This is a genomic window from Pseudomonas spirodelae, assembly GCF_034653255.1.
GTDB classification, from domain to species: domain Bacteria; phylum Pseudomonadota; class Gammaproteobacteria; order Pseudomonadales; family Pseudomonadaceae; genus Aquipseudomonas; species Aquipseudomonas spirodelae.
Window position 1 is genome coordinate 115,344 of sequence record NZ_JAYEET010000001.1, and the last position, 57,671, is coordinate 173,014.

The window sequence follows — 57,671 nt, forward strand, 5'->3', positions numbered from 1 at the left end:
TGGCCGGGCTGAGCGACGTTAGCGCGGCCGTCAGCCAATTTGCGGATACGCACATGCTCGGTGTGGCGGCGTCTAACAACTGGGCGTTTACCCCTCAGCGCACGCGCAGCGGCAAAAGTTTGCTGGCCAACGACACCCACTTGCCATTGTCGATGCCATCCGTGTGGAATTTCGTGCAAATTCGCTCGCCCAAATACCAGGCCGCCGGCGTCTCGATTGCTGGGGTGCCCGCTGTCGTGGCGGGCTTCAACGGCAAGCTGGGCTGGGGCATGACCATGGTCATGGGCGACAACCAGGATTTATTCCTTGAGCAAGTCAAACGTCAGAATGGCCGCCTGCATTATTTGGCAGACGGTAAATGGTTACCCGCCCAAGAACGCCAAGAGACCTTCTTCATCAAAGGGCAACGCCCCATCCGCGAAACCATTTTTGAAACCCGCCACGGCCCACTGCTGAATTCGGTGCTCGGCGAGCGTAAACACGCACTACAACCCATGCAACTGAGCAGCGGCTATGGCCTGGCGCTGAAAACCACCCAATTCGAATCGGATCAGACGCTCGATGCGTTTTTCGACCTGTCGCGCGCTCAGTCAGTCGAGCAGGCCTTTGAGGCCACCCGTGAAGTCCGTGCCATGCCGCTGAATATCGTCTTCGCCGATGCGCAGCATATTGGCTGGCAGGTCACCGGGCGCTTCCCCAATCGCCGTGCAGGCCTGGGGCTGATGCCCTCCCCCGGCTGGGACAGCCAGTACGACTGGGATGGGTTTGCCGACCCAATGCTGCACCCCTACGATCAGGACCCAGCCAACGGCTGGCTGGGCACCGCCAACCATCGCACGGTACCGCGCGGCTATGGCATGCAGCTTTCCAACTCCTGGTTTTACCCCGAGCGCGCCGAGCGTATCGCCGCACTTGCAGCAACGGGCAAGCATGACACCCAGAGCATGATTGCCATGCAGTACGACCAGACCTCGCCCTTCGTTGCCAAACTGCAGAATATGTTCAGCGCACCCGGCATGGCAGAAAGCCTGCAAGCCGCCATCGATGCCTTACCGGCAACAGAACGCGATAACGCCCGCGAAGCGCACAGTCGGCTGATGAAGTTCGACGGCAAAATGACCGCAACCTCGGCAGACGCCGCGCTGTACAGCGCCTTTCTCCACCAAAGCGCCCGGGAGACCTTTCTCGACGAGTTGGGCCCAGAAAGCACTCCAGCTTGGAAGGCTCTGGTCGAAACCGCCAACAGCTCCTACTCCGCCCAGGCCGACCACTTGCTGGGCCGTGAAGACAGCCCCTTCTGGAATGACCGCCGCACCGCACAGCAAGAAGACAAACCAACCATCCTCGCGCGCAGCCTCGCCGGCGCAGTGACGCTGCTGGAAAACAAACTAGGCCGTGACCGTAGCACCTGGCAGTGGGGCAAGTTGCACACCTACAACTGGACCACCGAGACCAGCCAACTGGCGCCCTACATGAGTGCCAGCCAGCGCAGCAGCATCAACGCCATTAAGGGCTACCTGGACCGCGGCCCCTACCCGGCCGGCGGCGATCACAGCACGCTGAATGTGGCGGCCTATATCTGGGGCGAGAACTTTGACACCTGGTTGATCCCAGCAATGCGCATCGTCGTCGATTTCGGCCGCGAAGAGCCGCTAATCGGCCTCAACAGTTCCGGCCAATCCGGCAACCCCGCCAGCAAACACTACGCCGACGGCATCGACGCCTGGCTCAAAGGCGGCTATATGAGCTTCCCGTTCCAGTCGCAAAACCTCGACAAAGTGTATGGCAGCAAGCGCCTGCTACTGATGCCGACAAACTGAAGCGCAGCAGCGACTGACCGTTCGTCGGCAACCACTGAACTAATTCAGCGGTCACTGTTCAGACAAAGTGGACTTACTCCACAGATCATCGTTTTAGGGCGCTTTTTAGCGCCCTTTCTTTTGCCTGCGATTCAGCCCCCCTCCGACGTGCAGCTCTAGCGTGCACTTTGCCGCTGGTTCAACGTAAGCTTTGCACTTTATCTTAACGCTTGATGCTGACAGCCGGGTAGTTGTGCCGCGCGACCGCATAAGCCATGTTTTCTGCTTCCCGTGAGGACTTTGAAATGAGCAACCGCCAAGCTGAAATTGCCGCTGCCCTGGATGTGATACCGCCTTTTTCTGACGAAGCCGCGCTGGCTGCCGAAGTCGAACGACGCAAGACCTTTATCAAGCACTGTCTGCGCAATTCGGGCCTGAAGGTACTGGTGCTGGGCATCAGCGGCGGTGTCGACTCATTGACCGCTGGACGCCTGGCACAGCTGTCAATTGAAGAGTTGCGTGAAGAAACCGGCGACTCGGCCTATCGCTTTATCGCCGTACGCCTGCCCCATGGCACCCAGCACGACGAACATGACGCCCAAGCCTCGCTGCAATTTATCCGCGCGGATGAAGAAGACACCGTCAATATCGCAGACAGCGTAACGGGTCTCGGCGAGCAGGTGACTCACCTGCAGACGCTTAGCGACGCCCGCCGCGACTTTGTTATGGGTAACGTCAAGGCACGCATCCGCATGGTCGCCCAGTTCGCCATCGCTAACGCCAACAACGGCCTGGTCATCGGCACTGACCACGCCGCCGAAGCAGTCATGGGTTTCTTCACCAAATTTGGTGACGGTGCTTGCGACCTTGCCCCGCTCTCCGGCCTGGTCAAAGCCCAAGTACGTGCAATCGCCAAGCACTTGGGCGCGCCTGATAACTTAGCGTTCAAAGTGCCCACCGCCGACCTGGAAGAACTGCGCCCCGGCAAACCGGATGAGGAAGCTCACGGTGTTAGCTATGCCGAAATAGACGCCTTCCTGCACGGCCAACCGGTGCGCGAAGAAGCCTACGCCATTATCGTGCGCACCTTTGACGCCACCCGCCACAAGCGCGAACAGCCATTAGCACCATGAAGACCGCACGGTATTCGCAAAGGATGGCACCCCATAAAAAGTACGGACAATAAAAAGCCGGGTATCGCCCGGCTTTTTATTGGATCGACCACTCAGGCCCTTGGCAGGGTCACGCCCAGCTGACCTTGATACTTGCCGCCCCGGTCCTTGTAGGACACTTCACAGGCCTCATCAGACTGCAGGAAGAGCATCTGCGCGACGCCTTCGTTGGCGTAGATTTTCGCCGGCAATGTAGTGGTGTTAGAGAATTCCAGGGTCACGTGGCCTTCCCATTCCGGCTCCAGCGGCGTGACGTTGACGATAATACCGCAGCGCGCATAGGTGCTTTTGCCCAGGCAGATGGTCAACACATCACGGGGAATACGGAAGAACTCCACAGTGCGCGCCAGCGCAAAAGAGTTCGGTGGAATGATGCACACATCGCTTTTCACATCGACAAAGCTCTTCTCATCGAAGTTCTTTGGGTCGACAGTCGCCGAGTTGATGTTGGTGAACACCTTGAATTCATCAGCGCAACGCACGTCGTAACCGTAGCTGGAAACGCCATATGAAATCAGTGGCTGCGCACCCTCGACACGTACCTGACGCTCGACAAACGGCTCAATCATGCCGTGCTCTTGAGCCATGCGGCGAATCCACTTATCCGATTTGATGCTCATGGCGACTGTCCTGCTATAGCGAAGGGTGAAAAGTGCACGCATCTTACCGGGCCGCGCGACTGGGTTCAAAGGCTCTGAAAACAGCCGTAGAGCAAATCGCCAAGAGCAGCCCATCGCTAAATAACAGAAAGATGCACAGAGCATTCGCGCTTAGCGCTAAAAGCGGGTATCGTGTGTCCCACTGTGCTGCATGTGTCACCGCGAATCGCTTCATGATGCCTAGATTTCGATCCAAACATCGTCCGACTCCTAGTACTCGTTGCACTCAGTCCCGGCCTGGGCTTTTCCAGGGCTGTTAATAAAATCTTTAGGAGACATAACATGTCGAATCGTCAAAATGGCACCGTTAAGTGGTTCAACGATGAGAAAGGCTACGGCTTCATCACCCCACAGTCCGGTGACGACCTGTTCGTACACTTCAAAGCTATCCAGAGCGATGGCTTCAAGAGCCTGAAAGAAGGCCAGGCAGTGACTTTCGTCGCTACCCGTGGTCAGAAAGGCATGCAGGCTGAGGAAGTTCAGGTTGTATAACCTGATCTAACTCGCTTGATAAAAAGCCCCGCCTAGTGCGGGGCTTTTTTATGGGCGCGTATTCATCTGCGAGCAAGATGTGGCGCACCTGCGTGCGCCACTGCCAAATCAATCTTCACTGATCACAATGCTCGGCATCGCCTGCTGCGCGCCACCTTGAGCAATACGCGCACCCACATTGCGCGCAGTTTCCTGATAGATCATCGCGATCTGGCTTTCCGGATCGGCAATAGTGGTTGGCTTGCCACCATCGGACTGCATACGAATGGCCATCGACAGTGGCAGGGATGCCAGCAGATCGACGCCAAACTGCGCCGCCAGCTTCTCACCACCGCCTTCACCGAACAGATGCTCGGCATGACCGCAGTTCGAGCAGATATGTACGGCCATGTTTTCTACAACGCCAAGCACCGGAATGTTCACTTTACGGAACATCTCCACGCCCTTCTTAGCATCCAACAGAGCCAAATCCTGAGGCGTGGTGACGATGACTGCGCCTGCAACTGGCACCTTTTGCGCCAGGGTCAGCTGGATATCACCAGTGCCCGGCGGCATGTCCACCACTAGGTAATCCAGATCATTCCAGGCGGTCTGGGTGATCAACTGCAGCAGCGCACCGGAGACCATCGGCCCGCGCCAGACCACCGGGGTGTTCTCGTCGGTGAGAAAGGCCATGGACATGACTTCCACGCCATGCGCCTTGAGCGGCACAAACCACTTCTGGTCTTTCACCTCTGGCCGCGTGCCTTCGGAGATACCAAACATGATGCCCTGGCTCGGCCCATAGATATCGGCATCCAGAATGCCAACCTTGGCACCCTCGCGGGCCAGCGCCAACGCCAGATTGGCGGCAGTGGTGGATTTACCCACCCCGCCTTTGCCGGATGCCACGGCAATCACGTTTTTCACATTCGCCAGCGCCGGCACCTGATCCTGCGCCTTGTGCGCCTCAATCACGCAATCGACCTGCACCAGCGCACGCTCGACGCCATCGAGCGCCTCCAGTGCCATCTGCAGCATCTGCGCCCAGCCAGCCTTGAATAACCCGGCGGCATAGCCCAACTGCAGGCGCACCTTGACTTGACCACCCTGAATCTCCACCTCACGCACGCAGCCGGCGCTGACCGGGTCCTGATTTAGGTGGGGGTCGGTGTATTGGGACAGCGCGGCTTCAACCGCTGCACGGGTAACGACACTCATGGAAGACTCCGAAAGACTGAGTAAAGCAGGCGGACATCCTACCCGAGCGCGCTTGCTGGCGCATGCCCATAGCCCGGCGCAGCGCTCATGGATGAAAAATATCCGCTGCACCTATATAGTTACCGGCTTCTCTGAGTTACCAGTGCAGCCAATCCCCATGAGCCAAGCCCGCAAAATTCTCGTCACCAGCGCCCTGCCCTACGCCAACGGTTCGATCCACCTCGGCCATATGCTCGAGTACATCCAGACCGACATGTGGGTGCGTTTCCAGAAGCTGCGCGGCAACCAGGCTATTTATGTGTGCGCCGACGATGCGCATGGCTCAGCAATCATGTTGCGCGCCGAGAAAGAAGGCATCACCCCAGAGCAATTGATCGCCAATGTACAGGCCGAGCACACCGCCGACTTCGCGGGTTTCGGGGTGAACTTCGACAACTACCACTCGACCCACTCAGATGAAAACCGTGAGCTGTCGGAGGCCATCTACCTGAAGCTGCGTGACGCCGGGCATATCGCCACGCGCTCGGTCACGCAGTACTTCGACCCTGAAAAAGGCATGTTCCTCGCCGACCGTTTCATCAAGGGCACCTGCCCGAAATGCGCGACCGAAGATCAGTACGGCGACAACTGTGAGAAATGCGGTGCCACCTACGAGCCAACCGAGCTGAAGAACCCGCGTTCGGCCATCTCCGGCGCGGTGCCGGTACTGCGCGACTCCAAGCACTTCTTCTTCAAGCTGCCAGACTTCGAGGCCATGCTGAAAAGTTGGACCCGCAGTGGCGCATTGCAGGATGCGGTCGCCAATAAGATCGCCGAGTGGCTGGATTCCGGGCTGCAAGAGTGGGACATTTCTCGCGATGCGCCCTACTTCGGCTTCGAGATTCCCGACGAGCCAGGCAAGTACTTTTACGTCTGGCTGGATGCGCCCATCGGCTACATGGCCAGCTTTAAAAACCTCTGCGCACGCACCCCAGAATTAGACTTCGACGAATTCTGGGGTAAGAGCTCCAGCGCCGAGCTGTATCACTTTATCGGCAAGGACATCGTCAATTTCCACACGCTGTTCTGGCCAGCCATGCTCGAAGGTGCCGGCTACCGCAAACCAACCGCAGTCGCCGTGCACGGCTACCTGACTGTCAACGGGCAGAAGATGTCCAAGTCACGCGGCACCTTTATCAAGGCCCGCACCTACCTGGACCACCTGAACCCCGAGTACCTGCGCTACTACTATGCGGCCAAGCTGGGCCGTGGCGTGGATGACCTCGACCTCAACCTCGAAGACTTTATCCAGAAGGTCAATTCCGATCTGGTTGGCAAAGTGGTCAACATCGCCAGCCGCTGCGCCGGCTTTATCCACAAAGGCAACAATGGTCTGCTCTTGGCGGGCAACATTGCCCCCGAGCTGACCGATGCCTTTACGGCGGCCACGCCTTCTATTGCTGAAGCCTATGAAGCACGTGATTTCGCCCGTGCCATGCGCGAAATCATGGCCCTGGCCGACCGCGCCAATGCCTGGATTGCCGACAAAGCCCCTTGGGCGCTGAATAAGCAGGAAGGTAAGGAAGCCGAGGTGCAGGCCATCTGCGCCCTGGGCGTGAACCTGTTCCGCCAGTTGGTGATTTTCTTAAAGCCGGTGCTGCCGCAACTGGCCAAAGACGCCGAAGCCTTCCTCAATGTCGCGCCACTGACCTGGGACGACCACCGCTATTTGCTGGCCGATCATCAACTCAACCCGTTCAGCGCCCTGCTAACCCGTATCGAACCGGCGAAAGTCGATGCCATGATCGAAGCCTCCAAAGAAGACCTGGCAGCCAGCGAAGCCGCTCCGGCAGCCGCCGGTAACGGCGAGTTGACGAAAGACCCACTGGCTGCCGAGATCGCCTTTGATGCCTTCGCCGCCGTCGACCTGCGTATTGCCCTGATCGAGAAGTGCGAATTCGTTGAGGGCGCCGACAAGCTGCTGCGCCTGACCCTGGATATCGGCGACGCCAAGCGCAACGTGTTCAGCGGCATCAAGAGCGCCTACCCGGACCCAAGCAAACTGGAAGGCCGCCTGACTCTCTACGTTGCCAACCTAGCCGCACGCAAGATGAAGTTCGGCGTCAGCGAAGGCATGGTGCTGGCTGCGGGCCCTGGCGGTGAAGAAATCTACCTGCTCAGCCCGGACAGCGGTGCCAAGCCGGGTCAGCGGGTTAAGTAAACTCTGCGACGGATCAGCGCAGTCAGGACTCTCTGCCTGCGCTAGCCTTATGCCCACACCTCAGGAACGCTGATCCAGCTTGTATGGCCGCATCGGCTTACCGATAATAGCCACCCCTTTCCTGCGGCCTTTGCCCGTCCATCAATGGAACCCGCAATGACCGAACTTGCCTTGATCATGGTCAGCGCCATCCTGGTCAACAACTTTGTGTTGGTCCAGTTCCTCGGCCTGTGCCCGTTCATGGGCGTCTCGAAGAAAATCGAGACCGCCATCGGCCTGTCCCTGGCCACCACCTTCGTGCTGACCCTAGCCGCCATGTGCAGCTATCTGGTGCAGCAGTACGTGCTCAAACCGCTGGATATCGAATACCTGCGCACCATCAGTTTTATCCTGGTGATTGCAGTGGTGGTGCAGTTCACCGAGATGGTGGTGAACAAGACCAGTCCACTGCTGTACCGCGTGCTGGGGATCTTCCTGCCGCTGATCACCACCAACTGCATCGTCCTCGGCGTGGCCCTGCTCAACGCCAACAAGGCCGAATTCACCTTTATCACCGCCACCGCCAACGGCTTTGCCGCCGGACTGGGCTTCTCGCTGGTGCTGGTGTTGTTCGCCGCCATGCGTGAGCGTATTGCCATTGCCGACGTACCCAAATCCTTCCAGGGCGCGGCCATCGGCATGATCACCGCAGGGCTGATGTCTCTGGCGTTTATGGGCTTTACCGGGCTAATCAAGCTATGAGCCTGGTGCTGATTGCAGTACTTGCCTTGCTCGCACTGTGCCTGGTGGCCGGCGCCATCCTCGGTTTCGCGGCTGTACGTTTTAAGGTCGAAGGCAACCCGATTGCCGAGCAGATCAACGCCCTGCTGCCACAAACCCAGTGCGGCCAGTGCGGCTATCCGGGCTGTAAGCCCTACGCAGAGGCAATTGCCGGCGGCGACAAGATCAACAAATGCCCACCGGGCGGCGAATCGACCATTCAAGCGCTGGCTGACCTACTCGACGTAGAGGCCGAACCGCTGGACGCCGTGGAAGGCGAAAAGCCGCAGATGGTCGCCTACATCCGCGAGGCCGAATGTATTGGCTGCACCAAGTGCATCCAGGCCTGCCCGGTGGACGCCATTGTCGGCGCGGCCAAGCAGATGCACACCGTGATCGTCAGCGAATGCACCGGCTGCGACCTGTGCGTTGAGCCCTGCCCGGTGGATTGCATCGACATGCTCGAAGTAGGCAGCAGCGTACAAAGCTGGAAATGGGAAAAACCCCTGCCCCCCGGCCAACTGATTGCCAGTGACCGGGAGCAAGCAGCATGACCGCACAACAACGTATCTGGGACATCCCCGGCGGCATTCACCCGGCCGAGCGCAAGGAGCTGTCCAACCGCACGCCGATCCAGCAAGCACCGCTGGCCAAGCGCCTGACACTGCCGCTTAACCAGCATATCGGCGCGCCGGCCGAGCCGGTTGTCGCCGTCGGTGAGCGCGTACTGAAAGGTCAGCTGATTGCCGCTGCCAATGGTTTTGTCAGCGTGCCCGTGCATGCGCCCACCTCTGGCACAGTGAGCTTTATCGGCCCGCAGCCTTACCCGCACGTATCCGGCATGCTCGCCCCGGCCATCGTGATCGACAGTGACGGCCTGGAGCAGTGGTGCGAACTGACGCCTTGCCCGGACTATCGTCACTTGGAACACAGCGCCCTGGTTGAGTTGATTCGCCAGGCCGGTATCAGCGGCCTCGGTGGCGCGGGTTTTCCTACGGCCGTCAAAGTCAATGCGCGGCCAACGCAGAAAATCCACACGCTGATTATCAACGGCACCGAGTGCGAGCCCTATATCACCGCCGATGACCTGTTGATGCGCGAACGCGCCAACGAGTTGGTCTCTGGGATCGACATTCTGGTACAGCTGATCAACCCAGATGAGGTGCTGATCGGCATTGAGGACAACAAGCCCGAGGCCATCGCCGCCATGCGCGATGCGTTGGCCGAGCGCAGCTATCAGCTCAAGGTATTCCCGACCAAGTACCCCTCGGGCGGCGAGAAGCAACTGATCCAGATCCTCACCGGCGTGGAAGTACCCAGCGGCGGCCTGCCGGCGGATATCGGCATGCTCTGCCAGAACGTCGGCACCTGTGTGGCGATCCATGACGCGGTGATGCACGGCAAACCGCTGATCTCGCGCATCACCACTCTTACCGGTGAAGCACTGGCGCGACCGATGAACGTCGAGGTGCTGCTCGGCACCCCCGTCGATGAACTGCTGACGTTTGCCGGGCTGGACAAAGCCAAGCTGAACCGCCTGATCATGGGCGGACCGATGATGGGTTTTACCCTGCCCGACTTCGCCGTACCCGTGATCAAAACCACCAACTGCCTGTTGGCCTCGACCACCGCCGAGCTGCCGCCACCGCCGCCGGCCATGCCGTGCATCCGTTGCGGTGAATGCGCCGAAGCCTGCCCGGCCAGCTTGCTGCCGCAGCAGCTGCACTTCTTCGCCATCGGTCAGGAACACGAGCAGCTCAAGGCACATAACCTGTTCGACTGCATCGAATGCGGTGCTTGCGCCTATGTCTGTCCGTCGAGCATCCCCCTAGTGCAGTACTACCGCGCCGCCAAAGGCGAAATCCGCGACCTTGAGCAGAAACAGCTGAAGGCCGAACAGTCCAAGCAGCGTTTCGAGTTGCGCCAAGAGCGCCTGCGCCGCGCCGAAGAGCAAAAAGAAGCCGACCGCCAGGCCCGCGCCGCTAAAGCCGCGCAAGCCAAGGCCGCCCAGGCTCAAGCTGCCCCTGCGGCAGGCAGCGATGCATCTGCCACCAAACCAGCGGGCCTGAGCGACGAACAGAAGAAACTGAAGATCGAAGCCAGCATGGCGCAGGTGGCGCTGAAGAAAGCCGAAAAGCAGCTGGCCACCCATGCCACAAGCGAATTGCAAACCCAGGTCGACGCGCTACGCAGCGCTGCCGCCGCCGCACAACTGGCCCTGGATACCGCGCTGGCAGCCAACCCGCCAGCGCCTGTAGCGGCCGCAGCCGACGACAGTGCACTGAAAAAAGCCAAGATCGACGCCGCCATGCTCCGCGCCCAGGTGCGCAAGCTGGAAAAACTCGAAGCGCCAAGCGACGAGCAACAGGCCGAACTGCAACAACTGCGCAGCCAGCTAGACGCCGCGCAAACATTGCTGGCTAGCCTGCAAGCCGAGGCACCAGCGCCTGCCGCGCCCACTACACAAGCCGCAACCGACGATGGCGCACTCAAGAAAGCCAAGATCGACGCCGCCATGCTCCGCGCTCAGGTGCGCAAACTGGAAAAACTCGAAGCGCCGAGCGACGAGCAACAGGCCGAACTGCAACAACTGCGCAGCCAGCTCGACGCTGCGCAAACGCTGCTGGCGGGCCTTGAAGCCCAAGCTACTGCTGCCCCCGCTAAAAACACAGAAGCCACAACCGTCGACCCGCTGAAAAAGGCCAAAGTCGAATTGGCCATGAAACGCGCGGAGCTAAAGAAAGCTGAGAAAGCCGAGCGCGACGAGGCCACCCTCAACAGTTTGCGCGAAGCATTGACCCAGGCGGAGCAAGCGCTGCACGCAGCTGAAGCGGCGTCCGGCAAGCCGGCACCGGAATTAGTGCGTACCGACAAAAAGCCGATTGACGAAGCCACCCGTGCACTGAAAACCGAAGTCGCCTTTGCCCGCGCCGACCTGCGCAAACTGGAGCGTGACGACAACAGCGCAGCGGATGTGCTCGCCGCGGCCCGGCAGCGTTTGGCGGATGCCGAACAACAATTGCTGAAACAGCAAACACCATAAATTCGTAGGGTGGGTTAGCCCCAGGCGTAACCCACCAAAGGCAGCCAGGCTGCCATAACCGCTGACCACGCGGCCAGTCGGTGAGTTAGGTCGCTACACGGCTAACCCACCCTACAACAGCTTGTTCAACCGGAGCACTCATGGCCCTGCCCCGCATCACCTCGCCCCACGCTAAGGGCAACAACCGCACCCAGCAAGTGATGCTGCAGGTGCTGCTGGCTGCCGTACCGGGCATCCTGGTCATGACCTGGCTGTTTGGTATCGGCACCTTGATTAACCTGCTGTGGGCCAGCCTGAGCGCTCTGGGCTTCGAGGCGGCCATCCTGGCCTTGCGCAAACGCCCAGTGGTGTTCTTCCTCAAGGACTACAGCGTACTGGTCACGGCCGTGCTGCTGGCCCTAGCGCTGCCGCCTTACTCCCCTTGGTGGCTAACCCTGGTGGCCACCGGCTTTGCGGTGATTTTAGGCAAGCAGCTGTATGGCGGCCTTGGGCAAAACCCCTTCAACCCGGCCATGCTCGGCTACGTCGTAGTTCTGGTGTCCTTCCCAGTAGAAATGACCAGCTGGCCAGCCCCCCATGCGGTAGGCATGCTCGAAGGCCTGCAACAGATTCTCGGCATCGCCAATCTACCCGATGGCTGGGCCCAAGCCACTGCGCTGGACGCCTTGAAGATCAATAAAAGCCTGACCATAGACGAGCTGTGGACGCAGAACCCGGCGTTCGGCCGATTTGGCGGCGCAGGCAGCGAAGCGGTTAACTTAGCCTTCCTTGCGGGCGGCCTGTATCTGCTGCACAAACGCCTGTTCACCTGGCATGCCCCCGTCGGCATGCTCGCTGCTCTAGCGCTGATGAGCCTGCTGTTTTGGAACGGCTCAGGCTCCGACTCGCACGGTTCACCGCTGTTTCACCTGCTCACCGGCGCGACCATGCTCGGCGCCTTCTTTATCGTCACCGACCCCGTCAGCGGCGCCACCAGTAACCTCGGCCGCTTGATTTTCGGCATAGGTGTCGGCGTGTTGGTGTATGTGATTCGCGCCTGGGGCGGCTACCCGGACGCGATCGCCTTTGCCGTGTTACTGATGAATTTGGCCGCCCCGACCATCGACTACTACACACGGCCGCGTACCTACGGCCACCGCAAGCCGACACGCGGCTTCAAGCTGGGAGAGTGACCATGGCCCTGCCTGAAATTAGCCGTTCGATGCTGAAAAACAGCCTGGTGCTGGGGCTTTTTGCCATTGCCACCGTGGGGCTGGTAGCGGTATTGCAGCAAGCCACTGCCGGGCGCATCGCCAACGCCGAGCGCGAAGCGCAGGTGCGCGCCCTGAGTGAAATCCTGCCCCAGGGCAGCTATGACAATCATTTGCTCGACAACAGTATTCAGCTGCACGACCCGTTACTCGGCAGCAAGTCGCCACAAACCGCCTACATCGCCATGAAAGACGGTAAACCCAGCGCCATCATCCTCCGCGCGACCGCGCCAGACGGCTACAGTGGCGGGATCCAACTGCTGATTGGCATTCAGGCGGATGGCCGCCTGGCCGGCGTGCGCGTGCTCAATCACCGGGAAACTCCAGGGCTTGGCGACAAAATAGAGCTAGCCAAGAGCAACTGGATACGCAGCTTTGATGGCAGATCATTGAGCAACCCCGCAGAGGATGGCTGGGCAGTGAAGAAAGATCGCGGCGCATTCGACCAGTTTGCCGGCGCCACTATCACTCCGCGCGCCGTGGTCAAAGCCGTGCACAAAGCCCTGCAGTATTTCGATGCCAATCAGCAACAGCTGTTCGCAGCCCAGGTGAAGTCCAATGGCTAGTCCCAGCTATCGCGAGATCACACTCAACGGCCTGTGGAAGAACAACCCGGCCCTGGTGCAACTGCTCGGCCTCTGCCCGCTGCTAGGGGTGAGCAACTCGGCGGTCAACGCCCTAGGCCTGGCACTGGCAAGCGCCCTGGTGCTGATTTGTTCAGGCACAGCGGTTTCACTGGTGCGCGGCGTGGTCAATACCGCCGTGCGTCTGCCGGCCTTTGTGATGATCATCGCGGCCCTGACCACCTGCATTGAGCTGCTGATGCAGGCCTTCACCTACGAGCTGTACCAGATACTCGGCATCTTTATTCCGCTGATCACCACCAATTGCGTGATCCTCGGGCGCGCCGATGGCTTTGCGGCAAAGAACGACCCCGCTCGCGCCGCCTATGACGGCCTGATGATGGGCCTGGGTTTTGGCATCGTATTGGTGATGATCGGCGCGCTGCGCGAGCTGTTTGGTACCGGTGCGGTGTTTGCCAACATGCATTTGCTGTTCGGTCCGCTGGCCGCCAACTGGCAGCTCACCCTTATCCCCGAATACAAAGGCTTTCTCCTGGCCATCCTGCCGCCCGGCGCATTTATCGTGCTCGGCCTGCTGATTGCCTGCAAAAACCGCGTCGATGAAGTCCTGGCCGAACGGGCCAAGGCGCAACAGGTCGAAGTGCCCGTGCAGAGCCGCCGCGTACGGGTAACCGGAGTGATTGAGTGAACGCTGCCAAACGCCTGGAGATCTTCCGCCGCCTGCACGAAGACAACCCCGAGCCGAAAACCGAGCTGGCCTACAACTCGCCCTTCGAGCTGCTGATTGCCGTCACGCTCTCGGCCCAAGCCACTGATGTGAGCGTCAACAAGGCCACAGCCAAGCTCTTCCCGGTGGCCAATACACCAGAAGCCATCTATGCCCTGGGCATTGAGGGCCTGAGCGAATACATCAAGACCATCGGCCTGTACAACAGCAAAGCCAAAAACGTGATTGAAACCTGCCGCCTGCTGATTGAGCGGCACGGCAGCCAGGTGCCGGAAACTCGCGAGGAACTTGAAGCCTTGCCGGGCGTGGGCCGCAAGACCGCCAACGTGGTGCTTAACACGGCGTTTCGCCAGCTGGCCATGGCGGTGGACACGCATATTTTCCGCGTCAGCAACCGCACCGGCATCGCCCCTGGCAAGAATGTCGTAGAGGTGGAAAACAAGCTGATGAAGTTTGTACCCAAGGAATTTCTGCTCGATTCACACCACTGGCTGATCCTGCATGGCCGCTATGTGTGTCAGGCGCGCAAACCGCGTTGTGGCAGTTGCCGCATCGAAGATCTGTGCGAATACAAGCAAAAGACCTCTGACGATTGAGCAGCTATTCAGCCACTCAATGAGTCGATTGAAAAAAACTTTTTTACCCACTCCGCTTTTGCCGCTATAAGGTGCGCAAATGGCCCTTGTAGCCTGGAGTGAGACAAATGAGCACTGATAAAGAAGATCTTGAGCTCGACGAAGATTTTGTGGCCGATGATGCTGATGAAGCCGAGGCGCCGATTGAGGTGGCCAAAACCAACCTGACCAAACGCCGCATCATCGATAATCTCTTGGATGAGCGCCGCCTGAACAGGCAGCTGTCTGAATACGACTTTGATCTGTAAGTACAAATAAAAAAGCCCCGCTACGATGCGGGGCTTTTTCTTATAAGCGCGTAACGATCAATCCGCGCGCGATGGCGACAACAGTTCGATCTTGTAGCCATCCGGATCTTCAACGAAGGCCAGGATGCTGCTGCCGTGCTTCATCGGACCAGGTTCGCGGGTGATCTTGCCACCGCGAGCGCGAATGTCTTCGCAGGCCTTGTACACATCGGCCACTTCCAGGGCGATGTGGCCATAGCCGGTGCCCAACTCGTAACTGTCTACACCCCAGTTATGGGTCAGTTCGATCACGCTGTTGTGCGCTTCGTCGCCGTAACCGACAAACGCCAGGGTGAATTGCCCTTCCGGGTAATCCTTGCGCCGCAACAGGGTCATGCCCAGTACCTCGGTGTAGAACGCGATGGATTTATCCATATCGCCGACGCGCAGCATGGTATGCAGCAGTCTCATCAGGTGCCTCCTCATCGTAAAAATGCAAACCCCGGCTTATGGCCGGGGTCTGTTCAGGTTCAGGTGCTCAGGTTTATCAGAGCATCTTGCGCCCTTTGCCGGCCGCAATGCGCATACGCAGGGCGTTAAGCTTGATAAAGCCGGCTGCGTCCTGCTGATTATAGGCGCCGCCATCTTCTTCGAAGGTGGCGATATTGGCATCAAACAGCGAATCATCGGACTTGCGACCAGTGATGATCACGTTGCCCTTGTACAGCTTCATGCGTACCACGCCGTTCACGTTGGCCTGGGAGGCGTCGATCATCTGTTGCAGCATCAGACGCTCTGGGCTCCACCAGAAACCGTTGTAGATCAGGCTGGCGTATTTCGGCATCAGCTCGTCTTTCAGGTGAGCGACTTCGCGATCCAGGGTGATCGACTCAATGGCGCGGTGGCCCTTGAGCATGATGGTGCCGCCGGGGGTCTCGTAGCAGCCACGGGACTTCATGCCGACGAAACGGTTCTCGACGATATCCAGACGACCGATGCCATTTGCACCGCCGATGCGGTTCAGTTCGGCCAGCACGGTGGCTGGGCTCATTTCCTTGCCGTCGATGGCAACGATATCGCCCTTGCGGTAGGTCAGCTCGATGTAGGTCGCTTGATCTGGCGCGGCCTCAGGAGAGACTGTCCACTTCCACATGTCTTCTTCGTGCTCGGTCCAGGTGTCTTCCAGCACGCCACCTTCATAGGAGATGTGCAGCAGGTTGGCATCCATGGAGTACGGCGACTTCTTCTTGCCGTGGCGCTCGATCGGGATCGCGTGCTTCTCGGCGTAGTCCATCAGCTTCTCGCGCGACAACAGGTCCCACTCGCGCCAAGGGGCGATGACTTTCACGCCGGGCTTAAGTGCGTAGGCACCCAGTTCGAAACGCACCTGGTCGTTACCCTTGCCGGTCGCACCGTGGGAGATGGCATCAGCGCCGGTCTCGTTGGCGATCTCGATCAAACGTTTGGCGATCAACGGGCGCGCAATGGAGGTGCCCAGCAGGTACTCGCCTTCGTAGACGGTATTGGCACGGAACATCGGGTAGACGAAGTCGCGGACGAATTCTTCGCGCAGGTCATCGATGTAGATTTCCTTGACGCCCATGGCCTGAGCCTTGGCGCGGGCCGGCTCGACTTCCTCACCTTGGCCGAGGTCAGCGGTGAAGGTCACCACTTCGCAGTTATAGGTATCTTGCAGCCACTTGAGGATCACGGAAGTGTCCAGGCCACCGGAATATGCCAGGACTACCTTGTTTACGTCGGCCATGCCATCAACTCCACGGGGTTGTGCGGGAAACCCGTGATTCTACTGCCCATGCCGGCTGATTTACAGAGGCGCGACAGCTTGTGACGACCAGGCGACGGTTTATTGTTGGGCAACCGGGCAGTCGCAGGGGCTAAGACGTCGCCGCAGGATCGACCGGTGCGGCAGCCGGAACCGGCGGCGTAGTGGCTTCGGGGACACGGTCAAGGAAGATACTGACCCGGCGATTTTTAGCCCGGTTAACTTCCTTATTATTTGGCGCCAACGGGTAACGCTCACCGTGGAAGCGAAGGGTGATCTGCTCGGCCGGAATACCATTGGCCTTGAGATACTCCATCACCGCCAGCGCACGACGGCGCGACAGGTCGCGATTGGTCAGGCGGTTGCCACTGTTATCGGCATGACCATCGAGCTGGATGCGATTAACGCTGGGGTCGGCCTTGAGATAGCTGAGGATGATATCCAACTTGGCCTGTGCCAGCGGTTCAAGCTCAACACCGCCACCGGGAAAGCCCACCAGGCTTTTGCGCACTTGATCAAAGTTCACCGGCAGTAACTTGGCCGTGCAATCCAGGTATTCGTTGTAGGCTTTGTTGAATTTGGCCGGCAGCAGGCGCACTTCAACTGCATCACCGCCCATGGCCGCACGATGGCGTACCAAGGGGCTGCGCCCTTCAAGCAAGCCGGTGAGCAAGCGCGCGCCCTGCTCCTGAGAACTGTTGAACAACACCTCAGCATTCGCCACGCTGACAGAACCGAGGTTGATGTCGCCACGCCCTGGCTGCCAAGGCGCGGCAGCCGCCAGCAAGGTCGCATTACCACGGCCCAGCCAACGTTCGCGGGCTTTCAGGCTAAAGGTTACCTGCTCGCCCGCACGCCGCACGAACACCCCGGAGCCGAAATCGGTGATGGGTTGCGCAAGACGGCACTCAAACTGATCGCCTTCGACCTGCCACTCAACCTTCTCCAGACGGGTCTGGAAGCTGATGGCAAGAACTGGCTGGCTGGCCAGCAGGCACAGCACCGCGAGTGGGTAGGGTCGCACGACAGACTCCAGTGAATACGGCTTACCCCTTTTCTATCGGTGCCAACGCGCAAAACTTGAGCGGATCGGCATGCCGGGTGTACACGCGGCTGCGCAGTGCCGCTCGGCCGCCAGTCAGCTTTGCCCGATGAGCCCGCTTTCAACGTGCTGCCGAGGGGCTTTTCCGGTAGCATTCTCGCCACGTTTTGCCCGCCTGGAAGCTTCCATGACTGACCGCCTTACCCTGCTGCGTCCTGACGACTGGCACATCCACCTGCGTGACGGTAGCGTGCTACCGCACACCGTCGCCGATGTAGCCCGAACCTTTGGCCGCGCCATCATCATGCCTAACCTGGTACCGCCCGTGCGCAATGCCAGCGAAGCCGATGCCTACCGCCAGCGCATTCTCAGCGCTCGCCCAGCCGGCAGTAATTTTCAGCCGCTGATGGTGCTCTACCTCACCGACCTGACCCAGCCTGCCGATATCCGCAGTGCAATGGCTTCAGGCTTTGTGCATGCCGCCAAGCTCTACCCGGCCGGCGCGACCACCAACTCCGATTCCGGCGTGACCAGCATCGACACGATTTTCCCGGTGCTTGAAACCATGGCCGAAGTGGGTATGCCTCTGCTGGTGCACGGTGAAGTGACACGCAGCGAGATCGACATCTTCGACCGCGAAAAAATCTTTATCGGTGAGCACCTCAGTCGCGTAGTCGAGCGCTTCCCGACGCTGAAAGTGGTGTTCGAGCACATCACCACCCGCGATGCGGTGGAGTTCGTGCAAGGTGCTTCGGCCAACGTTGGCGCCACCATCACCGCCCATCACCTGCTATACAACCGCAATCACATGCTGGTTGGCGGTATCCGTCCGCACCTGTTTTGCCTGCCAGTGCTTAAGCGCAACAGCCATCAGGACGCGCTGCTGGATGCGGCCACCAGTGGCAGCGCCAAGTTCTTCCTCGGTACCGATTCGGCGCCCCACGCAAAACACGCCAAGGAAGCCGCCTGCGGCTGCGCCGGTTGCTACAGCGCCTACGCGGCGATTGAGCTGTATGCCGAAGCCTTCGAGCAGCGCAATGCACTGGATAAGCTGGAAGCCTTCGCCAGCCTCAACGGCCCTGATTTCTACGGCCTGCCACGTAACAGCGACAGCATCACCCTGGTCCGTGAAGACTGGACGGCCCCTGACAGCTTGCCCCTGGGCGAGCAAATCGTAATCCCCCTGCGCGCCGGTGAAACCCTGCGCTGGCGTTTGCTGGAGAACCACGCGTGAGTGAAGACCTGTATGACGACGAGCCCGAGAGCAACAGCCACTCAGGCCCGCGCCACCCGATGGCCGCACGCTTTCGTGGCTACCTGCCAGTAGTCGTAGACGTGGAAACCGGTGGTTTTAACTGCGCCACTGATGCACTGCTGGAAATTGCTGCCACCACCATTGGTATGGACGAAGGCGGCTTCCTCTATCCGGAGCACACCCAGTTTTTCCGTGTTGAGCCGTTCGAGGGTGCAAACATCGAGCAAGCTGCGCTGGATTTCACCGGAATCAAACTTGATCACCCGCTGCGCATGGCCGTCACGGAAGAACACGCACTGACGGAAATCTTCCGCAGCCTGCGTAAATCGCTGAAAGCCAATAGCTGCAAACGGGCGATTCTGGTCGGCCATAACAGCAGCTTCGACCTGGGCTTCCTCAATGCTGCCGTGGCGCGTACCGGGATCAAGCGTAATCCGTTTCACCCGTTCTCTAGCTTCGACACTGCCACCCTGGCCGGCCTTGCCTATGGCCAGACCGTGCTAGCTAAAGCATGCCAAGCGGCAGGCATCGATTTCGATGGCAAGGAAGCCCATTCGGCTCGCTATGACACCGAGAAGACGGCCGAGCTTTACTGCGGCATCGTCAATCGTTGGAAGGAGATGGGCGGTTGGATGGATTTCGACGACTGATAACCACAGTCGCCGCATAACCATCGCTCATAAAAAAGCCCCGCACTCGCGGGGCTTTTTTATTGCTTCAGGAACAGCGCAGGTCAGGCCTGCGCTGTTTCCATCAGGCGCTTTGTGCCAGGTCCATCAACTCACGGTTAGCCACAGCGTACATGGCGTAATCGGTGTTGGTAGCCGCACGCAACTCGCCCAGCATGACCTTCCAGCGATCCACCAGACGGCGATGCTGATCCAGCCATACACCGACCCGTTCTTCGATATCCGCAGGGCCTTCGGCCATTTGCAGTACCGATACTGTGATGGCGCGTTGCTGCCAGTCTAGGTCATCGCGGAAAGCCTCACGGGCCAGCGCTTGCCAGTTGTTTTCCACCGGCAGGCTGGTGATCTGCTGCAGATACCAAGACAGCTCCAGCGCGCCACCGATGGCGAAGTATGCCGCCGCAACCCGAGCCGGCTCCTGTGCTGTCACATCCGACGCTTCGATGATCGGCAACAGGGTGTACAGATGACTGGTGCCCGCAACCACGCGCGCCAGCTCTTCCGGCACGCCGGCTTCGACATAGGCTTGGAAACGCGCCAGCCACTGTTCACGCGCTGGACCTTCAAGCAGTTCGTCCAAGCGGCCGACCAAGGCCTCGATACGCGGTGCGAAGTGCGCCACATCACGCGCCGCATCCAGGTCATTACGGCGGTTACGCAGGAACCAACGGGTAGCGCGGCGGCCCAAGCGCATCAGCTCATCCATCAATTGCAGTTGCAACTCGGCGGGCACCTTGGAGTCCAGCGCTTCGATCTGCTGCCACCAGTGCGGCAGACGGAACAGGTCACGTACAATCACATACGCGCCGGCCACATTGGCCGCGCTCATGCCCGTGGACTCCTTCAGGCGCTGCACGAAGGTGATGCCCATGTGGTTAACCAGGTCGTTGGCGATCTGCGTGCTGACGATTTCGCGCTTAAGACGATGACGGCGCATCGGCTCGCCAAACTTCTCCGCCAACAAGGGCGGGAAGGCAGTTTCCATTTCTCGCGCCAGGTACTCGTCATCCGGCACCAGGGATTTGAGCAGCGACTCCTTGAGGTCGATCTTGCTGTAGGAGATCAGCACCGACAGCTCCGGCCGGGTCAGACCCAACCCATTGGCGTCGCGCTCGTTGAGTTCATCATCAGAGGGCAGAAATTCCAGGGCGCGGTCCAGTTTGCCTGCAGCTTCCAGCGCCGACATCAGGCGCTTGTATTCACCCACACGCTCACGTGCGCGGCGTTCGGCCAGCGACAATGCCTGGGTCTGCTTGTAGTTGTTGCCCAACACCAGGCCACCGACGGCATCGGTCATTTCCACCATCAGCTTGTTGCGCTGCTTGCCGGTCATATCACCGGCCGCGACGATTTCGCCGAGCAGAATCTTGATGTTCACTTCGTGGTCGGAGCAGTCCACACCACCGGAGTTGTCGATAAAGTCGGTGTTGCTCTTGCCGCCATTCAGACCGTATTCAACGCGACCCAACTGGGTCATGCCGAGGTTACCGCCCTCGCCTACCACCTTGGCGCGCAGTTCGCGGCCGTCTACACGCAGCAAATCGTTGGCCTTGTCACCGACATCGGCGTGGCTTTCTTTGCTGGATTTCACGTAGGTGCCAATCCCACCGTTCCACAGCAAATCCACCGGGGCTTTGAGCAGGGCATTGAGCAGCTCGGTCGGTGCCAGCTTCTCGGCACTGATGTCGAAGCGCTCTTTCATCTGCGGGCTGATGGCGATGCTCTTGGCGCTGCGCAGGAAGATTCCGCCGCCGTCCGAGATCAGCTTCGCGTCATAGTCGGTCCAGCTGGAGCGCGGCAGATCAAACAGGCGCTGGCGCTCGACAAAACTCTTGGCCGCATCGGGGTTGGGGTCGATAAAGATATGCATGTGGTTAAAGGCTGCGACCAGTTGCAGGCTTTCCGAGAGCAGCAGGCCGTTGCCGAATACGTCGCCGGCCATGTCGCCGATACCGATAACCGTGACGTGGTCTTTCTGCACATCAATGCCGCACTCGCGGAAGTGCCGCTGCACCGAGACCCAGGCGCCTTTGGCGGTAATGCCCATGCCTTTGTGGTCGTAACCTGCCGAGCCACCCGAGGCAAACGCATCGTCCAGCCAGAAGCCGTAATCGGCAGCAATACCGTTGGCGATGTCGGAGAAGGTCGCGGTGCCTTTGTCGGCGGCCACCACCAGATAAGGATCGTCACCGTCGTGACGCACCACATTCTGCGGCGGCACCACGACACCCTCTTTGAGGTTGTCGGTGATATCCAACAGCCCGCTGATAAAGATGCGGTAGCAGGCAATGCCTTCCGCCAACACGTCATCGCGCGAACCACCCAGCGGCAGGCGGCGAGGCACAAAGCCGCCTTTGGCGCCCATCGGTACGATCACGGCGTTCTTCACCTGCTGCGCCTTGACCAGGCCCAGCACCTCGGTGCGGAAGTCTTCCTCGCGGTCCGACCAACGCAGGCCGCCACGGGCGACATCGCCAAAGCGCAGGTGCACACCTTCAACCCGCGGCGAATAGACGAAGATTTCGAACTTCGGCGTTGGCCGTGGAATATCCGGAATGGCGCGCGGATTCAGCTTGAAGCTGAAGTAGGACTTGTTCTGCCCGGCCGCATCGGTCTGGTAGAAGTTGGTGCGCAGGGTGGCTTTGATCAGGTCCAGGTAGCGACGCAGGATGCGGTCTTCGTTAAGCACCGCAACATCATCCAGCGCGGCGAGAATCGCCTGCTCAAGCTTCTGTTGTTTGTCTTCCAGGTCTTCTGCAGTGAGCTTGCGCGCCAGATAAAAGCGCGTCTTAAACAGGCGCACCAGTTCCTTGGCGATATCCGCATGGTTAACCAAGGTGCTGGCGATGTAGCTCAGGTCAAAGCCCAGGCGAATCTGCTTGAGGTAACGCGCGTAGGCGCGCAGCAGCGCCACATCACGCCACGGCATGGCGGCCATCAGCACCAGACGGTTGAAGCCGTCATTCTCTGCCGCGCTGCCAACGATTTTAACGAAGGCGTCTTGCAGGGTGTCGTTGAGCTGCTGGATGTCGACATCCAGGCCTTCGGCATAGGTAAAGGCAAAGTCGTGAATCCAGAACTCGCGACCATCGGCGCGGCGCAGCTTGTAAGGGAACTCACCCAAAACGCGCAGGCCGAGGTTTTCCAGGATCGGCAGCACGTCTGACAGCGGCAGCGGCGTATCGGCGTGGTACAGCTTGCAGTGCAACTGCTGCTCGCCCTGGGTCAGCGGCTGGTAGAAGCTCATCACCAACTGACGCTCGCTGTTCAGGCTGAGCAGGTGCTGCATGTCCACCACCGCCGAATGCGGGGCGAAACGCTCACGGTAGCCCGCCGGGAAGCCATCCGGGAACTCGCTGAGCACTTCCGTGCCCTGCGCTTCGCCGAGGCTCTCGACCATCAGGCTGGTGTAATCGTCCTTCCACGAACGGCAGGCCTGAATGACTTCTTTTTCCAGGCGCACAGGGTCGATTTGTACACGGTTTTTCGGGTCGACCTTGAGAATAAACTGCACCCGCGCCAGCACCGACTCGGAGAAGAAGGTCCAGAACTCGCAATCAATCCCCTGCAGGCGATCCATCAGCACTTGCTGGATTTTTACCCGGGTCTCGGTGGAGTACACATCACGCGGCACATAGGCCAGGCAGTAGCAGAAACGACCATAAGGATCGCGGCGCAGGAAGACGCGAATCTTGTTGCGCTCCTGAATCTGCACGATCGACAAGGTGGTGTTGAACAGCTCATCCACCGAGGTTTGAAACAAGTCATCACGCGGCAGCACTTCCAGCACCTGAGCCAGCTCTTTGCCCAGGTGAGCGCTGCTATCAAAGCCCGAGCGCTGCTCGATAACTGCAATTTTGCGGCGGATATAGGGGATGTTCCACACGCTCTCGGCATACACCGATGAGGTGTAGAGGCCCATAAAACGGCATTCCTTGATGACCTTACCGGTGCTGTCCAGCTCACGAATCGACACCAGATCCGGATACGCCGGGCGGTGCACGCGGCTCGGCACCGCCGCCTTGGCAAACGACAGCAACTGCGCTTCACGCAGGTAGCAGACCGCCTCCGGCTCGATGTGCGTGTCTTCGGCCGTCAGCCCGCTACGCAGGCGTTTGGACAGACCCAGCAGGGATTTTTCGTCGTAGACAATGCTGCCGCCATCAACGCTGTCGGCAACGGTGAACTCTTCATAGCCGAGGAAGGTGAAGTGGTCGTCGAGCAGCCAGCTCATAAACACCTTGACCTCTTCCAACTCAGCGCCTTCAACCTTGAGCTTGGCCTTATCCAGCCAGGCGCGTAGCTCCTTGGCCTTGTCCTTCATTGGCTGGAAATCCGCCACACTCAGGCGCACATCAGCGAAGACCTCGTGCAGGGCTTTTTCCAGGACTTTCAGCTCGCCGTTACTGGAGCAACGGTCAATCTCCAAGAACATCAGCGCTTCTTGCTGCACGTCCTTGCCCTGAGCACCTTTAGGCAGAATTTCCTGCAACTCACCGCTCTTGTTGCGGCGCACGCTGAACACGCTGTTCTGCAAGGTGTGGATGCTGTAACCGCGACGGTTCAGCTCAATACGTACCGAGTCGACCAGGAAGGGAATATCGCTGTGCAGAATTTCCACCGCGGTATGCGTGGACTGCCAGCCGTGTTTCTCATAATCGGGGTTGAAGACCCGCACCTCTGGCTTGCTCGGTGCAAACCGCTCCAGCAGCCGCCAGGACGATAACGTGCAGCCGACCAGGTCAGAGAGGCGACGCTGGGTCAGCTCCTCAAGGGCGATGATGCCGAAGAATTGCTCGGCGAACAGGGCTACTTGTGGCAGAGCCTGTTCGCTGACGTGCTGCGCCAGGGCCGTTTGCAGGTGGTGCTGAAAATCGGCTTTGCTGGCCGCCGTAAAGAACGCCATGGGTGTGCTCCATTTGGCTTGTTATTCGATCAGGGGCAGCCGCGAAAAGGATCTTCGCCACAACCTTGTTGTTCAACGTTAGTCTAGGAGGCCGCGATTGCATTAAAGTGGCTGCCACTTAACTCTGGCGAGATTCAAGACTCGCTGGTCACATTTGCCGGATGAGCTTAACGATGGAACACCGTGAAGCGCTTATCGCGCTGCGACATTTTCTTTCAAGCCAGATCCTCGGCCAGGAAAAACTCATCGAAAGGCTGCTGATTGCCTTGCTCGCTGATGGCCATATGCTGGTTGAGGGCGCACCTGGGCTCGCCAAAACCAAGGCGATCAAGGAGCTGGCTGAAGGCATTGAAGCCGAATTCCACCGTATTCAGTTCACTCCGGACCTGCTCCCGGCCGACATCACCGGCACCGAGATCTATCGCCCGGAAACCGGCAGTTTTGTGTTCCAGCAGGGGCCGATCTTCCACAACCTGGTGCTGGCCGATGAGATCAACCGCGCCCCGGCCAAGGTGCAGTCGGCGTTGCTCGAAGCCATGGCCGAGCGCCAGGTCAGCGTCGGGCGCAGCACCTATCACCTGTCGCCGCTGTTTCTGGTGATGGCCACGCAGAACCCGATCGAGCAGGAAGGCACCTACCCGCTGCCCGAAGCTCAACTCGACCGTTTTCTGATGCATGTGAAGATCGGCTTCCCCGATGCCAGCGTGGAACGCAAGATCCTCGCCCAGGCCCGCGGCGAAGCGCTGAATGGCGAAACCAAGCCCGAGCAACTGGTCAGCCAGCAGGCGATCTTTGCCGCGCGCCAGGAGATCCTCGGTCTGTATATGGCCGATGCGGTGGAAGAGTATTTGGTGCAACTGGTCATGGCCTCGCGCACCCCGGCCAAGTTCGACCCGGAGCTGGCTGAATGGATTGCCTATGGCGCCAGCCCGCGCGGCTCGATTGCCCTGGATCGCTGTGCACGGGCGCACGCCTGGCTGGCCGGTCGGGATTTTGTCAGCCCGGAAGATATCCAGGCCGTGCTGTTCGACGTCTTGCGTCACCGCATTATTCTATCGTTCGAGGCAGAAGCTGCCGGCATCGACCAGGACCGCGTGGTGCAGCGCATTCTCGACGTTGTGGCGGTCGCCTAAACGCCATGTTTGAGCAACCCACGCAGCCCGGCATTCGCGTCAGCCTCGGTGAACTGATCGAGATGCGCCACCGTGTGCGTGAAGTGCAGCTGTTTTCCACACCCGCGCAGCGCAGCCCACTGATTGGCCTGCACCATTCCAAGCTACGTGGCCGCGGTGTCGACTTTGACCAAGTGCGCGTTTATCAACCCGGCGACGATGTGCGCACCATCGACTGGCGCGTGACCGCGCGTACTCAGGAGCCGCACACCAAGCTGTTTCATGAGGAGCGCGAGCGACCGATCTACATCATGGTCGAGCAAAGCCGGCAATTGTTCTTCGGCTCCGGGCTGATGCTTAAATCGGTGCTCGCCGCCCAGGCGGCCAGCCTGATTGGCTGGGCGGCGCTGGGCCATAACGACCGTATCGGCGGCCTGGTGTTTGGCGATCAGGAACACCACGAAGTTAAACCGCGGCGCAGCAAGCAGAGTCTGCTGCAACTGCTCAGCCGCCTGGCTAAAGCCAACCAAACCCTGAGTAATGACAGCCAAGGCGAGCGCGACAGCTTTGGCCTGGCCCTGCGCCGCGCCCGCGAAGTGCTGCGCCCGGGCAGCCTGGTGGTAGTGCTGTGTGATGAACGCACCCTGAACGACAGCAGCGAGCAACAGCTACAGCTGCTCGCGCGGCACACCGACCTGCTGCTGCTGCCGCTTTCCGACCCGCTCGACCATGCCCTGCCCAACGCCGGCCTGCTGCGCTTCAGCGAACAGGGTGCGCAACTGGAACTCGACACCCAGAATGCCGAACTGCGCCAAGCCTACCGCAGCCTGGCCGATGCTCGTCAGGCACGCTGGCAGCGTCTGGCGCAGAAGCTCAGCGTGCCGTTGCTACCACTGAGTACGCAAAGCGAAATGATCGAACAATTGCGCGAACACCTGAATGCTCAGCGCTCAAGGAAAGCACCGTGAATCCGTTGGATCAACTCGAACCGCTGATCGCCCCGCCGGCGATCAGCTGGTGGTCTCCGGCACCGGGCTGGTGGCTGCTCGCCCTGCTGCTGCCGCTGCTGTTATGGGCCGCCATCACCTTGCTGAAACGCCTGCCACACAAAACCAAGCAGGCCGAGCGCGACGCCCCTCTCGACCCATTGCGCCAGGCCGCCCTGATCGAACTCGAACAACTGCCCAAACCCTACGACGGTGCCGAAGCCGGCCCCTGGCTACAACAGCTCAACGCCATCCTTAAACGCCTGTGCCGCGAGCGCTACCCACAAAGCCACAGCCATACCCTGAGCAGCCGCGCCTGGCTGGCCTTTCTCGACAGCCGCTGCCCAGCGGCTGGTTTGACCCGCTGGATGATTCTGGTCGAAGGCGCCTATCGCCCGCACTGCAGCCTGGATGACAAAGCCATCACCGGTCTTAATCAGGCCGTGGCGATCTGGATTCGCAAACATGTTTGAATTTGCCTGGCCCTGGGTCTTTCTACTCGCCCCCTTGCCCTGGCTGCTGCGCGCCTGGTTACCCCCTGCGGACAGTGGCGAGGCCGCGCTGAAAGTCAGCTTTCTGGCTGAACTGGAAAGCCTCAGTGGCCGTCGCGCCCGCCCCCGCCTGCCGGCCTTACGCCAACAGGCACCGTTTGTGCTGATCTGGCTCTTACTGCTGCTCGCCTGTGCCCGCCCGCAATGGCTCGGTGAACCCCTACCGCTGCCTGCAAGTGGCCGCGACCTGTTGCTGGCCGTGGATGTCTCCGGTTCCATGGACTACTCGGATATGACCTGGGAAGACCAGGAGGTCAGCCGCCTGACCTTGATCAAACACCTGCTCGGCGACTTTATCGACGGCCGCCAGGGTGATCGCGTCGGTTTGATCCTGTTTGGCAGCCGCGCCTACCTGCAATCCCCCCTGACCTTTGACCGGCAAACTGTGCACACCTGGCTTGATGAAGCGCAGATCAATATTGCCGGCCCACAAACAGCCATCGGCGATGCCATTGGTCTGGCGGTCAAACGTTTACGCGAACGCCCCGCGCAAAGCCGGGTGCTCATTCTTGTCACTGACGGCGCCAACAATGGCGGTGAAATTGACCCGATGACCGCCGCGCGTCTGGCGGCCGAGGAAGGCATCACCATCTACCCCATCGGTATCGGCGCCGACCCTGAGCAAGGCGGCGTACTCGGTATGCTTGGCTTCAACCCCGGCATCGACCTGGACGAGCCGAGCCTGCGTGCAATTGCCGATGCCACCGGCGGCGAATACTTCCGCGCCCGTGACAGCGACGAACTGCAAGCCATCGAAGCCACCCTAGATCGCCTGGAGCCCGTGGCACAAAAACCAACCCTGGCGCGCCCGACACTGCCACTCTATCCCTGGCCCCTGGGCCTTGCCCTGGTACTGAGCCTGCTGCTGGTTAGCCAAACGCTCTGGCCAACGCTGCAACAGCGCGCGCGCAGCTGGCTGGCCACCGGGGATAAAGCATCATGAACGAACTGAGCAGCCTCTGGCCGCACTGGCAACGGCCCTTCTGGCTCGTCCTGCTCCCGCTTCTGGGCGTGCTGCTGTGGAAACTCTGGCACCGCGAAAAACGCAGCGGGCGCTGGCAGGCTTTACTGCCGACCGCCTTCCAGGCGGCACTGCTGACAGCCGGCAGTGGACGCAACAGCCGCCTGCCCTGGCTAGCCCTCGGTCTGGCCTGGTTGCTTGCCGTGTTGGCGCTACTTGGACCGACTTGGCAACGTATCGAACAACACAACCCCAAACCGGCCGATCCGCTGGTGGTGCTGCTTGAGCTGACGCCGGAGATGCTCGCCAGCGACGCTTCACCCAATCGCCTGGCCCAGGCCAAACGCAAACTGCTCGACCTGCTGGAACAGCGCCAGGATGCGCAAACCGCGATCATCGTCTATGCCGGCAGCGCGCACACCGTAGTGCCTCTGTCCGACGACCTGTCCACCAGTCGCAACCTGCTCGATGCGCTGAATCCGGGGATCATGCCGGAGTCCGGCAAGCGCGCCGATCTGGCCGTGCTTAAGGCCCTGCAACTGCTCGAACAAGGCGCCCAAGGCAACGGCCGCTTACTGCTGCTGACCAGCACCCTCAGCGAAATCGAACGCCAGGGCATTGCCCAGGCACTCGGCCGCCGTGGCGAACGTTTGCACATTCTCGGGATTGGCAGCACCCAGGGCGCGCCGATCATTCAGGAAGACGGCTCGTTCCTCAAGGATGCCCAAGGGGCCATTCTACTGCCGCGCCTGGACAGCTTCGGCCTCAAGCGTTTTGCCAGTGAACTGGGCGGCCGCTACCAGGGCCTCACGCTGAATGAGCAGGACTTGCGCAACCTCGGCCTGCTCGAAGCACCGCAACAAGTACGCCGTGATGCCGAGCTGACCCGCCTACAGGCCTGGGCAGACCAGAGCCACTGGCTGTTGCTGCCGCTGCTCTTACTCGCCGCCTGCGCCGCACGCCGAGGTTGGCTACTGTGCCTGCCGCTGTTGCTCCTAGGCCTGCCGCAGAACAGCTATGCCTTTAGCTTTGAAGACCTCTGGTTACGTGCCGACCAGCAAGGCCAGCGCCTGCTCGACGCACAACAGCCCGCAGAGGCTGCGCAACGCTTCAATGACCCACGCTGGCAAGGCTTGGCGCTTTATCAGGCAGGGGATTACCCCGCAGCAGCTGAACGTTTCGCCAACGGTGATACCGCCAGCGACCACTACAACCGTGGCAATGCCCTGGCGCGCAGTAATGAGCTGGAGGCCGCCATCGATGCCTATACCCAAGCGCTGGAGTTGCAGCCTGATCTGGCTCAGGTGCAAAAAAATAAGGCGCTGGTGGAAAGCGTGTTGCAGCAAAAGCAGCAGCAACAAGATCAGTCAGATGACTCGCAAGAACCCACTGACGCGCAGAGTCCGCCGAGTGAGCCGCCGCAAACTGGAAAGCCCGAACACAATGCGCAGCAGCAGCCCGAGCAAACGCCCGCCTCCCAGGGCGAGTCTCAGGACGAACCGGCTGAACCGGGCCAAAAGCCCGCGCAACCCGTCCCTGACGACGGCACAGAAAAACCGCCTGCATCGCCCGTAGAAGACGACGGCGACAGCAATGAAGAACAAATCGCCAACGCCGAACCGACTCTCGACGGCGAACGTCGCCAGGCATTGGAACAGTGGCTGCGGCAGATCCCCGACGATCCGGGTGAGTTGCTACGGCGTAAATTCAGGCTGGAACAACAACAGCGCCAGGAACAACTGCAATGAGCCGACTGCTCTGTACCCTTTTACTTAGCCTGCTGGCCTTAAACGTCAGCGCGCAGAGCCTGAACGCCACTGTCGACCGCACTCGCCTGAATGCCGGCGAGAGCGTCGAGCTCACGCTAGAGTCGCAGGACACCACGCTATTCGGCAAACCCGATCTGCAACCGCTCTATGAGTTGTTCGAGGTGCTCGGCACCCGCCAAGTCAACCGCCTGACCAACAATGGCAGTGCCGCGCAGGCCAGTACGCGCTGGATCATCACCCTCCAACCCAAACACAGCGGCTATGTGGTGATACCACCGCTGAACCTTGCCCAGCTGCAAAGCACACCGATCACCCTGCACGTGCAGCAAGGCACGAGCGCCGCCGACAGCCGTTTAGCCCCGGTGTTTATCGATGCCAGCCTGGATCAGGAAAGCGTCTACGTGCAGGCGCAAACGGTGCTGACTCTGCGGATCTACCACTCTGTTTCACTTTACGATGACAGTAGCCTGAGCCCGCTCGACATGCCCCAGGCCCGCGTTGAGCCGCTGGGTGAACCGCGCACCTATGAGAAAGACATCAATGGCATACGCCATGGCGTGATCGAATTGCGCTACGCGATCTTTCCCCAAGAAAGCGGCGAACTGCTGATTCCCGCACAAGCCTTTTCCGCCACGGCGGTTGATCGCGCCAGCAGCAATACTTACAACCCATTTGGCCCCCGGCCGGGCAAGGTGGTGCGGGTTAAATCCCCAGAAATCCCACTGCAGGTCAAGGCCAAGCCGGCCAGCTATCCAGCCGATGCGCCCTGGCTGCCAGCGCGCGCCGTGAGCCTAAGTGAAGTGTGGAGCCCGCAACCAGACGAGGCGCGAGTTGGCGACTCACTGACCCGCAGCCTGCTGCTAAAGGCCGAAGGGCTGGCCAGCGCACAATTACCGCCATTACCTGCCACCCAGGTAAACGGCCTACGGCGCTACCCGGACCAGCCACAACTGGCCAATCAAGCCAGTGACAACGGACTGATAGGTAGCCGCGAAGAGCGCGAAGCCTTGGTGGCTAACCGTGAAGGGGCCATTGCCCTGCCGGCGATTGAAGTGCTGTGGTGGAACACCGCTACCGATCAGCTGGAGCGCAGCAATTTGCCGCCCCGCACCCTGCAGGTGGCTGCTAATCCGAACCTTGAGACGCTGACGGTTGAAGCCCCACGGCCTGGGCCCGTCAGCACATCCACCGTACAACTCTGGCCTTGGCAATTGAGCAGCGCACTGCTGAGCCTGACAACCCTGCTCGGCTTTACCCTCTGGTGGCGTGCACGCCGCCAGCCGGCCGTATTGCCGAACCAGCAAGCAGGCCCCAACCCACGCGACCTGCTCGACGAACTCAAGCGCACATGCCTGGCCAACGACACGCAAGCGACCCGCCATGCATTGGATGCCTGGGCCCGCCAACAGCCGGAAACCCTGGCTGATATGGCCGCGCGCTTTACCCCGCTTTCTGATGCCCTCGACGGCCTGAATGGCGCCCTATACAGCGAAAGTGGCCAACACTGGCAGGGCCGCAACCTGTGGCTGGCGATTCGCAGCCTACCCGCTGTGGAAGACCTCGAAGGCACCGCCAGTCAAGACACCAGCGCCCTGCCACCGCTGTATCCACGCTAGTCAGAGAGCCGGCACACACAGTGTTCGCAAGGCGAGTGAGTGGCGCAAAGCCGGACTTGAGCATTAGCAGCGTAATCAATGTGCCGCCTAACCCAGCAGCAGCTATCGGGTTGCCTCGCTAACGGGTTACAGGGCAGCCATAAAGGTACAGGCCTTAGGAGGGGCTTTAGCCGTGAGCTTTTGCTATTCAGCACTTAGCCCGAACAAGCTCAGCGCAGTCCCGGGCATGGATGCTTGCGCAGTGGCCTGTGAGTTGGGCGGAGGCTGCCTCCCGGATTGCGCCAAGACTTATCCGGGCTACGGAGCCCACTGTTGTGGAGCGGCCTGGCCGCGACACTTCCAGAATCAACACGCTTCGCGGGCAAGCCAGCGCCACAAAAGCCATCTGCAGACCTAACGCCTAGACAATAAAAAACCGCGACCCAAAGGCCGCGGTTTTTAGTGGGGCTGCGTATCAGGCTCAGGCCTTGTTGCGCAGCTTCTCTGGGTTGATCAGGAAGCGTGCCAGGGCAGGCAGCAGCCAGATCGCGCCAATCATGTTCCAAAGGAACATAAAGGTCAGCATCAAGCCCATGTCAGCCTGGAACTTGATCGTCGAGAAGATCCAGGTGGCCACGCCGATCGCCAGGCAAACGCCGGTGAACAGCACCGCTTTACCTGTCGACTTAAGCGTCTCGTAATAGGCTTCCTGCAACGACAAGCCTTGACGCAAGTAGGTCTCCAGACGGCTGTAGATATAGATGCCGTAGTCGACACCAATCCCCACACCCAGAGCGATTACTGGCAACGTCGCGACCTTCACACCAATGCCCATGTAGGCCATCAACGCGTTACCCAGCACCGAAGTCAGTACCAGCGGCAAGATTACGCACAGGGTCGCGGCCAATGAACGGAAGGTCAGCAGGCACATGATGCTCACGGCCGCATACACCGCGATCAGCATGGTGGTTTCAGACGCTGCAATCACCTCATTGGTGGCCGCCTCGATACCCGCGTTACCCGCTGCCAGGATGAACTCCAGGCCGTCCTTGTTGTTCTCTTTGGCAAACTCTTCAGCGACGTTAACCGCACGCGTCAAGGTTTCGGCCTTATGGTCGGTGAGGAAGATCAGCACCGGCGCCACTGAGCAATCGCCGTTGTACAGGCCATCGGCCCGAGCAATGGAGTTGTTCAGTACGTCTTGGTTGCGCGACAGGGTTTCCCATTTCAGGTTGCCCTCGTTCATGCCTTTGATCACCTGACGCGACACGGTGACCATGGAAATGGCCGACTGCACGCCTTCGGTGTTCTCCATCTTCCACATCAGCTCATCCATGGCCGACAGGGTCGGGTAAGTCGAGCAGCCTTCAGCCGCCGTCTTGACCATGATCACCAGCACATCGGAGCTGGTGGAGTAGTTGCGGATGACGAAGTCGTTATCCAGGTTGTAACGCGAATCCGGATGCAGCTCCGGTGCACCTTGGTCAAGGTCACCAATCTTCAGGTTCTGCCCGTACCACACACCGCCAGCCAAGGCGACGACCGCTACCACCACGGAAATCGGCGCTACCATGGGGTGCGCGCAGTTCGAGATTAAGCGCCAGAACGGGTGTTCTTTAACCGCGTCTTCACGGCTGATCTGCACCGCTTTCTTGCTGATACCGATATAGGAAATCATCACCGGCAGCAGAATCAAGTTGGTCAGGATGATTACCGCGACACCCATGGAAGCGCCGATGGCCAGCTCACGGATCACGCCGATGTCGATTAACAACAGGGTGATAAAGCCCACGGCGTCCGACAACAGCGCGACCAACCCCGGAATAAACAGCTGACGGAAGGCCATGCGTGCGGCTGACAGCGAGTCGGTTGCCTCGCCAGAAGCCATGGCGATACCGTTAATCTTCTGCACACCGTGGGAAATACCGATGGCAAACACCAGAAACGGTACCAGCATCGAATAAGGATCAAGACCGAAACCCAGGGTATGCAACAGGCCCAGCTGCCAGACCACGGCAATCAGGGTGGTCAATACCACCGCCAGGGTGCTCTTGAAGCAGTGGGTGAACCACAGCAGCAGCACGAAGGTGATGCCGATGGCCACAGCAAAGAATAACGCCACGCCAATCAGGCCATCAATCAAATCACCGACTTTCTTGGCGAAACCGATAATGTGAATTTTGACGTTGGGGTTCTGCGCTTCGTACTTGTCGCGAATCTTCTCTTCCAGCTCGTGGGAGAACTTCTGGTAATCCAGCGGGATCTGCTTGCTCTGGTCTGCAGGGTCGGCATAGGACTCCAGCAACGGCAAATCGACAATGCTCGATTTGAAATTGTTGGCCACCAGACGGCCGATCTGCCCGGACTTGAGGATGTTGCTGCGCAGCTCTTCCAGGCTTTCGGAAGAACCGTCGTAGGTTTGCGGAATCACCTCACCGCCGGCAAAACCTTCTTCAGTCACTTCGGTCCAGCGTACGCTTGGGCTCCACAGCGACTTCAGGCCAGAGCGGTCGACACCCGGAATATAAAAGGCTTCGTCGTTGATCTGACGCAGCGTCTCCATGTATTCCTTGCTGAAGATATCGCCGTCCACCGCTTCCACCGAGATACGCACGGTGTTGCCCAGGTTAGCCAGATCATTACGGTGCTCAAGCATCTTCTGGATGTAGGGATGCCCCAGCGGAATCATCTTCTCGAAGCTGGTCTGCGGACGCACTTGCGCCGCCTGGAAGAACAGAAACAAACTGATCAACAAGCACAGCAGAATCACGGCCGGACGATTGTTGAAAATCAACCGCTCTAGAAAGGAGGCAGGTTGTTGTTGATGCTTACTCATGCAAAGGCTCCCGGCTTATTGTTGTTGGCCCAGATCAGCGCCCGTAGGTGCAGCAGCGTGAACGCCACCCTGCCCTACTAGAATCAGATTGCCGTTTTCCATTGCTGCAACGCCAGCCAGCGAAAGCCGGTCGGCACGATTGGTCACACTGAAATTGCGGCCGTTGTCGGTGCTCTTGAGTACCGTGCCACCATGCCCAACCACCACAATGGAACCGTCGGCCAGACGGTTACCGTCAGCCAGACCAAATTCAAGCGGGCCATTGTTAGCAGTATTCAGACTAATCGCCTGCCAGGTGGTACCGAAGTCGGCGGAACGGAACAAATGCCCGCGCAAACCATAGACCAGTAGCGTTCCGGCTTCGTCAGTGCCCAGTGCACCGAACAGCGAACCCTCGTAAGGTCCTTCCAGGGTTTCCCAGGTTTGCCCCCAATCAGGCGAACGGAACATCACACCCTGCTCGCCTACGACGAACAGGCCAGAGTCTTTGACTTCGACAATGGCGTTGAGGTGATAGGCATCTTCGTTATCCATGCGCTCGCTGATATCTTCCCAGTTGGCGCCACCATCGGTGGTTTCCAACAAGGCGCCATACGCGCCGACGGCATAACCGTTGTTACGATCTTTGAACCAGACATCCAGTAGCGGCGCTTCACGCTCAAGGTCTTCGAATTGCTTGACCCATGTCGCGCCGCCATCGGTAGTAGCGAGAATCTGCGCATCGTGGCCCACGGCCCAGCCATGGCTGTCGTCGATAAAGAACACGGCAGTGAGCATTTGCTTGGTCGGCACTTTGGCCTGAACCCAGCTCGTACCATTGTCATCGGAGTAGAGGATATGCCCGCGATCACCGACGGTGACCAGGCGCTTACCCAGGCTGGCGACATCGAGCAAAAGCGTGTGTGAGGCTTTGGCAGACATTACTGAAAATTTACTGCCTTCATTGCCGGCAGCTTGCAGTGGCGCACTGGCCAACATCAGCATGGATAGCACACCGCACAGCGACAGCGCTTTGGCTATCGGTGAGTGGCGGAGCACCGGTGTGCGGGAAAACCCCACAGCATGACCGGCCTGGGTGCGCCGCATAACGGGCTCACTCATATACCTTCCCCCTTATTCTTATAGGTAGCACTACGCTTAGAGCAGTACGCCTATCCTACTGAGCTTTCAAAAGGCCTGACAATCGGCGCGACGTTATGTTTTGTTAAACCCGGCCGTCTACCATGCCCTGTTCGACTGACAAATAGCAAAAGGCCGCTACAACAGTAGCGGCCTTTTGCTCAACCGAGTCGCGGCTTAACGTGTACCGCGGCGACGCAGTGCAGCAGGCTTGAAGTAACCGTCATCCGGCACGGCCTGGCTGAAGTCGATAGTGCTTGGCTCTTCGTTATCCAGATTTTGTACGTGATAACGACGCGCCTGCAGGTCATGGAAGGTATCCAACGCAGACCAGGTGGTCGGCAGGTCGTAGTAGTTTTTCAAGTAGGCAATCGAGACGCGCCACAGCTCGCCACGACCGTCGTACTGATCAGCCACAGCAACCTGCCAACTGTCCTCGTCGAGGAACAAAGTACGCTTGGAGTAAATGTGGCGAGCGCCGGACTTCAGCGTGCCCTCAACCACCCATACGCGGTGCAATTCGTTACGCGTAACCGCCGGGTTCAGGTGACCGACTTGCAGCAGGTCCTTGTACTTAACGTCCGGGCTGGTGACTTTGTAGCTGTTATAAGGAATGTAGATTTCCTTCTTGCCCACCAGTTTCCAGTCATAACGATCTGGCGAGCCGTTGATCATGTCGGTGTCGTCTGCAGTACGCAGGCCATCAGCCGCAGCAATCGGCGTGTCGTAAGCCAGGTTCGGTGCACGACGGACGCGACGCTGACCGGCATTATAGCCCCAAGCCTGACGCGGCTCTTTTACCTGATCGAGGGTTTCGTGTAGCAGTACCGCACCGCCGGCCAAACGCGCCGGGCTCTTAGTGAAGGACAAGTAGTAGAACATGATGTTGTTCAGGTCGGCTGCGGTCCCTTTCGGGTCGTAGAACTTGAACATGGCTTCCTGCTGCGAGGTCACCAGGGAGTAGCTGCCGTTACGCTGCACAGCCACTTCGGATGCACGACGCACAATGTAAGTACCCCGGTAGCGGGCAATGTGGTTCCACAGCACCTCTACACCATTCTGCGGAATCGGGAATGGAATACCGCCGTAGGCATCGGAGAAGCCGTTACCACCATCGAGCAGCTTGGCAGTGGTGGCGTTCTTCAGCGTGTTGTCATACACCCACTGCGGCGCCGAGCCAGAGCGGCGGGTCTGGTAAACCGGCATCTGGTAGCTGTTGGGGTAGGTGTTGAACATGGCAATCTGACCTGGGGTCAAATTGTCTTTGTACTGATCAAGGTTGGCCTTGGTGATGGTGAACAGCGGCTTGTCACCCGCGAAAGGGTCAACGTGGTGCTGGCCCGGCCGGGTGTAACCTGCCGGCGCCTTGGTGATACCACCCGTCCACTCAGGAATGGTGCCCGCCGCGTTACCGGCTTTCTCGGCGCCAAATGGGGTGAGGCTTGCGCCCAACTTGGCCGCTTCTTGCGGCGAAACTGCAGCCAGCGCGCTGCCAGCGGACAAGGCCAGCGCAATGGCAGCACCCATCAGCGTGTGCTTTTTCAGCATCTTGATTCTCCGTGAAATAAGTCATCAACCGAGCGCCCGCAGGCACTCGGTCTTTTCTAGTTATGTTTAGAAGGAATACTTAACGTTGACGCCGATATTATCGCGGTCGCGGCTGCCGTTGTTCTGGCCACCACCGAAGAACTCGGTGTATGCCAATTCAGCTTCCAGACTATTCAGGTAGCTGGCTTTCACACCAAGGGTATAAGCCTTACGACCCTCAATGAAGTTACCGGTCTGGTAGGAGTTACCTTCGAAGTCGTCCTTGTATACGGCGTATGGTGAAACGTTCACACCGGCATAGACGTCGTTCCAAGTACCACTCAGAACCATGGTATACCCGTAAGCATTCTTATTGACCTGATCATCACGATTACCGCCACTGACATAGGAGTTATTACCGCGACCAGAGTAGTAACGAGTGGCGCCGTCTTTAGTTGTGTACTTCAGGTCTGAACCGCGAAGGTGCTCCGAACCAAGCTCAAAAATACCGAATAGTGAGTCGAAACCAGCTGTTGGACCGAAATTGTAAATGGTGCCTAACGAAGTGTTATAGGCCTCAACACGCTCAACGTTATGAATCACATCCCCGAGGCTAACTTGTTGCCCTCCAATATTTACGAGGCGGCCGCTGGCAAGCGGGGCCGCCTGCCCCAACAAATCACCCAATAAATCATTGGTCGTCGCAACACCAATCGGCAAATTTGGGCGGTAAGCTAGCTCACCAAACACCGAAGCGTTACCAACGGTTGTGTTGAAACTTAAACCGTACATACGAATATCTTCAGCGTATTCACGACGTGCATTAACTTGGTTAGCAACATCAATAGTAGCGACACCGCCAACGGCATTGCTCAAAGCGTTACGATAGGCAGTAGCAAGCGCACCGTTAGGAGCCAACGCGATAGCACCTTCTAGCTGTGCCACAGTAATATTCTGACTAGCTGCAACCGACTGCTTGATTCCAGGAGTCGCACCTGCTTGTATATCAGCAAGATTTAACCCCGCATAGCTACCCAGGTCTGCGGCGATCGTAGGTTCTTTAGAGTGATAATTAACGAAATAAGCTCCGAATTCAGTGGAATTAAGCTCTTCAGCAATATATTTAAAATTGAACCCATACTGACCATCATTCTTTGCGTTGATATCAGAGCCAATTTTTGCAACCTGTATGTTCCCACTAGAATCTACGCTACGGCCACCCATCAAGCCACCAACGTTACCTGCACTTAAGCCTTTATATAAATTACCGACTGGTAAGAGAGCAGTTTGGGTTGAGTAAGCAGTGTTACCACCATCAGCAAACAAGTCTGTCTCAGAGAAATAAGTGCCGACCGGATCAATGGCCGATTCTTTCCAGTTGAACTGGTAGAAAGCTTCCATCGACAGGTTATCGGTGAGGCCTACGTTGAAACTCAGCGCTTCAACCGGCACTAGCACTTCTTTCAGCTCAGCGCCTGGCAGGCGGAACTTGGCAGCGTCGACAGGGTTGGTGGTGTTCACACCGCCGCGGTAGAACAAACCTTCGCCCCAGTTAAACACCTGCTTACCGAAGCGCCCGGAAACTGGCATGTCAGCCACATCCCAGTTGCCATACACATAGGCATCGAGAATTTGGGCGCCACGGCCAGCCTTGTGGCGAGTCTCATAGGTGAAACTCGAATCGTTCGGCGTATTTTGGCTCGGCTGCGAGGGGTTATTCTGACTCAGATAGTCATTGCGCTTATCCATGATCTGGGTGTCATAGAACGCCGTACCACGAACAAACACGCCGTAGTTCTGATAGCGCGCTTCCATATCCGTAGTGATTTTGAATACTTCGGAAACCAGGCCGGTATCGAAGTTACGGTTACCGTCGTTGGTGTTGATGTCGTTGTTGGTCTTGTCCTGACCCTGTACGCGCCAGAGTTGGCCGTAGGACACGGTGGAGTCGATGGAGCCGGTTATTTCATTGTCGGCGAAGCTGAATTCCACGGCCTGGGCATGCGCCGCCACCAGCAGAGGCAGGATGCCAACAAACGCAAAACCTGCTTTGGCAGGCGCAAAACGCAATACGGGCTTACGGGACTTAAATTCCATCGAAACGCTTCTCCGTGTACAGATCATCTTTTTTGCACCCAAACCACCGGGCACGTTATGGCCGTACTGATGACGACCTTAAATGTTGATTGGAAGGCAACCCCCAACGCGCTTACACGCACCCCACTGATTGGCATACACCATGACGAGGTCAAATCTGCTTAGCACCTGCAACCATGGTGCCAATTCAAACGGTCGTATAAAAAATAGCCACACGCCGTGACAGAACTACTCAACCGAACTGTGACTGATCATTCAGCAAACAAATAAAGCGAGGGATTCGCGCAGACTGCATCTTTTGTCCTACGATCTGGCGCGTTTTGCCACTCAAGCCCGAAATAGAGCGCTCAGCGCTTTCAAATAATTCAGCCAGGGTCAAGCCCAACCGCTAATAAAAGCGCCGCACGAGGTGGCTACAACTTGATGGGTAACAGATAAGTGTTACCTGACTAGAGCAGGTAACACTTTCACGCGGTCAATAAGGCCTGAAATAAGACCCTACGAGCCGATGCATTGCACATGGCTCACAGGATCGACCTTAAGTATTAGTACGACGCAAAAAACAGCCGACACATGGCCGCTCAGATTTAATTGGGCGGCGCGCTGCAGCATAAATTACGCCACAGCGATTAATCCGCCAGACTCTTGCTGACCACTTCATAGACATCACTGGACAGCTCACCCGAGGCCAGAATGCGCTGCAACTCAGCCTTCATTTGCGCCTGACGGGCACTGCCATATTTAGCCCAACGAGTGAGTGGCGCCAGCAAGCGCGAGGCAATCTGTGGGTTGAGGGCATTCAGGGTGATCACCTGATCAGCCAGGAAGCGGTAGCCACTGCCGTCGGCCTGATGGAAGCCCAGCAAGTTCTGCCCAGCAAAAGCGCCGATCAAGGCACGCACCTTGTTCGGGTTTTTCAGGGTAAACGCCGGGTGCAGCATCAACTGCTCAACACGCTGCAGCGCGCCTGGCAAGGCGCAGGCAGCCTGCACGCTGAACCACTGATCCATGACCAGCGGATTGTCCTTGAAGTAGTCAGCAAAACTGGCCAGCGCTACGGCCTTCTCAGCCTCAAACGACGAATTGACCAGTACGGCCAAGGCTGCCAAGCGCTCGGTCATGTTGTCGGCGTTTTCAAACTGCTCCAGGCACGCCGCCAACACCTCGGCATTACCGCTGAGCATCAGGTAAGTCAGCGCAATGTTCTGCAGGCTGCGTCGGGCAAAGTGCTCGGCCTCGGCCACATAGGCGCTATTGCGGGACACTTCACGGTTAGCCTGATAACGCTGCCACAGCAGATCAAACAGTGCATCCGCGAGCTGCTGGCGGGCAAATTCTCGGGCCGCGTGGATGGCCTCGACATCGGCCATTTCACTGATTTGAGTCAAATACGCCTCGCCTGGCAGCGAGAGCATCTCGGCGACCATGGCTTGATCCAGCGAGTCGTCCGCCAACAGGGTACGGAAGGCCTCAACCAGACGCTGATCGAGCACCAGCGGCTCGCCGCGTTGATGCTGGCCGATCAGGTCCTGCAGCACCTGCACGGATAACTGTTGGCCGGCCTCCCAGCGATTAAAACCATCACTGTCGTGCTGCATCAGGAACATCAATTGATCGCGGCTGTAGGGGAAGCTCAGCTTGATCGGCGCTGAGAACCCACGCAGCAAGGAAGGCAGCGGCTTTTCCGCCACGTTGATAAAGGTGAACGCCTGTTCGGCTTCGCTCACCTGCAGCACGCGCGCCCCCGTTACGGCGGCATCTTCACCCACCAACTGCAGCGGCAACTCAAGCCCTTGGGCATCGAGCAACGCCAACTCGACAGGAATCACAAAAGGCAGCTTCTGCACCTGCCCCGGCGTCGCCGGGCAGCTTTGGCGGAGCGCCAGACGGTAGCTATTGGCGGCCGCGTCATAGCTTTCGCTAACTTCAAGATGCGGCGTACCCGCCTGGCTGTACCAGCGCTTGAACTGGGTCAGGTCGATGCCATTGGCCTCTTCCATCGCGCGGATAAAATCGTCGCAGGTCACCGCCTGGCCATCATGGCGCTCGAAATACAGGTCACTGCCTTTACGGAAGCCCTCTGCCCCTACAAGGGTGCGGATCATCCGCACCACTTCCGAGCCCTTCTCGTAGATCGTCAGGGTGTAGAAGTTGGATATTTCCATGTAGGCGTCCGGACGCACCGGGTGAGCCATCGGGCCGGCATCTTCGGCGAACTGGTGGGTACGCAGGTAGGCCACGTCCTCAATGCGCTTGACGGTGCGCGAGTGCATGTCCGCACTGAACTCGGCATCGCGGAACACGGTGAAACCTTCCTTGAGCGACAGCTGGAACCAGTCGCGGCAGGTCACGCGGTTGCCCGACCAGTTGTGGAAGTACTCGTGCGCGACCACGGCCTCAACACGCTGATGCGCTGCATCGGTCGCGGTCTCGGCCTTGGCCAGCACGCAGCTGGAGTTGAAGATATTCAGGCCCTTGTTTTCCATGGCGCCCATATTGAAATCGTTGACCGCGACGATCATAAAGATGTCGAGGTCGTACTCACGGCCATAGACCTCTTCATCCCACTTCATGGACTTCTTCAGGCTGTCCATGGCGTGCTGGCATTTGTCGATATTTTCCGGCTCGACATAGATACGCAGCGCCACTTCGCGCTCGCTCATGGTGGTGAAGCTGTCTTCCACACACCAGAGATCACCCGCCACCAGCGCAAACAGGTACGCCGGCTTCATAAACGGATCCTCCCAGGTCGCCCAATGCCGACCATCACCCTCGTTACCGCTGGCAATCGGGTTGCCGTTGGACAGCAGCACCGGGTAGCTGTGCTGCTCGGCGCTCAGGGTGGTGGTGAACTTGCTCATCACATCTGGGCGATCAAGGTAGTAGGTGATTTTGCGGAAGCCCTCGGCCTCGCACTGGGTGCAGAACATGCCGCTGGATTTGTACAGACCTTCCAGGGCGGTGTTGCTTTCGGGGTGAATGCGCACACTGCTGTCGATCACGAAGCTCGCAGCGGTTGGCTGCAGGATCAGGTGACTGTCGCTCAGCTGGTAATCAGCGGCACTCAGTTCGCGGTCATCCAGCACCAGCGACAACAGTTCCAGCTGCTGACCGTCCAGCACCAGCGGCGGCATGCGGGCTTCCGACAGGCCGCTGCCGGCCGCCGGATTACGCCGCATCACCAGCTGCGCATGTACCAGGGTGTGGTCCTCGAACAACTCGAAGGTCAGGTGCGTTTCATCGATCAGATAATCCGGAACCTGGTAATCCTTGAGGTAGATCATCTTCGGCTGTTCGGTGCGCATGGCGTGTGGCCCTTTATCTACGGCGCGCGGGCGCCGGATTGGCGAATGGAAAACTCAGACGGCCAGTTCGTGGACGGCGAGTTGATAAGCGGTGTATTTGCGAATATTGATCACGCCGGTGTCGAACATCAGGTACTGGCCCTTGATGCCCAGCAGCGTGCCTTCGGCTAGCGGATTCTTATCCAGATTGAAACTGCTGATTTTGGCCGGGTAGCCCTCAATCGGATAGGCAATCTGCACCACAGGCTGATCACTCAGCGGCTGAATGGCCTGAATACCAAAGCGCTGCTGTAATTCGGTCAAGCCGCTGCTGCAATTGGCAAACAGCTGCTCGCGCACGGCGACAAGGTCGACCGGCGCCGCATCACCTTTAAGCAGTGCGCGCCAGTTGGTTTTGTCCGCCACCTGGCTGCGCAGCAGGTCTTCGACAAAGCCGGACTGCTGGCGAGTGGCGCCCCGCAGAATCGGCAGCGCCTGGGTTGCGCCTTGGTCGATCCAACGGGTGGGGATTTGCGTGGCGCGGGTGATGCCGACTTTCACTCCAGAAGAGTTGGCCAGATAGACCACGTGATCAGTCATGCAAAACTGCTCACCCCAACTCGGCTCGCGGCAGGTGCCGGCGTCATAGTGGCAACGCTCGGGGCTCATGATGCAGATGTCGCACTGCGCCAGTTTCTGCATACAGGGGTAGCAATAGCCCTGGCTGTAACTGCTTTTAGTCTTTCGCCCACAATGGCTGCAGTGGATCGCACCGAGGAATTCCAGGCGCAGGGATTTACCGATCAGCGGATTGACTGGCAGCAGCTCATCGCCCAGGCGAAAGCTGTACTGCACCGGCGCGTCCAACTGTGCAGCCATTTTGCTCAGGGCACCGCGGGCTAACTCGCTCATCAGTGCAGGGTATCCGAGGACTTGAACAACAGATTGGGCACTGGCGCGGATTTCGAGCTGCATTCCTGCGGGCCCATATAACCGATGCGCTCTTCTTCCGGCAGGTTTTGGCTTTCCCAGGCGATCAGCGCCTGCAGCGTCAGTTCTTTCTGCTCTTGGGTCAGCTTGCGGCCATCCGGCCATTTACCGATTTCCACAGCCAGCTTGAGGCTCTGATAAATCTCAGGGGTGATGTTTTCAATCGCTTCAATAAAAGACGACATGACGCCTCCAAATGCAAAGTGGCAGTTTACCAGCCTGTTGAACAACTAACTGCGTTGCCGGCGCACCAGCACACCGCCAAGCAGCCCGGTCAGGCAACCGGCCAAAAGGCCGCCGACGTGCGCAGCATTGGCAATCGCGCCAAATTGCAGCAACTCGAAGATTCCGGTCATGCAGATCAGCAGCCAGGCCAGCATCATCACCAACACACCGGGCGGTAGTCGATAGGCCGGTGTGGGGGCAAGGCGCTGGAAAATCCAGCAATGCCCAAGCAAGCCATAGAGCACGCCGGACAGCCCACCAAACAGCGAAGGCCCAGCATGCAGGTACTGCGCGAAGTTGGCCGCCAGGCTGAACAGCAAGCTGAGCAGCAACAGCATCAACGGCCCTTGCCGCGCCTCGATCCGTCGTCCCAACTCCCAGTACCACAGGGTGTTCATCGCCAAATGGAGAATGCCGAAGTGAATCAGCATGGGCGTCAACAGCCGCCACCACTGGCCACTGGCCAAGGTCCCGTTGAGGTAGTCGAAATAGATGTAATCGCCCTGCACACGGTAATCGACAAAACTCAGCCAGCTAACCGCCGCCAGGTTATCGCCGAGTAACGTCAGGGCTGCAACGATAAAGGTCAGTAACAGAACAGCAGCGGTCATACGGCTGGCGCGCAGCTGCTGGATAAAACTCGGCGAGGTATTGGCTGCACGCGGCGGCGGATCGAGCGTGACAGCGGCATCCCCCAGCGGATAACGCGCATAGAGCGCACATACCTGTTCGGCCAATTGCTCGTCAGGCACCCAGAGCACCTGCTCACCCGCCTCTTCCGCAACCCGGTGCGGCACCTGCAATCGCTGCAGCAAGCCGATAAAGCCACTCAAATCGACCTGTTCGGGTAAACGCATCGCCGCAACGCCACTCATGGTCGCGCCTCCGGGCTGTCAACATTGACCCACACAAACTTATTGGGATCCAAGCGCACCTCCTGGTCGAGTCGATAGGCGACCATCTTGCCGTTGAGGACGGCGCTGTAATCCAGACAGGCCAAGTTGCTGCGAATGGGGGCGGGTTTGCCGCTGCGCCAGTAGTGGCCGACAAACAACAACGGCTCATCAGCCCCGTACTTGAGCAACTCGGTTTTCTGCGACTCGCTGAGCGGCATCTGCGCCGCCAACTCCGGCAAGGCATCGGGCTGAAAGACGATATCGCCGTAGGTTTGCGGGTCTTCTTCCCAAAACTTGGTGCGAAAGTGCGCACGGGTAAAACCGTCATCACTGGTCAGGGTCATGCCGTGCGGCAGGCGCATATCGGTGCCCCGCAGCAAACGATCAAACGCCGTATTGGCAAAACTGCCATGCACCGCGGCCGCCTGCAGGAAATGCTCATCAATGCAGCCGTCGGCAAACTGCGCACGCAGTGGCTCGATCAGGCTGGCGTCCCAGCAGGCATGCACCACGCGAAAATAGCCCGCATCAATAAACAACGGTAACTCGTAGAACCAGTCGAGAAACGACTGCCATTCGGCGGGGTATGCCTCGAACTGCTCGAGGGTTTCCTTGATCAGCCGGGCATGCCGCGGCGTGTGCTCGCGGACGAACTGCCGGCCACTGCCGGGCGCGGCCGGTGTGCTCCAGGCCAACGCATTGAATTCATGGTTACCCATGATGCACAGCGCCTGACCGGCCGTGACCATGTCACGCACCAGGTGCAAGGCCTCGCGGATGCGCGGACCACGGTCAACCAAGTCGCCGAGGAAAATCGCCATACGCTGTGGATGACGCCAAACACCCGCTTGCTGCCGATAGCCCAGGGTCGTCAGTAGATGCTCTAGGGTTTTCGCGCAACCATGAATATCGCCGATCAAATCGTAACCACGCGCAGGATCGAGGTGCATTAGTCACCCCCGCCGAGCCGGCTACCCCAGCCCAGTTTGTTGCGGCAGACCTCATAGAAGTTGTGGTCGAGCGGATGAATCAGGCGCAGCTTCTGCGGCCGTTTGGCCACGGTGATGGTGTCGCCTGGGGCGCAGGTGAAGTGGTTTTGTCCGTCGCAGGAGATCAGTGGATAAATCTGCAAATCCTTGGACACGACGATTTTCAGCTCACTGTTGCCGTCCACCACAATTGGCCGGCTAGACAGGGTATGCGGGTACATCGGCACGATCACGATGGCATCCAGTTTGGGGTGCATGATCGGCCCGCCCGCAGACAACGCATAGGCCGTCGAACCGGTCGGCGTCGCGACAATCAGGCCGTCAGCCTTTTGGCTAAGGACGAACTGGCCGTCGATATACAGCTCAAACTCGATCATCCGCGTCGATTTCCCGGGGTGCAGCACCACGTCATTGAGCGCATCGCCCTGACCGATGGCTTCGCCATGACGGCGCACTTCGGATTGAAGCAGGAAGCGATTCTCCGTCAGGTAGTGCCCTTCGAGCACCTGCGCGACCTTGACCTCCAGCTCATCGGGGCGAATATCGGTGAGAAAGCCCAAGCTGCCGCGGTTCACACCCAGCACCGGCACCTTATGCCGCGCCAGCGCACGCGCCGCACCGAGCATGCTGCCGTCACCGCCGACCACGATCACCAGATCGCAAATTTCCCCAAGAATTTTGCGCGAGGAAGTCTGCAGACCGTGACCGGGCAATACTTCGGCAATGGTGTCTTCGAGAATCACATGCAGGTGACGAGCGAGCAGAAATTTCTTCAGCCGGCGAATGGTGTCGAGAACCTGGGTACTGCCCAGCCGACCGATGATGCCAATATTACGAAATTGCTCCATGGGGCTCCCGCCAGGCTCTAGCTAATGGCTCGGATTATGGGCGAAAGGCTATGGCAGCAGCAAACCGCTGACCGGCTCTGCGCTATGCTCGCAGCATGATGCCCTTCCCGTCGCTCACCGACCTGCCCACGCACCTACGTCAACCTGCCGTACGTGATCTGGCGTGGGCACTGCTTTCACCACCGCTGCTGGCAGACTCACCCTGGCCACAGCGCCACCCGCTAAGGGCCAGCAGCTGGAGCCAGCAACCGGAAAAACTGGCTGACTGGTTAATGAGCCTGGATGCCGACAGCCATGCACTGCAGCAGTGGCTAAGCCAACACTCGGTGCGCCGTTTGGGGCTTTACTACGAACGCCTCTGGCAGTTTGCTCTGCATGCTGCGCCCGACGTCGAGGTGCTGGCCGCCAACCTGCCCATCCGCCTGCACGGCCACACCCTGGGTGAGCTGGATATGTTGCTGCGCGACGCCGAAGGTGTGCATCACTTGGAACTGGCCATCAAGCTGTACCTGGGCCAGCCGCATTGCAGCGGCGCGGATCCTGCGCATTGGCTCGGCCCAGGCAGCCACGACCGCCTGGATATCAAATTGGCGCATTTAGGTCAGCACCAGTTGCCGCTTTCATCACGGACTGAAGCCCTACAGAGGCTGGCTGAGCTGGATATTCAGCGACCCCAGGCGGCACTCTGGCTGGCCGGCTACCTGTTTCGCCCTTGGCGGCAAGCCTATGCCGCACCGCACGGAGAGAACCCGGCCCATTTGCGTGGGCGCTGGCTCCATCGCGCAGACTGGGCACACTTTGCCATGCAGCACCCTGGCCACTGGCAAGCACTGCCACGCCAGGCCTGGCTGGCCCCCGCACGTATTGAGCAAGAGCAACTGTGGACGTGCGAGCAATATACCCACTGGCTGGCGGCATTGCCTAACGATGCCAATGCGCAGTTACTTGTGCACTTAATTGAAGACCCACAACAGCACTGCTGGCGGGAAGCCGAGCGGGTGTTTCTGGTGAATGATCAATGGCCGGCGCAGGCCACCGAATAACTGGGTACAGAGCCCGCCGCTTATAGACTGCGCTCTGTGCGCCCACCCGAGCGCGCCAAATAGCCCGAGCCACTTTCACACAACAACGCATCTCGCTGCACCGCCGGTAAGGCATCCACACCCTCGCGCAAGGCATAGGCGCTATAGCCCAACTGTGAAAGCAAAAAAACCGCACTGGCACTGCGCTTGCCACTGTCGCAATAACACAGGTAAGTGCGCGTTTTATCCAGCAAGCGGGCTTTCAAACGCAGCAACTGCAGAGGCATGTTCAATGACTGCAAGGCATGAGCGCGCTCGTACTCTTCTTGCAAGCGCACATCCAGCCACTGCGCACCACCGGCCAGCAGGCGCGAAGCCTCGCCGAGCGAGACCTCGTTGACCACTGGCGCTTTAAGCAGGGCGAAAAAGTCTTGGCGATTCAGACGCAACACCACACCGTCTTCGAGCATGGTCACTGTGGCATTACGCGGGCTGTCGGCCAGCAAGGCTTCTTCACCAAAGCAGGCGCCAATCTCCAGCTCAGCCAATACCTGCTGCGCGCTACCTGCTCCGCGAATCACCTCGGCCCGGCCACTGTTCAGGAAGTAGCAGCTGTCGCCGACATCACCTTCCTGCAGTACGGTACTGCCGGCAGCTACCTCAACCCGCTGCAAGCGCTCAAGCATGGCGCGCACGTTGGACGGTGGCACCTTGGCAAACAGTGGGTTCTCCAGCAGGCGCTCCAGCCACTCGACATCTTCATGGCTGTGCCCCAATTCCAGCAGCAGATCCTGATAAGCCAAGCGCCAGGTCAGTAAGCGATTGAGGGTGCTGGTATCCAGCGCCAGCACGCTGGCATCAGTCAGCGCACGGGCCTCATGCAAACGCGGCAAGCTCGGCGACAGCGGATGGCAACTGGCCTCACTGCCTGCCTGTATGCGTTGCGCCTGACCATCGGCAGATTGCAGCAACAACTCACCCGCTAGCAGGTAATAGGTCAAACGCGCCTGATCCCCCGGGCGAAACAACAATTGCCCCGCCAGCAGCGGCTGCGGAACCAGTTGCCCACGCAATTCCCGCCACTGCTGTTCGGACAGCACATTGAGTGGCGTCAGGCTGCGTAATTGTTCGGGATTAAGAGCTTCGCTCATGGCATATCCAGCTCGCGGGTGAAATTTAGTGTAGCCACGTTACGCCTGCGGGTGCTGCATCAACGCCGCCGCACGGCCTTGCAGGCCGCCGGTATGGACAAACACCAAGCGACTACCGCGAGCAAAGTAACCGGCCTCAACCTGCTGGCGCAACGCCATTAAGGCCTTGGCGGTATACAGCGGCTCCAGTGGCACCCCGCCTTCTGCCTCTGCGGCCTGCATAAAGCCAAGCAACTCGGCATCCACCTTGGCAAATCCACCACGGCAGGCTGCATGCAAATGATAAGGCCCAATCGGCATCGCGGCAGCCTCAACAATCGCCTGCACCTGCTGCTCGACACCATGGTCGGCTGGCACAGCCAACGCCGCATGCACTGGGTGCGCGGCCGCCTCACCCAACAGCAGGCCTGCCAACGTGGTGCCCGTGCCGGCCGCCAGCCACCAGGCGTCATAATTGTCCCACCCCAGGCTTGCCAGCTGCTCGCGCACCTGCGACACCAAACACATGCAGCCCAATGCACCCGACAGGCCACCACCACCCTCAGGCACCGGATAAAATTCAGGGTAATCCGCCAGCCAGGGCAGCCAGAACTCGGGCGCATGACGGGCTCGATAGCCGGCATAACCCAGCCAATGCAACTGCATGCCGAAAGCCTGCAAATCAGCCACTGTCGGCGTCTGCTGCGGATGGCCGCGCAATAACCCGATGGTCCGGAAGTTGAAACGCTTACCGGCAGCCGCCAGGGCATGTAAATGATTGGAGTGCGCTCCACCCAGACTGATCACGCCGCTGGCGCCACTGTCTTGCGCAGCACGCAAATGATGAGAGAGCTTGAACCACTTATTGCCGCTAATCAGCGGATCAAGCAGATCCAGGCGCAACACCGCCAATTCAACTCCGGCGGCAATCGACCACTCCAGTCGCAGGGTTTGCAGAGGGGCACGTGGCGCCCAATCAGGCAAGACAATAGGCAAGGTTAACTAACAGTGCGCAAACGGCTACTGGCTTTGTGCCGCGCACAGCAATTGGACTCCGCTAGGGTAAAGCGGCTGGGCGTATCAATGCGGTCGATCGGGATGGCGCAACGCTCGCCACTGGGCAGCAAAGCCTCGCAGCTGGGCTGCTGGTAATGCGCCAGCCATTGGCGGTACTGCTCTTCACTGACAAAGCATTTGGCGGCCGCGTAAGCCTGTGGGTTGTCTTGATAAGTGCTGATGTCTTGCAAGGGGATGGTCAGATGACCGGCACCTGGGTGATACACCACAAAGACCACTCCAAGCTTGGCTAAGCGCTCGAGAATCTGATCACCGCCCTGGCTGGCCAAATCCGCGTAGGCGCGCTTGAGGCGATTTATTTCCTGCAACGCCTGGGTGTCTTGCTCACTGCGATAGGCCAGCTCAACATCGCGAATGGCAATTTGCTCTTTGTACTCGGCCACCGCAGAGGCGATCTTGGCCTGCATCTCACCTTCGTATTGCGCACGCAGGCTGTCGCTTTCACTGCGCCCATCATGTTCCAGCGCCCGCAGCTGTTCGGTCATGTCTTCGCGGGCCGCTTGGAAGCTCGCCGCCTGCGCGGCCAGCTGAGTCTTCAACTCAACATTGTGTTCTTCCTGCTGACGCAGCGCCTGGTGCAAGCCATGGATCTGCGCCTGCAAATTCTTGCTCTGTGCCTCGCTGGCCAACTTGAACTTGGCCAGTTCTTCCTCATGCTGCTGGCTGAGGCTGCTGATGCGTAATCGCTGCTGTTTGATCAGTTGCGCGGCTTTCAGGCGCTGTTCGTGATCAAGTTTGTGGCTAGCCTTGACGGTTTCTTCCTGGCCCGGATCAGGGGCGTACCACTTGTCCTCCGAGGCCATTTGCAAGCGCTCTGGCGCGACCGCTTGAGCGCCCTCATCTTCGACCAGCAAACCCAGGGTGTTGCGTTTAACCGCATCGCGCAGCAGCACCAAATCATTATTGCCAGGGCTCAGGCCGGGGTCCCAGAGGTGCATCTGATGCCAGGAGACAGGACACTGGCTGCGGCACGCCAGGCGAATTGGCCCGGCACCTAGATCAGGGCCGCGCCCAGCGCGTTCGGCCAGCGCCTGCAAAGGAATATTCCAACCGGAGTCGGGCGCGCCTTTTTCATCAAAATCCAGATAGAAGAACACCAGCGCTTTGATCAGCAGGCGTGGGTTGATCAGCATGTAGGCCACGCGCATCTGCTGATCGGCGAATTCGGGCATATTGACTACGCCATCGAGCAAGGCCTCGAATTCGGGGAAAAACATTTGCTTGCCGATGCCGCCGCGTTCACTAAAGAACATTACGGCCTCAACCATCTGCGGCTTGTTCTGCATGCTCATTGGTTATCCCCTAGGCCGAGACGGGCGCTCCGCTCAGCGCGCGACATATCTTGCCTATGCTGCGCAAAAAATGGCACACATAGCAAGACTGCCAACTTTCTGACGAGTTAAGCAAAGCCTGCGTTTAAGGCGCTATACCCTTGCTCAAGCAAGTCTAGGGGAAAAACCAAGCCCAGCAATGTGACTGGGTTGGCAGTCGCCCTGCCAACCCACCGTGAAAACGGACCTACAGGGCGAAACTGTGATGGGCTTGGTGCAACGCGTCAGGCTTTTGCAGCCGCCAGAAAAGGCGCCAGACGCCGCCCCATTTCATCACCCAAGGCTTGCAGGCCGCTCATAGGGCGAATCATCACCTCAAACTCAATGATCTTGCCTGCCTCATCGAAACGGATCATGTCGATGCCTTTCAGTTCACGCTCGCCCACCCTGGCACTGAACTCCAGCACCACACTGAGGCCATCGGCGCTGACCAGTTCGCGGTGGTAGGCAAAATCGATAAACACCTTGCTCACGGTATTGAGAATCAGCGAGACCATCGGTGCACCAACGTACGGTTTGTATGCCATGGGTGAGCGGAACACCGCTTGCGGATGAAGCAACGCAGGCAATCCGCCAAGATCATTTTTCAGCATCAAGGCATGCCACTGAGCAAGCGTGACGGCGGCTTCTGAATGCAGCTGAGTGCTATGAGGCACGGGCTTCTCCTTGTTTTTATGAGCCACATACAAAACGCCCCGCACAAGGCGGGGCGTTGAGTGCTTAAAGTTCGGCGGCGAGACGCGAGCCCTGGTTAATTGCCCGTTTAGCATCCAGCTCACTGGCCACATCAGCCCCGCCGATCAGGTGTACGTTCTGCCCGGCAGCCACTAGGCCGTCCTGTAGCTCGCGCAACGGGTCCTGGCCGGCGCAAACGATGATGGTATCGACAGGCAGCACCTGCGGCTCGCCACCGGCGATACTGATATGCAGGCCAGCGTCGTCGACCTTGAGGTACTCGACCGCATTGAGCATCTGCACGTTCTTGTTCTTCAGACCGGTGCGGTGGATCCAGCCGGTGGTTTTACCCAGGCCGTCACCTACCTTGGTTTTCTTGCGCTGCAACAAGAACACCTCACGCGCCGCTGGATGCGGATGCGCCTGAATGCCGGCGACGCCACCACGGGCTTCCAGCGCCGCATCAATACCCCACTCTTTCCAGAACTCCTCACGGTTGAGGCTGGTGGCTTCGCCCTGGTGCGTAATGAACTCGGACACATCAAAGCCGATACCGCCGGCACCGATCACCGCGACTTTCTGACCCACCGGCTTGCGCTCAAGGATGGCGTCCAAGTAGCTGATGACTTTGGCGTGCTCGATACCGGGAATCGCCGGCGTACGCGGGGCAATACCGGTGGCCAGAATGATTTCGTCATAGCCGCCCTTGGCCAGCTCATCAGCCGAGACACGGGTGTTAAGGCGCAGGTCAACCCCGGTGGTTTCCAGCTTGCGCTTGAAGTAACGCAGGGTTTCAAAGAACTCTTCCTTGCCCGGCACGCGCTTGGCCACATTGAACTGGCCGCCGATTTCGCTGGCCGAATCAAACAGGGTGACGCTATGGCCACGCTCGGCCGCTACGGTGGCAGCGGATAAGCCCGCAGGACCGGCACCGACCACCGCGATTTTCTTCACTGCAGCAGTCGGGATGTAGTTCAGTTCCGTTTCGTGACAGGCGCGCGGGTTAACCAGGCAGCTGGTCAACTTGCCGCCGAAGGTGTGATCCAGGCAGGCCTGGTTGCAGCCGATGCAGGTGTTGATTTCATCACTGCGACCTTCGGCAGCTTTATTGACGAAGTCCGGGTCGGCAAGGAACGGGCGCGCCATCGACACCATGTCAGCATCGCCTTCGGCCAGCACCTGCTCAGCAATCTCTGGGGTGTTGATGCGGTTGGTGGTGATCAGCGGGATATTCACCTCGCCGCGCAACTTGGCGGTAACCTTGGTAAAGGCCGCGCGCGGCACCTTGGTGGCGATGGTGGGGATACGCGCTTCGTGCCAGCCGATCCCGGTATTGATCAGGGTCGCACCAGCTTTTTCGATAGCCTTGGCCAGCAGCACGATTTCATCCCAGGTGCTGCCACCTTCCACCAAGTCGAGCATCGACAGGCGATAAATGATGATGAAATTCGGGCCGACCGCTTCACGCACACGGCGGACAATTTCCACCGGCAGGCGCATGCGGTTTTCGTAGCTACCGCCCCAGCGGTCGTTACGGTGGTTGGTGTGGGCGGCGAGGAACTGGTTAATGAAATAACCTTCCGAACCCATGATTTCCACACCGTCGTATTCGGCCTGCTGGGCCAGCACGGAGCAATTGATGAAATCCTGAATCTGCTTCTCGATGCCCTCTTCATCCAACTCGCGTGGCTTGAACGGGTTGATCGGCGCCTGAATCGCGCTTGGCGCCACCGATTTTGGGCTGTAGGCATAGCGCCCGGCGTGGAGAATCTGCATGCAGATCTTGCCATCCGCTTCATGCACCGCGCGGGTGACGATTTTGTGCTTTTCGGCTTCTTCAACAGTGGTCAGCTTGGCCGCACCGGAATACACGCCACCCTCTTCGTTCGGGCCGATACCGCCAGTCACCATCAGGCCGACACCACCACGGGCGCGTTCGGCGAAGTAAGCGGCCATACGCTCAAAACCATTGGGTTTTTCTTCCAACCCGGTGTGCATGGAGCCCATCAAGGTGCGGTTCTTCAGGGTGGTGAAGCCCAGATCAAGCGGGGCCAGCAGGTGCGGGTAGAGAGCGGTCATGAAAATCTCCAGATCAAACAGAGGCATTACACGGATGCCGCCACCTCTTAGTGGGTCGCGGTCGATATGGTCTAGACGATAGTCAGCCCAGCCGAACGGCTCAATGACTCAAAGTGACAACCTACTGATCAAAAAGAGCAGCGAGCCTTGGCAAAGCCCAAACACCCACTTACCCTGACGCCTTATCTAAATGCCCAAGACTAAATGGGCGCAGACGGGATAACGCTGCAATGCTGAAAAGCACACGGGTCAAACTCGGTGACCTGTCGGTGGGTTTTGTCGGCAGCCTGGCGGACGCCATGCGCCATTGTGCTCAGGACCCTCAGCCGCTGCTCGACAGCTACGGCCTGGATGCGGCACGCCTGGCCGAGCCGCGCGCACGGCTATCGATCCCGCGCTATATGCGCTTAGGTCATGCGGCGATTCAGCAATGCTCGCAGCCAGGGCTGGGGCTGCTTATGGGGCAAACCAGCCGCCTCAGCCAACTCGGCCTGGCCGGCGTCACCGCCATGCAAGCCCCTACGGTCCGCGAAGCGGCGCGCGCACTGATCCGCTTCGAGCCGCTGTATGCCAGCAATTACCGCGGCCAATCCAGCCTGCATGAAGACGCCCGCGGCGCGTGGCTGCGCTTCTACTCGATCAGCCCGTATAACGCCTATAACCGCTTTGTCGTCGATTCCGTACTGGCCAGCTGGGCGCAACAACTGAGCAAGCTCGCGCAACAGAGCCTGCCCGTGGAAAAAGTGCAGATCGAATTCCCCGCCCCCGACTACGCAGCGCAGTATGCCGAATTGTTTGCCTGCCCGGTGGAGTTTGCCTGTGAGCACAATCAGCTGCGCCTGAATCAGCAGAGCCTGAACCTGCGCAACCCTGAACACTGTCCAAGCACCTGGCGGCACCTGCTGGAAATCTGCGAAGGGGAACTGCAGCAACTGACTCGCACACGCAGCCTGCGTGAACGCATCACCCAGCTGCTCGGCCCTCTGCTGCATGGCCACGAGCCCGACTTGGCGGAAGTCGCGGCGCGCTTGCAATTACCCACCTGGACCCTGCGGCGCAAACTGGCCGAGGAAGACACGCAATTTCGCAGCATCCTTAACGACACCCGCCGCGACCTGGCTATGGCGTATATCCGCGACACAGAACTGGCTTTCGGTGAAATCGCCTACCTGCTTGGCTTTGCCTCCGCCGAAGCCTTCCAGCGCGCATTCAAGCGCTGGAACCAGCAAACCCCGGGCGAGTACCGCCGGGAGCAGCGCAGAGCGCTCTAATACCCGCTAGAGCTCAGTGGCGTCTTCGTCACCTGCCGGCACATCCAGCTCGGTGGTGCGGGCTTCTAGCAGCTCTTCTTGATATTCATCCATTACCTGTTCTCCCACTCGATACGTCAGCGACGGCTTGGTTACACAGCGCATGCCAATCAAGCTAGAGGAGAAAGATGAATACAAGATGACAGGTTGTCGCGCAGCAACCCTCAGCGCGAGCGCAAAAATCGCAAGCAATAAAAAACCCGCTGATATCGCTATCAGCGGGCTTCCTATATGGCGCAGCGGACGGGACTCGAACCCGCGACCCCCGGCGTGACAGGCCGGTATTCTAACCGACTGAACTACCGCTGCATGTCGGTGGACTTTCGTCCGTGTAACGCTTGCTTCATCTGACGAATCAGCCTTTGGGCTTTTTCATCTCACCCAGAGCGAACTCAGGCTGGAAAATATGGCGCAGCGGACGGGACTCGAACCCGCGACCCCCGGCGTGACAGGCCGGTATTCTAACCGACTGAACTACCGCTGCGCGTCGGTGGACTTTCGTCCGGTAAACTTCTCGGCAAGTGGTGGGTGATGACGGGATCGAACCGCCGACCCGCTGCTTGTAAGGCAGCTGCTCTCCCAGCTGAGCTAATCACCCTTGGCCTTGCGAGGTGGCGAAATTTACGCAAGGGCCGAACCTAAGTCAATACCCTGCTTCAAGTTTTTCTAAAAAAGTGAAAAAACACTGCTCTTCCCTGACACGCCAAACAGCGCCCTGCGCCAATAGGCCACCGAACGATCTGCTACGGCGTAATGCGCAGACTTAACCGAGCCGCCACTTTGTTATCGTCCGCCCGGTCCAGCCCGGCTTCGGCAATTTGTACGCCCTGCTCCTGCAGCACGCCAAACCACCCCAGCAATTGAGCAAAAGGAGCCGGTTGCAGGTCGAGCTGCAAGGCACCGTCGCCGGCATTGTCGAGCCGCTCAATCGTCAGCCCACGCGCTGCCGCCGTAGCCGTAACCAGGCCTTGCAGGCGGGCCGGGTCAATGGCCTGCTGCGGACGGCTGACCATTTGGCGCGCCGCTGGCGCCTGCCCTTGCAGATAAGCGTATAACGCACGCTGCGTTTCAAACGCGCTCCGCGCGCTGACCAAGCGTTGCTGGGCAGGTTGCCATAGCGTCAGGTACAAGAGCACCAGCAGCAGAAATACGCCCAAGCTGCCGAGCGAAAACCGCTCACGCGGCGCCAGAGCACGCCAGCGCTGCAGCAACTGAGCCTGCGCGGTAAAGCCTTTGTTGTCTTGCTGAACCATGCTCATCCTCCGATCACCACGCGCGCACTCACACCACTGCCCTCACGGCTAGCAGAACCCAGCTGCACCGCCAAACCACCGCCTTCTAAACGCTCGCGCAAACGCTCCAGCTCGGCGAAACCCGGCGCTTGAACCTGCAGGGCCAGATCACCGCGCGCCTCGCTGAAATCCACCTGACTGATCTGCACCTGCCGGCCCTCGGCTGCCAGCGCCCCACTGACCTGAGCCAGCAGGCCGAGTAGGCGCGCTTGCCCGCCGCCCGCACCGGCCTGCAGGTGCTGATCAAACTGCGCACGCAGGTTGATCAGCTTGCTGTCCTGCGGGAACAGCTCCTTGTACAAAGCGGCGCTGGAACTGGCGTAATGGTCGGCCTGACGCTGCAGATGCCAGCCCTGCGCCAGATTAAAGCCCCACTGCAGCACCAGCCACAGCCCTACCACCCCCAATAAAGGCCGCCAGCGCTGCCACTGGCCACCGGCCGATTGCGCGGCGAACTCGCCCTGCGCCAGGTTATTACGCAGCGGCTGCTGAGCCAGCCAAACGAAGGGCTCCACCACTGCCTTAACCTCATCAATCGGCTGCAGCGGCGACTGCTCAGGGCCACACCACGCTACCTGCGGCTGCGCGCACAACGGGCTCAGTTGCGGCCAGCTCTGCGCCTGCACGGCCATCCGCGCCACATTTTCGCCGCCCAGCAGCCAGCGTCCGTGCAACGGCAAGAGCGCAGAACCAGGCACTGGTAACAAATCAGCATCCACCGCAATCGCCTGGGGCGGCGTGGCACATAGCGCCAACCAGCCGGCCAGCCAGCTACGGCGCACGGCAAATACCCGATGACGGCCATCGGCCAGCTGCTCACCTAGGGCCAAGTGCATCAGTTCAACGTCTTCGGCGAGCAGCTCTTCCACGACAAACGGCAAGGCTTGGCGCAACCAGCGCGCTTTGCGGGTTGGCAGGTTGACCGCACAGGCGGTCACCGCCTCAACCGGCAAGACCAATACCCAATTACCACCACACTGCGCCTGTGCATCGCTGAACAGCAGGCTATCGCTCACCCCACCAGCAACTCGCTGCACCGGCAGATCATCCTGCGCACCCACGCAGGCAGCAGGCGGTAGAAACACATAGGTTTGACTCATGGTTGGACTTCCTCAACGGGCACCAGCGGCATACCGCCCTGCCCCAAATCACGTGCTAAAACATACACCCGCGCATCGCTGGCCCGCTGCAACGTGCTGCGTAAAACCTGTCGGCGCTCACCGACACTGACTTCGCTGAGCACCTGAAAATACTCACTGCCCACGGCAAGCGCCTGGCTTTGTACCTGTAGGCCATTGAGCTGCGCTAAAAAGCTCGGCACATCGCGATAGCCTTTACCACCTCGTGCCGCGACCAAGCCTTGCGCGCGACTCAGCGATAGACCTTCAGCCAAACTGGCCAGCACCCGTGCGCTGGCGGTATTCACATTAAGGGGGGTATTCGCTGGCAAGGTGCTGACATAGGGCTGCAAGCGCTGATAATCCGCTTCGCTCATTTCCAGCAACAGGCGCAGCTCCGATACATCAGTCAATTCACGGTTACCGGCGC

General features: G+C 59.3%; 47 protein-coding genes and 3 tRNA genes (2 of these 50 cut by a window edge). 22 read left to right on the forward strand and 28 right to left on the reverse strand.

Going from position 1 to position 57,671, the window contains the following annotated elements; translation table 11 throughout:
• A protein-coding gene (locus SOP97_RS00555) for a penicillin acylase family protein (protein WP_411912008.1) crosses the window boundary here: on the forward strand, window positions 1–1,820 show its 3' portion. The gene continues 694 nt to the left of window position 1, outside the view; the window shows 1,820 of its 2,514 coding nt (coding positions 695–2,514); the start codon falls outside the window, past its left edge; it ends in the stop codon at window positions 1,818–1,820.
• 284 nt (window positions 1,821–2,104) lie between these two features.
• Entirely contained in the window at window positions 2,105–2,932 is an 828-nt protein-coding gene (gene nadE / locus SOP97_RS00560; protein WP_322947635.1) for an ammonia-dependent NAD(+) synthetase, read from the forward strand.
• A gap of 92 nt (window positions 2,933–3,024) precedes the next feature.
• On the opposite strand, the gene dcd is transcribed toward nadE, so the two are convergent.
• The gene (dcd, locus tag SOP97_RS00565; protein ID WP_274087967.1) at window positions 3,025–3,591 is read right to left on the reverse strand and encodes a dCTP deaminase; all 567 of its coding nucleotides are present in this window, start codon (window positions 3,589–3,591) and stop codon (window positions 3,025–3,027) included.
• A 321-nt stretch (window positions 3,592–3,912) separates the two neighbouring features.
• On the opposite strand from dcd, the gene SOP97_RS00570 reads away from it, so the two are divergent.
• Window positions 3,913–4,122, forward strand: a complete 210-nt coding sequence (locus tag SOP97_RS00570; protein WP_090242762.1) for a cold-shock protein — start codon at window positions 3,913–3,915, stop codon at window positions 4,120–4,122.
• Window positions 4,123–4,230: 108 nt separating this feature from the next.
• On the opposite strand, the gene apbC is transcribed toward SOP97_RS00570, so the two are convergent.
• Window positions 4,231–5,322: an iron-sulfur cluster carrier protein ApbC gene (gene apbC / locus SOP97_RS00575; RefSeq protein ID WP_322947640.1), complete on the reverse strand. Its 1,092-nt coding sequence runs from the start codon at window positions 5,320–5,322 to the stop codon at window positions 4,231–4,233.
• A gap of 157 nt (window positions 5,323–5,479) precedes the next feature.
• Here apbC and metG point away from each other — a divergent pair, with 157 nt between their 5' ends.
• The 9 genes from metG (at window position 5,480) to SOP97_RS00620 (ending at window position 14,768) form a co-directional block, all read left to right on the forward strand.
• A complete protein-coding gene (gene metG / locus SOP97_RS00580) occupies window positions 5,480–7,522 on the forward strand; it encodes a methionine--tRNA ligase (RefSeq protein WP_322947642.1) in 2,043 nt (680 codons plus the stop codon).
• A gap of 156 nt (window positions 7,523–7,678) precedes the next feature.
• Complete coding sequence (gene rsxA, locus SOP97_RS00585; RefSeq protein ID WP_090252381.1) at window positions 7,679–8,263, forward strand: electron transport complex subunit RsxA; 585 nt, start codon at window positions 7,679–7,681, stop codon at window positions 8,261–8,263.
• A complete protein-coding gene (gene rsxB, locus SOP97_RS00590) occupies window positions 8,260–8,835 on the forward strand; it encodes an electron transport complex subunit RsxB (RefSeq protein WP_274087963.1) in 576 nt (191 codons plus the stop codon). The genes rsxA and rsxB overlap by 4 nt, the downstream gene beginning before the upstream one ends.
• Window positions 8,832–11,324: an electron transport complex subunit RsxC gene (rsxC, locus tag SOP97_RS00595; protein ID WP_322947646.1), complete on the forward strand. Its 2,493-nt coding sequence runs from the start codon at window positions 8,832–8,834 to the stop codon at window positions 11,322–11,324. Before rsxB ends, rsxC begins: the two co-directional genes overlap by 4 nt.
• 140 nt (window positions 11,325–11,464) lie before the next feature.
• Window positions 11,465–12,496, forward strand: a complete 1,032-nt coding sequence (locus tag SOP97_RS00600; RefSeq protein WP_322947648.1) for an RnfABCDGE type electron transport complex subunit D — start codon at window positions 11,465–11,467, stop codon at window positions 12,494–12,496.
• Between the two features lie 2 nt (window positions 12,497–12,498).
• Window positions 12,499–13,140: an electron transport complex subunit RsxG gene (gene rsxG / locus SOP97_RS00605; RefSeq protein ID WP_322947650.1), complete on the forward strand. Its 642-nt coding sequence runs from the start codon at window positions 12,499–12,501 to the stop codon at window positions 13,138–13,140.
• Complete coding sequence (locus SOP97_RS00610; protein ID WP_274087959.1) at window positions 13,133–13,846, forward strand: electron transport complex subunit E; 714 nt, start codon at window positions 13,133–13,135, stop codon at window positions 13,844–13,846. Before rsxG ends, SOP97_RS00610 begins: the two co-directional genes overlap by 8 nt.
• Window positions 13,843–14,481, forward strand: coding sequence for an endonuclease III (gene nth, locus SOP97_RS00615; protein WP_322947652.1), 639 nt, complete (start codon window positions 13,843–13,845; stop codon window positions 14,479–14,481). The genes SOP97_RS00610 and nth overlap by 4 nt, the downstream gene beginning before the upstream one ends.
• Before the next feature lie 107 nt (window positions 14,482–14,588).
• Entirely contained in the window at window positions 14,589–14,768 is a 180-nt protein-coding gene (locus SOP97_RS00620; protein WP_274087957.1) for a PA3496 family putative envelope integrity protein, read from the forward strand.
• 57 nt (window positions 14,769–14,825) lie between these two features.
• Here the strand turns inward: SOP97_RS00620 and gloA are convergent, their stop codons facing one another.
• The 3 genes from gloA to SOP97_RS00635 all read right to left on the reverse strand — a co-directional run bounded on the left by gloA (window position 14,826) and on the right by SOP97_RS00635 (window position 17,554).
• Window positions 14,826–15,218 (reverse strand): lactoylglutathione lyase, encoded by a 393-nt coding sequence (gene gloA, locus SOP97_RS00625; protein ID WP_274087956.1) that lies wholly within the window; start codon window positions 15,216–15,218, stop codon window positions 14,826–14,828.
• Between the two features lie 76 nt (window positions 15,219–15,294).
• On the reverse strand, window positions 15,295–16,512 hold the full coding sequence (locus SOP97_RS00630; RefSeq protein ID WP_274087955.1) for an argininosuccinate synthase: 1,218 nt from the start codon (window positions 16,510–16,512) through the stop codon (window positions 15,295–15,297).
• A gap of 130 nt (window positions 16,513–16,642) precedes the next feature.
• Window positions 16,643–17,554 carry a flagellar protein MotY gene (locus SOP97_RS00635; RefSeq protein WP_322947655.1) on the reverse strand — a complete coding sequence of 304 codons (912 nt, stop codon included), beginning with the start codon at window positions 17,552–17,554 and terminating at the stop codon, window positions 16,643–16,645.
• A 205-nt stretch (window positions 17,555–17,759) separates the two neighbouring features.
• Here SOP97_RS00635 and pyrC point away from each other — a divergent pair, with 205 nt between their 5' ends.
• Both pyrC and rnt read left to right on the forward strand, forming a co-directional pair.
• The gene (pyrC, locus tag SOP97_RS00640; RefSeq protein WP_322947657.1) at window positions 17,760–18,806 is read left to right on the forward strand and encodes a dihydroorotase; all 1,047 of its coding nucleotides are present in this window, start codon (window positions 17,760–17,762) and stop codon (window positions 18,804–18,806) included.
• Entirely contained in the window at window positions 18,803–19,477 is a 675-nt protein-coding gene (rnt, locus tag SOP97_RS00645) for a ribonuclease T (RefSeq protein ID WP_322947659.1), read from the forward strand. Before pyrC ends, rnt begins: the two co-directional genes overlap by 4 nt.
• 103 nt (window positions 19,478–19,580) lie before the next feature.
• Here rnt and SOP97_RS00650 read toward each other — a convergent pair whose 3' ends face one another.
• A complete protein-coding gene (locus tag SOP97_RS00650) occupies window positions 19,581–24,422 on the reverse strand; it encodes an NAD-glutamate dehydrogenase (protein ID WP_322947661.1) in 4,842 nt (1,613 codons plus the stop codon).
• Between the two features lie 173 nt (window positions 24,423–24,595).
• Here SOP97_RS00650 and SOP97_RS00655 point away from each other — a divergent pair, with 173 nt between their 5' ends.
• Genes SOP97_RS00655 through SOP97_RS00680 form a run of 6 tightly spaced genes read left to right on the forward strand, consistent with a single transcriptional unit; the run spans window position 24,596 to window position 31,417 of the window.
• Window positions 24,596–25,555 (forward strand): AAA family ATPase, encoded by a 960-nt coding sequence (locus tag SOP97_RS00655; RefSeq protein ID WP_298190393.1) that lies wholly within the window; start codon window positions 24,596–24,598, stop codon window positions 25,553–25,555.
• Window positions 25,556–25,560: 5 nt separating this feature from the next.
• Window positions 25,561–26,502, forward strand: a complete 942-nt coding sequence (locus SOP97_RS00660; RefSeq protein ID WP_322947664.1) for a DUF58 domain-containing protein — start codon at window positions 25,561–25,563, stop codon at window positions 26,500–26,502.
• A complete protein-coding gene (locus SOP97_RS00665; protein ID WP_322947666.1) occupies window positions 26,499–26,993 on the forward strand; it encodes a DUF4381 domain-containing protein in 495 nt (164 codons plus the stop codon). The genes SOP97_RS00660 and SOP97_RS00665 overlap by 4 nt, the downstream gene beginning before the upstream one ends.
• The gene (locus tag SOP97_RS00670; RefSeq protein ID WP_322947668.1) at window positions 26,986–28,014 is read left to right on the forward strand and encodes a vWA domain-containing protein; all 1,029 of its coding nucleotides are present in this window, start codon (window positions 26,986–26,988) and stop codon (window positions 28,012–28,014) included. The genes SOP97_RS00665 and SOP97_RS00670 overlap by 8 nt, the downstream gene beginning before the upstream one ends.
• Window positions 28,011–29,780 carry a VWA domain-containing protein gene (locus SOP97_RS00675; RefSeq protein WP_322947670.1) on the forward strand — a complete coding sequence of 590 codons (1,770 nt, stop codon included), beginning with the start codon at window positions 28,011–28,013 and terminating at the stop codon, window positions 29,778–29,780. Before SOP97_RS00670 ends, SOP97_RS00675 begins: the two co-directional genes overlap by 4 nt.
• A complete protein-coding gene (locus SOP97_RS00680; RefSeq protein ID WP_322947672.1) occupies window positions 29,777–31,417 on the forward strand; it encodes a BatD family protein in 1,641 nt (546 codons plus the stop codon). The genes SOP97_RS00675 and SOP97_RS00680 overlap by 4 nt, the downstream gene beginning before the upstream one ends.
• A gap of 460 nt (window positions 31,418–31,877) precedes the next feature.
• Here SOP97_RS00680 and SOP97_RS00685 read toward each other — a convergent pair whose 3' ends face one another.
• The 10 genes from SOP97_RS00685 to SOP97_RS00730 all read right to left on the reverse strand — a co-directional run bounded on the left by SOP97_RS00685 (window position 31,878) and on the right by SOP97_RS00730 (window position 46,207).
• Window positions 31,878–34,232: an efflux RND transporter permease subunit gene (locus SOP97_RS00685; RefSeq protein ID WP_322947673.1), complete on the reverse strand. Its 2,355-nt coding sequence runs from the start codon at window positions 34,230–34,232 to the stop codon at window positions 31,878–31,880.
• Between the two features lie 15 nt (window positions 34,233–34,247).
• The gene (locus tag SOP97_RS00690) at window positions 34,248–35,333 is read right to left on the reverse strand and encodes a WD40/YVTN/BNR-like repeat-containing protein (protein ID WP_411912004.1); all 1,086 of its coding nucleotides are present in this window, start codon (window positions 35,331–35,333) and stop codon (window positions 34,248–34,250) included.
• Window positions 35,334–35,528: 195 nt separating this feature from the next.
• The gene (locus tag SOP97_RS00695; RefSeq protein ID WP_322947675.1) at window positions 35,529–36,899 is read right to left on the reverse strand and encodes a DUF1329 domain-containing protein; all 1,371 of its coding nucleotides are present in this window, start codon (window positions 36,897–36,899) and stop codon (window positions 35,529–35,531) included.
• A 66-nt stretch (window positions 36,900–36,965) separates the two neighbouring features.
• Complete coding sequence (locus SOP97_RS00700) at window positions 36,966–38,975, reverse strand: DUF1302 domain-containing protein (RefSeq protein ID WP_322947677.1); 2,010 nt, start codon at window positions 38,973–38,975, stop codon at window positions 36,966–36,968.
• Between the two features lie 629 nt (window positions 38,976–39,604).
• Complete coding sequence (pepN, locus tag SOP97_RS00705) at window positions 39,605–42,280, reverse strand: aminopeptidase N (protein ID WP_322947678.1); 2,676 nt, start codon at window positions 42,278–42,280, stop codon at window positions 39,605–39,607.
• A 54-nt stretch (window positions 42,281–42,334) separates the two neighbouring features.
• The gene (locus SOP97_RS00710; RefSeq protein WP_322947680.1) at window positions 42,335–43,171 is read right to left on the reverse strand and encodes a DUF2797 domain-containing protein; all 837 of its coding nucleotides are present in this window, start codon (window positions 43,169–43,171) and stop codon (window positions 42,335–42,337) included.
• Window positions 43,171–43,434: a YeaC family protein gene (locus tag SOP97_RS00715; RefSeq protein ID WP_274087940.1), complete on the reverse strand. Its 264-nt coding sequence runs from the start codon at window positions 43,432–43,434 to the stop codon at window positions 43,171–43,173. Before SOP97_RS00715 ends, SOP97_RS00710 begins: the two co-directional genes overlap by 1 nt.
• 45 nt (window positions 43,435–43,479) lie before the next feature.
• A complete protein-coding gene (locus tag SOP97_RS00720) occupies window positions 43,480–44,349 on the reverse strand; it encodes a rhomboid family intramembrane serine protease (RefSeq protein WP_322947683.1) in 870 nt (289 codons plus the stop codon).
• Entirely contained in the window at window positions 44,346–45,320 is a 975-nt protein-coding gene (locus SOP97_RS00725) for a metallophosphoesterase (RefSeq protein ID WP_322947685.1), read from the reverse strand. Before SOP97_RS00725 ends, SOP97_RS00720 begins: the two co-directional genes overlap by 4 nt.
• Window positions 45,320–46,207, reverse strand: coding sequence for an NAD(+) kinase (locus tag SOP97_RS00730; protein ID WP_274087937.1), 888 nt, complete (start codon window positions 46,205–46,207; stop codon window positions 45,320–45,322). Before SOP97_RS00730 ends, SOP97_RS00725 begins: the two co-directional genes overlap by 1 nt.
• A 95-nt stretch (window positions 46,208–46,302) precedes the next feature.
• Here SOP97_RS00730 and SOP97_RS00735 point away from each other — a divergent pair, with 95 nt between their 5' ends.
• A complete protein-coding gene (locus SOP97_RS00735; RefSeq protein WP_322947686.1) occupies window positions 46,303–47,250 on the forward strand; it encodes a DUF1853 family protein in 948 nt (315 codons plus the stop codon).
• A 20-nt stretch (window positions 47,251–47,270) separates the two neighbouring features.
• On the opposite strand, the gene SOP97_RS00740 is transcribed toward SOP97_RS00735, so the two are convergent.
• From SOP97_RS00740 to SOP97_RS00760, 5 genes are all read right to left on the reverse strand, one after another.
• Window positions 47,271–48,380, reverse strand: a complete 1,110-nt coding sequence (locus tag SOP97_RS00740) for a cyclic nucleotide-binding domain-containing protein (RefSeq protein WP_274087935.1) — start codon at window positions 48,378–48,380, stop codon at window positions 47,271–47,273.
• A 39-nt stretch (window positions 48,381–48,419) separates the two neighbouring features.
• On the reverse strand, window positions 48,420–49,349 hold the full coding sequence (locus SOP97_RS00745) for a 1-aminocyclopropane-1-carboxylate deaminase/D-cysteine desulfhydrase (RefSeq protein WP_322948007.1): 930 nt from the start codon (window positions 49,347–49,349) through the stop codon (window positions 48,420–48,422).
• Window positions 49,350–49,357: 8 nt separating this feature from the next.
• Window positions 49,358–50,728, reverse strand: coding sequence for a chromosome partitioning protein ParA (locus SOP97_RS00750; protein WP_322947687.1), 1,371 nt, complete (start codon window positions 50,726–50,728; stop codon window positions 49,358–49,360).
• A 263-nt stretch (window positions 50,729–50,991) separates the two neighbouring features.
• Window positions 50,992–51,405, reverse strand: a complete 414-nt coding sequence (locus tag SOP97_RS00755; RefSeq protein ID WP_411912009.1) for a nuclear transport factor 2 family protein — start codon at window positions 51,403–51,405, stop codon at window positions 50,992–50,994.
• An 82-nt stretch (window positions 51,406–51,487) separates the two neighbouring features.
• Window positions 51,488–53,521, reverse strand: a complete 2,034-nt coding sequence (locus tag SOP97_RS00760) for an NADPH-dependent 2,4-dienoyl-CoA reductase (RefSeq protein ID WP_322947689.1) — start codon at window positions 53,519–53,521, stop codon at window positions 51,488–51,490.
• 230 nt (window positions 53,522–53,751) lie between these two features.
• Here SOP97_RS00760 and SOP97_RS00765 point away from each other — a divergent pair, with 230 nt between their 5' ends.
• Window positions 53,752–54,792, forward strand: coding sequence for an AraC family transcriptional regulator (locus SOP97_RS00765; protein ID WP_411912005.1), 1,041 nt, complete (start codon window positions 53,752–53,754; stop codon window positions 54,790–54,792).
• Between the two features lie 6 nt (window positions 54,793–54,798).
• Here the strand turns inward: SOP97_RS00765 and SOP97_RS00770 are convergent, their stop codons facing one another.
• From SOP97_RS00770 to gspK, 7 genes are all read right to left on the reverse strand, one after another.
• Window positions 54,799–54,936 (reverse strand): hypothetical protein, encoded by a 138-nt coding sequence (locus SOP97_RS00770; RefSeq protein WP_274087932.1) that lies wholly within the window; start codon window positions 54,934–54,936, stop codon window positions 54,799–54,801.
• Between the two features lie 127 nt (window positions 54,937–55,063).
• Window positions 55,064–55,140: transfer RNA gene (locus SOP97_RS00775), tRNA-Asp, on the reverse strand.
• A gap of 98 nt (window positions 55,141–55,238) precedes the next feature.
• Window positions 55,239–55,315 (reverse strand) — tRNA-Asp (locus SOP97_RS00780).
• A gap of 38 nt (window positions 55,316–55,353) precedes the next feature.
• Window positions 55,354–55,429: transfer RNA gene (locus tag SOP97_RS00785), tRNA-Val, on the reverse strand.
• A 145-nt stretch (window positions 55,430–55,574) separates the two neighbouring features.
• Window positions 55,575–56,084: a type II secretion system protein M gene (locus SOP97_RS00790; protein WP_322947691.1), complete on the reverse strand. Its 510-nt coding sequence runs from the start codon at window positions 56,082–56,084 to the stop codon at window positions 55,575–55,577.
• A gap of 2 nt (window positions 56,085–56,086) precedes the next feature.
• Window positions 56,087–57,223, reverse strand: coding sequence for a type II secretion system protein GspL (gene gspL / locus SOP97_RS00795; RefSeq protein ID WP_322947693.1), 1,137 nt, complete (start codon window positions 57,221–57,223; stop codon window positions 56,087–56,089).
• Window positions 57,220–57,671 carry the 3' portion of a type II secretion system minor pseudopilin GspK gene (gene gspK / locus SOP97_RS00800; protein WP_322947695.1) on the reverse strand. Its footprint extends 514 nt past the window's final position, so the window shows 452 of its 966 coding nt (coding positions 515–966); its start codon lies beyond the right edge, outside the window; it ends in the stop codon at window positions 57,220–57,222. The genes gspL and gspK overlap by 4 nt, the downstream gene beginning before the upstream one ends.

Excerpts from the sequence above, each read along its gene's own strand:
- nadE (WP_322947635.1), top strand. The coding sequence starts at position 2,105 with ATGAGCAACCGCCAAGCTGAAATTGCCGCTGCCCTGGATGTGATACCG.
- dcd (WP_274087967.1), bottom strand. The coding sequence starts at position 3,591 with ATGAGCATCAAATCGGATAAGTGGATTCGCCGCATGGCTCAAGAGCAC.
- SOP97_RS00570 (WP_090242762.1), top strand. The coding sequence starts at position 3,913 with ATGTCGAATCGTCAAAATGGCACCGTTAAGTGGTTCAACGATGAGAAA.
- apbC (WP_322947640.1), bottom strand. The coding sequence starts at position 5,322 with ATGAGTGTCGTTACCCGTGCAGCGGTTGAAGCCGCGCTGTCCCAATAC.
- metG (WP_322947642.1), top strand. The coding sequence starts at position 5,480 with ATGAGCCAAGCCCGCAAAATTCTCGTCACCAGCGCCCTGCCCTACGCC.
- rsxA (WP_090252381.1), top strand. The coding sequence starts at position 7,679 with ATGACCGAACTTGCCTTGATCATGGTCAGCGCCATCCTGGTCAACAAC.
- rsxB (WP_274087963.1), top strand. The coding sequence starts at position 8,260 with ATGAGCCTGGTGCTGATTGCAGTACTTGCCTTGCTCGCACTGTGCCTG.
- rsxC (WP_322947646.1), top strand. The coding sequence starts at position 8,832 with ATGACCGCACAACAACGTATCTGGGACATCCCCGGCGGCATTCACCCG.
- SOP97_RS00600 (WP_322947648.1), top strand. The coding sequence starts at position 11,465 with ATGGCCCTGCCCCGCATCACCTCGCCCCACGCTAAGGGCAACAACCGC.
- rsxG (WP_322947650.1), top strand. The coding sequence starts at position 12,499 with ATGGCCCTGCCTGAAATTAGCCGTTCGATGCTGAAAAACAGCCTGGTG.
- SOP97_RS00610 (WP_274087959.1), top strand. The coding sequence starts at position 13,133 with ATGGCTAGTCCCAGCTATCGCGAGATCACACTCAACGGCCTGTGGAAG.
- SOP97_RS00620 (WP_274087957.1), top strand. The coding sequence starts at position 14,589 with ATGAGCACTGATAAAGAAGATCTTGAGCTCGACGAAGATTTTGTGGCC.
- gloA (WP_274087956.1), bottom strand. The coding sequence starts at position 15,218 with ATGAGACTGCTGCATACCATGCTGCGCGTCGGCGATATGGATAAATCC.
- SOP97_RS00630 (WP_274087955.1), bottom strand. The coding sequence starts at position 16,512 with ATGGCCGACGTAAACAAGGTAGTCCTGGCATATTCCGGTGGCCTGGAC.
- pyrC (WP_322947657.1), top strand. The coding sequence starts at position 17,760 with ATGACTGACCGCCTTACCCTGCTGCGTCCTGACGACTGGCACATCCAC.
- SOP97_RS00650 (WP_322947661.1), bottom strand. The coding sequence starts at position 24,422 with ATGGCGTTCTTTACGGCGGCCAGCAAAGCCGATTTTCAGCACCACCTG.
- SOP97_RS00655 (WP_298190393.1), top strand. The coding sequence starts at position 24,596 with ATGGAACACCGTGAAGCGCTTATCGCGCTGCGACATTTTCTTTCAAGC.
- SOP97_RS00660 (WP_322947664.1), top strand. The coding sequence starts at position 25,561 with ATGTTTGAGCAACCCACGCAGCCCGGCATTCGCGTCAGCCTCGGTGAA.
- SOP97_RS00670 (WP_322947668.1), top strand. The coding sequence starts at position 26,986 with ATGTTTGAATTTGCCTGGCCCTGGGTCTTTCTACTCGCCCCCTTGCCC.
- SOP97_RS00675 (WP_322947670.1), top strand. The coding sequence starts at position 28,011 with ATGAACGAACTGAGCAGCCTCTGGCCGCACTGGCAACGGCCCTTCTGG.
- SOP97_RS00680 (WP_322947672.1), top strand. The coding sequence starts at position 29,777 with ATGAGCCGACTGCTCTGTACCCTTTTACTTAGCCTGCTGGCCTTAAAC.
- SOP97_RS00685 (WP_322947673.1), bottom strand. The coding sequence starts at position 34,232 with ATGAGTAAGCATCAACAACAACCTGCCTCCTTTCTAGAGCGGTTGATT.
- SOP97_RS00690 (WP_411912004.1), bottom strand. The coding sequence starts at position 35,333 with ATGAGTGAGCCCGTTATGCGGCGCACCCAGGCCGGTCATGCTGTGGGG.
- SOP97_RS00695 (WP_322947675.1), bottom strand. The coding sequence starts at position 36,899 with ATGCTGAAAAAGCACACGCTGATGGGTGCTGCCATTGCGCTGGCCTTG.
- SOP97_RS00700 (WP_322947677.1), bottom strand. The coding sequence starts at position 38,975 with ATGGAATTTAAGTCCCGTAAGCCCGTATTGCGTTTTGCGCCTGCCAAA.
- pepN (WP_322947678.1), bottom strand. The coding sequence starts at position 42,280 with ATGCGCACCGAACAGCCGAAGATGATCTACCTCAAGGATTACCAGGTT.
- SOP97_RS00710 (WP_322947680.1), bottom strand. The coding sequence starts at position 43,171 with ATGAGCGAGTTAGCCCGCGGTGCCCTGAGCAAAATGGCTGCACAGTTG.
- SOP97_RS00715 (WP_274087940.1), bottom strand. The coding sequence starts at position 43,434 with ATGTCGTCTTTTATTGAAGCGATTGAAAACATCACCCCTGAGATTTAT.
- SOP97_RS00720 (WP_322947683.1), bottom strand. The coding sequence starts at position 44,349 with ATGAGTGGCGTTGCGGCGATGCGTTTACCCGAACAGGTCGATTTGAGT.
- SOP97_RS00725 (WP_322947685.1), bottom strand. The coding sequence starts at position 45,320 with ATGCACCTCGATCCTGCGCGTGGTTACGATTTGATCGGCGATATTCAT.
- SOP97_RS00730 (WP_274087937.1), bottom strand. The coding sequence starts at position 46,207 with ATGGAGCAATTTCGTAATATTGGCATCATCGGTCGGCTGGGCAGTACC.
- SOP97_RS00735 (WP_322947686.1), top strand. The coding sequence starts at position 46,303 with ATGATGCCCTTCCCGTCGCTCACCGACCTGCCCACGCACCTACGTCAA.
- SOP97_RS00740 (WP_274087935.1), bottom strand. The coding sequence starts at position 48,380 with ATGAGCGAAGCTCTTAATCCCGAACAATTACGCAGCCTGACGCCACTC.
- SOP97_RS00750 (WP_322947687.1), bottom strand. The coding sequence starts at position 50,728 with ATGAGCATGCAGAACAAGCCGCAGATGGTTGAGGCCGTAATGTTCTTT.
- SOP97_RS00760 (WP_322947689.1), bottom strand. The coding sequence starts at position 53,521 with ATGACCGCTCTCTACCCGCACCTGCTGGCCCCGCTTGATCTGGGCTTC.
- SOP97_RS00765 (WP_411912005.1), top strand. The coding sequence starts at position 53,752 with ATGCTGAAAAGCACACGGGTCAAACTCGGTGACCTGTCGGTGGGTTTT.
- SOP97_RS00770 (WP_274087932.1), bottom strand. The coding sequence starts at position 54,936 with ATGCGCTGTGTAACCAAGCCGTCGCTGACGTATCGAGTGGGAGAACAG.
- SOP97_RS00790 (WP_322947691.1), bottom strand. The coding sequence starts at position 56,084 with ATGGTTCAGCAAGACAACAAAGGCTTTACCGCGCAGGCTCAGTTGCTG.
- gspL (WP_322947693.1), bottom strand. The coding sequence starts at position 57,223 with ATGAGTCAAACCTATGTGTTTCTACCGCCTGCTGCCTGCGTGGGTGCG.